This is a genomic window from Novosphingobium sp. AAP83, assembly GCF_001295795.1.
In the GTDB taxonomy this organism is placed as follows: Bacteria; Pseudomonadota; Alphaproteobacteria; order Sphingomonadales; family Sphingomonadaceae; genus Novosphingobium.
On the sequence record NZ_LJHY01000004.1, the window covers coordinates 224568 to 275743 of the forward strand.

The following is a 51176-nucleotide window of genomic DNA, read 5'->3' on the forward strand; positions in this document are numbered from 1 at the left end:
GCGGGCCTTGGTTTTAAGGCTGAAAACACCGCCGCCGCACTGGGCACCTTCGTGCAATCTTGCGGCAGGCTTACCAAACGCGCGGACTCTTCAGGCCTTACTAGGCCAGAAGACTGGTCGTCCGCTTGTGCCGCGGCCCGATCATGGCCTTCCGGCGATGCGACACGATTTTTCTCGACCTACTTTGAAACCGCTGAAGTCGGTGACGGCAATGCGTTCGTTACCGGCTACTTCGAACCTGAAATTGCCGGCGTCCGGCAACGCCAGCCAGGTTTCGATGTCCCGATCTATAAACTTCCCCCCGACCTCGTTCGTGCAAAGAAGGGGGATGCGCAGCCTTTGCCTGATGGCCGCATGCCGCTGGGGCGCTATGATGATGCAGGTGTGTTCACGCAGTATTTTGATCGTGCCCAGATCGATAGCGGGGCACTGACGGGCAAAGGCCTTGAGATTGGCTGGGCGGCCGATCCTGTCGAAGTGTTCTTTCTGCAAATCCAGGGCTCTGGTCGTCTGCGCGCGCCCGATGGTAGTGTGATCCGCATCGGCTTTGCCGGGCAAAACGGTCAGGCGTATGTGGGCATTGGCTCGGTGATGCGTGAGCGCGGGCTGATCGGCAGCGCGCCTGGCCAGTATTCGGGATCAATGCAGGGCATCCAGCAGTATTTGCGCGATTTCCCCGCCGAGGGCCGCGCTTTGATGCGCATGAACCGCAGCTATGTGTTCTTTCGCGAGCTGGTCGGCGCTGGGCCGATCGGAGCGCTGAGCGTACCTATCGTTGGCCGCTCTACTGTCGCGGTTGACCCTGCCTATGTCCCGCTGGGCGCACCGGTGTGGTTGCAGCTTGATCTCAAGGATGCCAGCGGCTTGTGGGTGGCACAAGATACCGGCGGGGCCATTCGGGGTGCCAACCGCTTTGATACGTTCTGGGGCGCGGGAGCCGAGGCGCGCGAGATTGCTGGCGGGATGAGCGCGCGGGGACGGGCCGTGATCCTCCTGCCCAAGGGTACGCTGGCGCGTCTGGGCCAGCGCTGATGCGCGCGCCGCGTGGCCTCTCGCCCGATGAGGCAGCGCTGTGGGAACGCGTCGCGGCGACCGTCGTCCCGCTCAATCCGGTGCGCAAGGCCAAGCCGGTGCTGGCCGAACCGGCGGTTGTCCAAGCGCCAGCCAGACCCAAACCGATCAAAGGCCGCGTACCAGCGCCCCTGCCCGCGCCGCCCCTGCCATCACCGGTTGCGCGGCCGCTGCAAAGCCACGGGCTGGATGCATCTTGGGATCGCAAGCTGGCGCGCGGGGCGATTGTGCCTGATGTGACCATCGATCTGCACGGCATGAACCTTGATGCCGCGCATGGCCGCCTGAATGGCGGGATCGCGCAGGCCTTGGCGATGGGTTCGCGGGTGATCCTGCTGATCGCCGGCAAGCCGCGTCCGCATGATGAACGCGATGCGCGCGGATCGCAGCGCGGGGTGATCCGTGCCAAACTGCTCGACTGGCTGGCCCATAGCCCCCACGCCCGCAACATCGCCGCCGTCCGCCCGGCACAGCCGCGCCATGGCGGATCGGGCGCGGTCTATATCGTGCTCAGGAAAGCGCGCTGATCGCGATCCGCGTGTAAATCCTTTGCAGAACGCGCAAATCTTCCACCGCAACCGCCTCGTCGGTCTTGTGCATCGTGGCGTTGCACAGGCCGAATTCGACGACCGGGCAAACCGCACGCAGGAACCGCGCGTCTGATGTGCCGCCGCTGGTCGATAGCTCGGGATCAAGGCCGGTTTCGGCTTTCACCGCATCGGCAATAATCGTCGAGAACGCACCGGGCAGGGTGATGAAGCTTTCGCCCGAGATCACCGCGCGGACTTCGCCCTTGTGGCGGCGGGCGATCTCTTCGACGATGGCGACGAGCGTTGCACCCGAATGCCGGTCGTTGAAGCGGATCGAAATGCGCGCGCGGGCTTCGGCGGGGATCACATTGGTGGCCTTGTTGCCCACCTCAAGGTCGGTCACCTCAAGGTTGGAAGGCTGGAACCAATCGGTCCCGCCATCGAGCACCAGCGCATCGAGTTCCGCCAGCAGCGCGATCAGGCGCGGGATCGGGTTATCGGCAAGGTGCGGGTAGGCGACATGGCCTTGCGCGCCCATGCAGGTGATCCACATGTTGACCGAACCGCGCCGCCCGATCTTGACCATATCGCCTAGCCGGTGAACCGAAGTCGGCTCGCCAACAAGACACAGGTCCGGCTCTGCCTGCAATTCGCGGATCAGTTCGATCAGGGGCACGGTGCCGAAACGCGCGGGGCCTTCTTCGTCGCCGGTGATGATGAAGCTGAGCGTGCCTGCCTCTGCCGGAATATCGGCAACCGCCGCGACCATCGAGGCGATTGAGCCCTTCATATCGACCGCGCCGCGCCCGTAGAGCAGTTCGCCGCGCCGCTCGGCCTTGAACGGGCCGGACGTCCAGCCTTCACCCGGCGGGACCACATCGAGGTGACCGGCAAAGGCGAAGTGGCGCGAACCTGCAGGGCCTTGGCGGATGGCGAACAGGTTTTCGACCGGACCATCGGGCGCTTCGCCCGCAACGAAGCGATGGATCGCAAAGCCCAGCGGTTCGAGCATGGCGGCAAGGCAATCGAACACCGCGCCGGTGGCAGGCGTCACGCTTTCGCAATCGATCAGACGTTCGGCAAGGACGACGGGATCAAGCATCAGGCGGCAACCTCTTCGAATTGTTCAATTACCCAGTCTTCGGCCATCGCCGCATTGACCCACGCCTGCATCCAGTCATGGCTCCACACCGCGTCAATATAGGCCTGTGCAAAGCCGGGCACGGTGACGCCGTAGGTGATGAACCGCGCAACGACAGGCGCGTAGACGATGTCTGCCGCGCCGAACGCGCCGAACAGGAACGGGCCGCCATCGCCGAAGCGCGCGCGGGCTTCGGCCCAGAGGCCAAGGATGCGGACGATATCGGCACGCACCTGCGGGGCGACCTCGAACCCTGCCACGCGATTGCGGATGTTCATCGGCATGGCACTGCGCAGTGCGAGGTAGCCTGAATGCATTTCGGCGACCATCGAGCGCGCCATGGCGCGGGCGGCTTCGTCCTTGGGCCAGAAGCGGTCCCGCCCCACTTTGTCGGCAAGGTGATCGAGGATGGCGAGGCTGTCCCACACCACCGTTTCGCCATCCCACAGGATCGGCACTTTGCCGCCGGACGGGGCGAGGCTCTCGCTGCTGCGCGCATCGTCCCAACCCTTGCCATAGAGCGAGACGACGACTTCATCGAAGGCAAGGCCCGATTGCTTGGCGGCCAGCCAGCCGCGCAAGGACCAGCTTGAGTAGTTTTTGTTGCCGATGATCAGCTTCATCGTGATTACCCCATGCCGTTTCGACGCCATTTCGACGCCGCCTAGCCGTTCAGGTTCACAGTGTCGAGGCTGAACAGGTTTACACAGTTTACACTGTTCAGAGAGAGAAATGCGAGCCCCCGGGAACGGGCCGGGCGGTCATTGCAAATGGTGCGGTTTTCAGGGCTTTCCATGCGGTTTTGGTGGCGCTGGTCGTGCCTTGTAGGACAGCGCAGATACTTCCGATTTGGCCGGATGTTGGATTTCGGAAGCAGGATTTCACGCGAAAAGAGGCCGGGAGAACGCGATGGTCCCCCCGGCCCCTTTTCGTGTTTCAGATGCGTTTGAGCCTGTGCGCGATCAGAACACCACGACCGAGCGGATCGACTGGCCTGCGTGCATCAGATCGAACGCGGTGTTGATTTCTTCGAGGCCCATGACGTGGGTGATCATCGGATCGATTTCGATCTTGCCGGTCATATACATGTCGACAATCTTGGGCACATCGGTGCGACCCTTGGCCCCGCCGAATGCAGTGCCGCGCCAGTTGCGGCCGGTGACGAGCTGGAACGGACGCGTGGCGATTTCCTTGCCCGCTTCGGCCACGCCGATGATAATGCTGGTGCCCCAGCCGCGATGGCAGGCTTCCAATGCAGTGCGCATCACTTCGGTGTTGCCGGTGGCATCGAAAGTGTAATCCGCGCCGCCGTCGGTCAGCTCGACAACCTTGGCGACGGTTTCCTCGCGGCTCAGCCCCTTGGAGTTGAGGAAGTCTGTCATGCCGAACTTGCGGCCCCATTCCTCGCGATCAGGGTTGATATCGACGCCGATGATCTTGCCAGCACCTGCCAGACGCGCGCCCTGGATCACGTTGAGGCCGATGCCGCCAAGGCCGAAGACGACGACGTTATCGCCGACTTGGACTTTGGCGGTGTTGACCACCGCGCCCACGCCCGTCGTCACGCCGCAGCCGATATAGCAGGCCGACTGGAACGGGGCGTCTTGGCGGATTTTGGCGACCGCGATTTCGGGCAGGACGGTGAAGTTCGAGAACGTGGAGCAGCCCATATAATGGAAGATGGTCTGGCCCTTGTAGGAGAAGCGGCTGGTGCCATCGGGCATCAGGCCCTTGCCCTGCGTGGCGCGGATCGCGGTGCAAAGGTTGGTCTTGCCCGAAAGGCACGATTTGCACTGGCGGCATTCGGGCGTGTAAAGCGGGATAACGTGATCGCCGGGCTTTACCGAAGTGACGCCGGGGCCGACTTCGCGCACCACGCCTGCGCCTTCATGGCCCAGCACGCTGGGGAACAGGCCTTCGCTATCGAACCCGTCAAGCGTATAGGCATCGGTGTGGCAGACGCCCGTGGCCATGATCTCGACCAGCACTTCGCCAGCCTTGGGGCCTTCAAGATCAAGCTCGACAATCTCAAGCGGCTGTTTGGGGGCGAACGCAACGGCGGCGCGGGTCTTCATCTGGTTGTCTCCCTGAAACGTAAGTGTGGCGATAGCATAATTGCAATGGAACTGATAAATTGCCCATTATGATAAACACTGTTGCAAGACGAGAACAATGAGCAGCCGCTGGGATGGATTTGATGAAGTGGTTGCGGTGGCCGATACCGGCACCTTTGTCAGCGCGGCCAAGCGGTTGGGTACATCGACATCGCACGTGAGCCGCGCGGTGGCCCGGCTGGAGCAAAGCCTTGGCGCGCAGTTCTTTCACCGCACCACCCGCGCGGTCAGCCTGACCGATACCGGACGCACGCTGGTAGACCAGTTCCGCCGCCTGATTGCCGAGCGTGACGAGGCCATCGCGATGCTCGATCTGCAAGGCGAGCCGCAAGGGCAATTGCGCATCACCTGCCCCACCGCGCTGGGCGAGCGGTTCATCGCGCCCATTGTGCGCGGCTATGTGCAGCAATACCCGAAGCTTTCGGTCGATCTGGATCTGACCAACCGCGTGGTCGAATTGGTATCGGAAGGGTTCGATCTGGCCATCCGCACCGGTAGCTTGCCCGATAGCCGCCTGATCCGCACGCAAGTGGCCATGCGCGGTATCATAACCTGCGCCGCGCCCGCTTATCTCGCAAAGCGCGGCGTGCCGCAGTCAGCCGATGATCTGGAGCAGCACGAATGCTTGCTGGCCACGTCTGACATGTGGCGCTTTGGCATAGATGGCGAACCGCGCACATTGCGCCCGCGCGGACGCTGGCGCTGCAACAGCGGGGCAGCCGTGCTTGAAGCGACGCTGGCGGGCATAGGCCTGTGCCAATTGCCTGCGTTCTATGTGAACCGGGCCATTGCCGAGGGCCAGCTTGTCGAGGTTCTGCAAGCGCATCGGCCTGATGATGACCCGATCTGGGCGGTCTATCCGCAACGCCGCCATTTGCTGCCCAAAGTGCAGCGGTTGATCGATGTGCTGCGACGGGATTTGCCGTCTGCTTTGTTGCTGCACTGACGACCATCCGCTGCCAAAAAAAATCGCACGCTGTGATGCCAGCTTGCCGTAGCGTAAGCGCACGATTGACGCATTTGTGCGGGTTTGCGAGACTTTCCCTTAACGTAAAGTTGCACTAACACAGCCTCTACAAGAGTCGCGACACTGCGCAAGGAGAGGTCATTGCAAGGTTATATCGCCCGCTTTTCGCGAGCGCTCGCCCGATGAGCAGCGCCGCAACCCTGCCCGCCATGGGCCACATCGGTGCCGGATTGACGCAAGTTGGCCCACGTTTCGTGGCCACAGGCGTCGACGGATGGCTGCAAGGCCGCACGATGTATGGCGGTGCTTCCACTTTTCTCGCCTATTGCGCCATCCGCCAAGCCATGCCTGATCTGCCTTCTTTGCGCGCGGGCCAAATCGGGTTTATTGCGCCGGTGGGTGCTGACGTGGAAATCGAGGTTTTAGTGCTGCGCCAAGGCAAAAATGTCAGCCAGGTCCAGACCGATCTGTATTGCGACGGATCGCTTGCTCATCGCGGAATGTGGGTGTTTGGCGGCGCACGGCCCGCCAATGGCGCTGTCGCTGCCAGCACATTGGCAGACATAGCCCTGTTTGAGGACGCAGCGCCCATCCCCAATTCCGATGGGCTGCACTTCATTCAAAACCTTGAAATGCGATATGGCAAAGCTGAGGGTGATGTGCGTCCCGGCGTGGTGCGCCGCTGGATCCGGCTGAAGAACCGAGATGGCCTTGATCCAATCGGAGAATTGGTTCTGCTTGCCGACGCTCTGCCGCCGGGCTCCTTACGCGAAATGGAACGACGAGGACCGATCAGTTCGATCAGCTGGGCCATCACCTTACTGGGCGATACGCCAACCACGCGCGATGGCTGGTGGCTGCTGGAAACAGCATCGAACCACATGGCCGAAGGGTTTGACAGCGAAACCCTGCGGATGTGGAACGCTGATGGTGTAGAAGTAATGCGCGGGCTGCAAAGCGTCGCGGTGTTTGGATGATGGAACTGACCTGATGACCCTTGCCGACCCTACATCGCTTGGCTTTGATAGCGCGCGCCTTGAACGTATCGGCGCGTTCCTGGATGCGGAATATGTCGCATCGGGCCGCTTGCCCGGCGTGGATGTGCTGGTGGCGCGCGATGGTAAGGCGGTTTATCGCCACACCTCCGGCCTTGCGCGCGCCGATGGCATGGCGATGGCTACCGACGGCATCTTCCGCATTGCATCGATGACCAAGCCGCTGACGGCGGTGGCGTTCATGATGCTGGTGGAAGAAGGCAAAGTGGCGCTGGATGATCCGGTGACGAAAGTGGTGCCCGAATTTGCCAAGCTGGGCGTTTATACCGGTGGCGGCGGAGAGATGGACTTCTTTCCCGCAAAGCCTGCACCCGCGATGCGGATGGTCGATCTGCTCACGCACATGTCGGGGCTGACATATGGCCTGCAGAACCGCACGAATGTGGACGCGGCTTATCGCAAAGGGCGGCTGGACGGGCATGCCAGCCTGCCCGGCAACGATCACTTCTTGGCCGAACTGGCCAAATTGCCGCTGGAGTTCGAGCCGGGACAGGGCTGGAACTATTCGGTGAGCAGCGATGTGCTGGGCGCGATTGTGGCGCGGCTTTCGGGCATGAGCTTGAGGGAGTTCTTTGCCACGCGCATTTTTGGGCCGCTGGGCATGGTCGATACCGGCTTTCATTGCCCTGCTGACAAAGCGCACCGGTTGACCGATGCCTGGGCTTATCGCGAGGGCGAGGCCCCGCTGTTGTTTGATCCGGCGGCAAAATCGAGCACCCTGCGCGAGCCGCGTTTTGAAAGCGGGGGCGGCGGGTTGCTGTCTACCACGGCAGATTACCACCGCTTTTGCCAGATGCTGGTGAACGGTGGCGGTGTGGATGGCGCGCGCATCATCAGCCCCAAGACGCTGCAATTGATGACCGCCAATCACCTGCCCGGCGGCGCAGACCTCACGCAAATCTCGCGGTCGTTGTTCAGCGAAGCGCATAATGCAGGCGCGGGGTTCGGCCTTGGTTTTGGCGTGACCATCGATCCGGCGCGCGCGCTGGTACCGGGGTCTGCCGGTGAGTTTTACTGGGGCGGAATCTTCTCGACCGCGTTCATGGTTGATCCGGTAGAGAAGCTGCACATGGTGTTCATGACGCAGCTTTACCCCTCGTTTGTTTACCCCATCCGGCGTCAGTTGAAGACGCTGATCTATAGCGCGCTGACCACAAGCCGCGCCTGAACTGGAGAGAGCCGATGTCTGATGCGATACCCGGTGCCAAAGAGCATATCGATGCCGCGCGCAAACTGGCCGCGACGATTGAAGATATTCCTGCCGATACCGCGCTGCTGCCTATCGCCCGCGTTGGCGTAATCGGGGCTGGCACGATGGGCGGCGGGATCACGATGAATTTCCTGTCGGCGGGCATTCCCGTGACCATCGTGGAAATGACGCAAGAGGCGCTGGATCGCGGTGTGGCGACGATGGGCAAAAATTACGAGAACACCGTCAAGCGGGGGAAGATGGAGGCGGCTGATGCGCAGGCCGCGATGGCGCGGTTGACGCCGACGCTGGATTTTGGCGCTTTGGCCGAGGCCGACCTGATCATCGAGGCCGTCTATGAGAGCATGGACGTGAAGAAAGACGTGTTCGGCAAGCTCGACAAGGTGGCGAAAGCGGGTGCAATTTTGGCGTCTAACACCAGTTATCTGGATGTGAACGCCATTGCGGCTGCAACGAACCGCCCCGAAGCGGTGCTGGGCATGCACTTCTTTTCGCCCGCCAATGTGATGAAGCTGCTCGAAGTGGTGCGCGGTGCAAAGACGGGCCACGCGCAACTGGCGACGGTCATGGCGCTGTCGGTGAAGATCGGCAAAGTGCCGGTCGTTTCGGGCGTATGCCATGGCTTTATCGGCAACCGCATGCTCAGCCCGCGTCAGGATCAGGCGCTGGCGCTGATCATGGAAGGCGCGAATTACTGGGACGTGGACGAGGCGCTGCTCGAATTCGGCTTCCCGATGGGGCCGTGGCAGATGGCCGATCTGGCGGGCCTCGACATCGGCTGGCACCGCGATCCTGCGCGGATTGAATCAGTGCGCGATGCGCTGTGCGCGGCGGGCCGTTGGGGACAGAAGACCAAGAAGGGCTTCTATGACTATGACGACAACCGCCAGCGCAGCCCTTCGGATGAGGTGAAGGCGATCATCGCGCAATTCGCCGCAAAGGAAGGCCAGAAGACCGGGAGGCCGCAGCGCGAGATCGGCAAGGACGAGATCCGCGAACGCCTGCTCTATCCGATGATCAACGAAGGCGCGATGATCCTTGATGAGGGCATTTCGCAACGGGCGAGCGACATCGATACGGTGTGGCTCAACGGCTATGGCTGGCCAGCATGGACCGGCGGGCCGATGTTCTGGGCCGACCATATCGGCCCCGATACCGTTGCCGCCGGCCTGACAAAGCACGGCCTGCCCGTGGCCCCGCTGCTGGCGCGCAAAGCGGCGGCTGGCGAAAAGTTCAACGCCTGATCCAACCCGTTTCGAGGAGTTATGACAATGCGTGACGCCGTAATCGTATCCGCCGCCCGTACCCCGATTGGCCGTGCCTACAAGGGCGCGTTCAATGCAACGCAGGGGGCATCGCTGGGCGCGCTATCGCTGCAAGCCGCGGTTGCCCGCGCCGGGATCGATCCTGCCGAAGTGGACGACGTGCTGTGGGGCAGCGCGCTGCAACAGGGTGAGCAGGCCGCCAATATCGCACGTCTGGTGGCGCTGAAGGCAGGCCTGCCGGTGACCACATCGGGTATGAGCATGGACCGCCAGTGCTCGTCAGGCCTGATGACGATTGCCACCGCCGCTAAGCAGGTGATTGTCGACCGCATGGACGTGGTGGCCGCAGGCGGTCAAGAATCGATCAGTCTGGTGCAGACCAAAGAGCTGCGCATGGCGTTCGACCCCAGCCTGATTGCCATGCACAAGGCGATCTACATGCCGATGCTGCAAACCGCCGAAGTGGTCGGCAAACGCTATGCCATCAGCCGCGAGGCTTGTGACGAATACGCGTTCCAATCGCAAATGCGCACGGCAGCGGCGCAAGCGGCAGGCAAGTTCGATGATGAGATCGTGGGCGTCGATGCCAAGATGGGCGTGCAGAACAAGGAGACCGGCGAGGTCACCTTCCAGGATGTCCACCTGACCAAGGACGAAGGCAACCGCCCTTCGACCACGCTGGAAAGCCTGACCGCGTTGAAGCCCGTAATCGAAGGCGGGCTTGTGACGGCGGGCAACGCCAGCCAGCTTTCCGATGGTTCCGCAGCTGTGGTGGTGATGGAAGCCGCACTTGCCGCCAAGCGCGGGCTGGCACCGCTGGGCCGCTATGTAGGCATGGCCGTGGCCGGGACCGAGCCGGACGAAATGGGCATCGGCCCGGTCTTTGCGATCCCCAAGCTGCTTTCACGCTTTGGCCTGAACATGGCCGACATCGGGCTGTGGGAACTGAACGAGGCCTTCGCGGTGCAAGTGCTGTACTGCCGCGACAAGCTGGGCATTCCGAACGAGCTGCTGAACGTGAATGGCGGCGCCATTTCCATCGGGCATCCTTATGGCATGACCGGCGCGCGCGGCGTGATGCACGCGCTGATCGAAGGCAAGCGCCGGGGTGCAAAGTATGTGGTCGTGACGATGTGCGTTGGCGGCGGCATGGGTGCGGCGGGGCTGTTCGAGGTTCTTTGAGTTTGGTGGCTGCGGGATAGGTCGGGAAAGCCCACCCCCGACCACTCCCGCTTGCGGGAGGGGGGAAGAAGCGGTCCGCAAAACCACTCCCGCTTGCGGGAGGGGAGCGAGACTTAGGTCACGCAGTGGCCTTAGTCGCAGCGGTGTGGGCAAGCCGCACTTGCCCAAAACCGCCACCGCGCCTACCCTTTCCCGATGGATGACAGCGAAAGAAGCTGGCCGCAGGCCGGGCGCGAAAGACTGATTTACCCATCGCCCGTAGGCTGGGTGGGCACCGACTTTGTCGACAACGAGGCCGAGTTGTTGCAGAGCTTGAACCCGAAAACCGTGATGATGATGGGCGACAATCCCGCCCTGCCGCGCATGCCCGAGCGGCCCCGCCTGCTCGATTTCTTCCGCTGCCGCTTTGGCGATATCACCGTGCGGCACCTTTTGGTCAGCGCCAAGCGCGCGCTGGATGATGGCCTGCCCGAAAAGGTGGTGCTCGCCTGTTTGCTGCACGACATTTCCAACGGCTGCCTTGTGCGCTCCGACCACGGATATTGGAGCGCGCAACTGATCGCGCCTTATGTCGATCCCGAAGTGGCCTTTGCGGTGAAGTACCATCAGGCGCTGCGATATGTGCCCGATGAAAGCGTCGGCTATGCCTATCCGGAAAGCTACCACAAGTTCTTCGGGCCTGATTACGAAGTGCCCGAATACCTGCTGCGCGATGCCGAATATGCCAAGACCCACGAATGGTACATGACCGCGCGGCAGGTCACGCTTTACGACACCTACTTCTTCGACGACTTTCCGGTGGTGGACCCGGAAGAACTGGCAAGCGTGATCGCAAGGAATTTCAAGGAGCCGGAGGAAGGGCTGGGCTTTGACGGATCACCGACCGCACACATGTGGCGCACGATGATCTGGCCGAATAACTTTTTGTGAGGGGTGTGCTTGAGAAACGGCGGATATTCGCGATTTCCGTTTAAAGGCTGCCTGTCGGGAAACGACCCCATATCGGTCGTTCAGCCTAGTGAAATACAACCCTGATAAGTGGCGCAAAATGCCGAAACTCACCTTCACTCTGCTCGCATATTTTTTGGCAGTTTCTGCCCCTGACAGCGCTCAGCATAAAAGTTTTCAATTTGACTACGCAAGAGATGTTAAAAAAGTTGCCTCACTTTTAGAGAGTATTCTCGAAGGAAATGCCGCCCTTGATGCGATTAAATTTGAAGCCCAGACCGGAAGTGTCTCTTTAAATTCGTCCGAGTTTATTAGATTTTCTCTCGAGTGCCCCATTTCGCGGATCGATATTCTGTCGTTCTCCGACACTCGACAGCCAATTTTCGTATGGTGGGACTGTACTGATTATCGCCTACACAATAGCCCACAATTAGGCGATCTGCGAAGCGCGAGCTTTTGGTTCAAAGATACGGAAATTTCGCTCGTCAAATTCGGAACCGCTCAGGTCGTGTCTGTAGGTTCAAAGTAAAGCAAGCAGCGAAGAAACTGCTGAAAGTCGCCCTTCCGAAATCCACCCACTTCCTGTCATTCAACACAGACGAGCCTTTCCCTAAAAGCTGCCGTCCTCGTCATCGTCGCCCCGGGCTGATGGCAGGCCGCCGCGATCGGTCACCAAGACCTGCCACTCCCCCCTCGCGATACCGATCCAGCCACTTGTAGCCGATGCTCGGGCTGATCCCGAAACGTCGACACAACTCCCGACGGTTCGCACCCTCTGTCAGCGCAAGCCGACAAAACTCCTCACGCTCCATCACACGCGAACACTCCCTGAACGGCATGGCTCTCCTCCATGCCAAAAGTGTCCACCATGTCACCGAACAAACGTCTACGATGTCTCCGGTCTATACAGCTTGACCCGGGGTGACGGTGGAGAGGGGCGGTGATAGTGGGGGAGCGGGTGTGTGCCGTCAGTGGGCGTGGAGTGCGGCGTTGGGGGGCGCAGGGTTAGGAGACCCCTGCTTCGACCTTTCCGGCATGGCCGGCAAAGCCTTGGAGGCCTAGCCACCATTGCAGGGCGATAACGCCGCCCTTGGCGGGTTGAAGCAGGGCTACCAGCAGCGCCACGGCCATGACCGCGACGATCAGCATCATTGCCCAGCCCGGCAGCGCGGTGTGGAGGCCGAGTTCGATGATGACCGGGGCCATGATATGGCCCGTGAGCAGGATCGAAATGTAGGGCGGGAAATCGTCTGCGGCGTGGAGTGTCCAGTTTTGGCCGCAGCGGCGGCAGCGTGTCGCAGGTTTCAAAAACTTCGCGAACAAGTGGGTTTCGCCGCAGCGAGGGCATTTGCCTTTGATGCCGCGCCTCAGCGCCGCGCCCAGCCCTTGCGGGAGCATAGCGCGGTGTAGCGGGAGGGCGGCGTTGGGAATTTTGCGGTGCCTTATGTTTTGGCGAACGGGTTTTTGGGGCTGCGCAGGGTCAGGCGGATCGGCACGGCATCGAAGCCGAGTTCGCGGCGCATGCCGTTGATCAGATAGCGCCGGTAGCTTTCGGGCAATTGATCGAGGCGGGTGCCGAACAAGACGAAGCCGGGGGGGCGCGTTTTGGCCTGCGTGATATAGCGCAGCTTGATGCGGCGGCCACCGGGCGCGGGCGGCGGATTGGCGGCGAGCGCATCATCGAACCAGCGGTTAAGCGCGGCGGTGGGCACGCGCTTTGACCATGCGGCGCGAATTTCGAACGCGGCGGAGAGCATCTCATCAAGGCCCTTGCCGGTGCGGCCCGAGATCGCCAGCAGCGGCACCCCGCGCACTTGCGCCAAGCCATCTTCCAATGCGGCGCGGATGCCCTGGAACAGGCCCGAGGGATCTTCGGCGATGTCCCACTTGTTGATGCAGATCATCAGCGCGCGGCCTTCTTCGAGCACCATCGAGGCGATCTTGAGATCCTGATGTTCCAGCCCGCGCGTGGAATCGAGCATCAGCACGACGACTTCGGCAAAATCGATGGCGTGGCGCGCATCGGCGACCGACATCTTTTCAAGCTTATCGACCACGTTCGATTTTTTGCGCATGCCCGCCGTATCGATCAGGCGGACGGGGCGATAGCCTTCGCGTTTGGGATCAAACCACTGCCAGTCAATCGCAATCGAATCGCGCGTGATGCCCGCTTCCGGCCCGGTCAGCAGACGGTCTTCGCCGAGCATCTTGTTGATCAGCGTGGATTTGCCCGCGTTCGGGCGGCCCACGATGGCGAGTTTGAGGACCGATTCAGGATCGAATTCCTCTTCGTCATCAAGCGAGAGGATGTCGTCATCGTCCGCTTCGGATTGCTTGGCCTCGATCAGCGGGCGCAGCGCTTCGAACAGATCGGCAAGGCCCTGCCCGTGTTCTGCCGAGAACGCGATGGGTTCACCAAAGCCCAAAGAAAACGCCTCAAAAATGCCCGGATCGCCCTGACGGCCTTCGGCCTTGTTGGCCATAAGCACGATGGGCACGCGGTTCTGGCGCAGATAGCGGGCGATTTCCTCATCCAGCGGGGTGATTCCGGCGCGCGCATCGATCACGAACAGCGCAACGTCTGCGCCGATCAGTGAGGCTTCGGTTTGCTTGCGCATCCGGCCCGGCAGGGTTTCGGGATCGGTATCTTCCCAGCCTGCGGTATCGACAATGGTGAAATCGAGGCCGAGCAGCGTGGCATCGCCAAAGCGGCGGTCCCGCGTGACGCCGGGCTGATCATCGACCAGCGCGAGTTTTTTGCCGACGAGTCGGTTGAAAATGGTGGACTTGCCCACGTTGGGGCGTCCGATAATGATAACTTGTGGGCGCATAGACCTCCCGTGGCTGTTCCGGCGCGTGAACGCAAGAGCGCCTTTTAAGTCCGGAAGTTTGATTAGTCCCAAATTAACCATTGGTCTAAGTGTCACTATAACCCTAGCGGCACATAATTGCCGGGATGAGTAGAAAGTTTGTCCCTGTTGCCGTCTTATGTGGCTTCTCCCTTTTCGGGAGCGGGACCTATGCTGCTGAAATCAATAAGGCCGCGCGGTTTGATGCGCCTTCGGACAGGAGCGGCGAGGAATTGCCGTACCTGCAATGCGTGCCTTATGCCCGCGCTGTTAGCGGCATCCGCATTTTTGGCGATGCATTAACGTGGTGGGGGCAGGCCGAGGGCCGCTATGCCCGTGGGAACCGCCCGAAAGTGGGCGCGGTGATGAGCTTCCGCCCGCATGGTCGCATGGAATTGGGCCATGTTGCCGCCGTTAGCCGCATTATCGATTCGCGCAATGTGCTGCTGCGCCACGCCAATTGGTCTGAAATTGACGGGCGGCGCGGGCAGATCGAGGACAATGTGCGCGCGGTGGACGTATCGCCGGATAACGACTGGAGCCAGGTGCGCGTGTGGTATGCGCCGATTGGCAATCTGGGCACGACGGCGTGGCCGGTCAACGGGTTCATCTATCCTGACAAGCCCGGACGGGCTGAACGGCTGTCAGTGCTTTCATCCAGTGGCAGCGTGCAGAAGGCGAAAGCGAGCGAAACGCCGGTATCGCGAATCGGGGCGGACTTCTTGCGCGGCATCCGGCCAGAGGCCTCTGCACCGGCCACAAAGATCCACGGCACATTAACCTTTGGTAGTGGTAAAAAGTTACCGCAGCCACCTGCGCGGATTAAACCTGCGCTGGCTGATGACCCGATTGGCACGATCATCGCCAGTCGCACGAAATAACGCCGATTACAACGTTTTGATGATGGCCGAGAAATCAAGACCTGCGTTACCGGCATCAGCAAAGGCGGAGTAAAGCTCTTCCGCGCGCGCGCCCATTGGCACTTGGGCACCGGCATCGGCAGCGGCAGCCATCGCCAGCTTCAAATCCTTGAGCATGAGAGCGGTGGCAAAGCCGCCTTGATAATCGTTGTCAGCCGGGCTTTGCGGTCCGACGCCGGGGACGGGGCAATAGGCGGTCATCGACCAGCACTGGCCCGAGGCTTTGGACGAGATATCATAGAAGGTTTGCAGATCGAGGCCGAGCTTTTCAGCCATGGCGAAGGTTTCGCAGGTGGCAACCATCGACGCACCGAGCAGCATGTTGTTGCAGATCTTGGCAGCTTGGCCCGCGCCGCTGGCGCCTGCATGGATCACGGCCTTGCCCATGGCCGAAAGGATCGGTTCGGCGCGGGCGAAGGCTTCGTCGCTGCCGCCGACCATGAAGGTGAGCGTGCCGCCATTGGCCGCAGCGATTCCGCCCGATACCGGCGCATCGACCATGGCATAACCGGCGGCGGCGGCAGAGGCAGCCACTTCGCGCGCGGTGGCGACATCAATGGTGGAGCAATCGAGCAGCAGGGCGGTGACAGGGGCCTGGCCGATCACATCAGCGGCATAGACCGACTTTACGATCGCGCCATTGGGCAGCATCGACACGACGGCATCGGCACCCTGCACCGCCTCCTTGACCGAGGTATAAGTGGTGCAGCCGCTTTCAGCCGCGCGGGTGAGCGCGGCTTCGGCAAGATCGAAAGCGTGGACATCGTGGCCCGCCTTCACAAGGTTTGCGGCCATGCCGCCGCCCATATTGCCAAGGCCGATGAATGCGATTTTCATTGTGAATCTCCCCTCCCGCTTGCGGTAGAGGCCATGGGAGGGCCTGTTCCCGATCGGTGGTTTGTTGCCGAGGGCCAACATGCCCTCCCCTAACCCCTCCCGTAAACGGGAGGGGGACTCTCAAGATTAGCGACCGGTCCAGACGCCGGGGCGCTTTTCGACGAAGGCTTTCATACCTTCGGCCTTGTCTTCGGTGGCGGTGAGGATCTGGAAGGCGCGGCGTTCGAACAGCAGGCCCTGATCGAGCGTGGTTTCAAACGCGGCGTTGACCATTTCCTTGTTCACCATCGCAGCCATCGGCGGCATCGCGGCGACTGCGGCAGCAGTCTTCAACGCTTCGGCGAGCAGATCGGCCAATGGCACGATCCGGCTGACGAGGCCTGCGCGTTCGGCTTCGACCGCATCCATCATCCGGCCCGTCAGGCACATGTCCATCGACTTGGCCTTGCCCACCGCGCGCGTCAGGCGCTGCGATCCGCCCATGCCGGGAGCGACGCCCAGCTTGATTTCGGGCTGGCCGAACTTGGCGGTATCAGAGGCGATGATGAAATCGGCCATCATCGCCAGTTCGCAACCGCCACCAAGGGCAAAGCCATTGACCGCCGCAATCCACGGCTTGCGCGTGGACTTCACAACATGGGTGGTCCACTTGGCAAAGAAATCTTCGTTGAAGAAATCGGACGCGGGCTTGTCGGCCATTTCCTTGATGTCGGCACCTGCGGCAAAGGCCTTTTCGCCCGACCCTGTCAACACGGCGCAGCGCTGTGCCGGATCAGCCTCAAACGCGGAAAAGGCATCGATCAGGTCGGTCAGGATTTGCGAGTTGAGCGCGTTCAATGCCTGCGGACGGTTTAGCGTGATCAGGGTGACGGCATCGTGGTGTTCGACGAGGATCGTTTCGTAGATCATAGCGGTTTCCATTCGTCAGCAGCGCCCAGCGGCGCGAATATCGCATCGAGCAAATCGTCAGTCACGCCTTCGGGCGTGGCGGGCGACCATACCGGCGCGTTGTCCTTATCGACAATGACCGCGCGCACGCCTTCGGCGAAATCGGGCATAAGCAGCACGCGGGAACCGATGCGATATTCCATCACCATATTGGCCGCAAAATCAGGCAAAGTCAGGCTGGTGGCCAGTTGGCGGAGCGCGACTTTGCAAGTCTGCGGGCTTTTGGTGGCGAGCGCCTTTAACGTCGTCCGGGCAAAATCGGTGTCTTCAGCGGCCAGTGCGGCAAGGATGTCCTCATAGCGGTCCGATGCGAACAGGCGTTCGATCTCTGCTGCATGCGCGGCAATCTTCGGTTCGGGCGGAATGGCAGACAATTCACGCAAGATCGTGGCGATGGCAGCAGGATCTCCCGCGATCCGCGCTTTGGCCTCGCCCAAATTTTCCGCCGGAAGATAGTGCGAGGCAAGGCCTGCCCACAAACATTCTGCACCATCCAGCCGCGCACCGGTGAGTGCAAGATACTGCCCCATGCGCCCCTTCATCCGCGACAGGAACCAGCCGCCGCCAACATCGGGAAACAGGCCGATGCCGGTTTCCGGCATGGCATAGCGCGTTGCTTGCGTGACCACGCGGTAGGTTGCCGGATCGGACAGGCCGACACCGCCGCCCATCGTGATGCCATCCATGTACGCCACGACCGGCTTGCCATAGGTCATCAGCAAGTGATTGAGCTGGTATTCATCGTGGAAAAACTTGCGCCCCGATGCGCCGCCATCGTTCAGCGCAGAATTGCGCAGGAACGCAATATCGCCGCCTGCGCAAAAGCCGCGCCCTTCGGCATGATCGATCAGAACCGCGCCGACGCCATCATCCCCGCGCCATTCCAGCAGCGCTGTGACCATCGCCTGCACCATGCCATAAGTCAGGGCGTGGATCGCTTTGGGGCGGTTGAGCGAGAGGATGCCGACGCCGCCTTCGCGCTTTGCAAGGACTTCACCGGTCATTTCAGCAAGTCCCGGCCAATGATCATACGCATGATCTCGTTGGTGCCTTCGAGGATGCGGTGGACGCGCAGATCGCGCCAGAACCGCTCAATCGGGTAATCGCGCAGATAACCATAGCCGCCGAACATTTGCAGCGCGCGATCGACGATGGACGAGCCACTGTCGGTTGCCAGCTTCTTGGCCATGGCGGAAAAGCGCGTCTTGTCAGGTGCATTGGCGCTGACTTTGGCTGCCGCAAGATAGAGCAGAGCACGCGCAGCTTCGAGATCGGTTGCCATGTCGGCCAGTTGGAACTGGGTGTTTTGGAATTCGGCAATCGCCTTGCCAAACTGGCTGCGGTCTTTGACGTAAGTTATCGCTTCATCAAGGCAACGCTGTGCGCCACCCAAGGAACAGGCACCGATGTTCAAACGCCCGCCATCAAGCCCTGCCATCGCGAACTTGAAGCCATCGCCTTCTTCGCCCACGCGGTTGGCGACAGGCACGCGCACGTTATCGAAGATCACTTGCGCGGTAGGCGAGGCATTCCAGCCCAGCTTGCGCTCTGGCGCGCCAAAGCTGACGCCGGGCATGTCCTTTTCGATCACGAGGCAGGAAATGCCCTTTGGCCCGTTATCGCCCGTGCGCACCATGGTGACGTAAACATCATTGACGCCGCCGCCCGAGATGAACTGCTTGGTGCCGTTGACGACATAGTGATCGCCTTCCAGCTTTGCCGTGGTTTTCAGCGCGGCAGCATCGGAACCAGAACCTGGCTCGGTCAGGCAATAGCCCGCCATCTGGTCCATCGTGACCAGCCCGGGGAGATAGCGTGATTTAAGATCGTCGCTGCCGAACGTGTCGATCATCCACGCCGACATATTGTGGATCGAGATAAAGGCGCTGGTAGCCGGGCAACCATAGGCCATCGCTTCCATGATCAGCGCGGCTTCAAGGCGGCCAAGGCCGATACCGCCCGATTCCTCGCTCACGTAGATCGCGGCAAAGCCCAGGTCGGCTGCGGCCTTTATTGTTTCACGCGGGAACGCGTGATCCTCGTCCCATTGCGCGGCAAACGGGGTAATGGCATCAGCGGTAAAGCGGCGCGCCATTTCCTGAATGGCGATCTGGTCTTCGGTCAGCGCGAATTGATCAGTCATGCTTTCATCCCGTGGCACGGTTTAACCACGCCTTTAAAGTTGCTTGTGGCAGGTAAGCCCCGCCATCTTCCCTGTCCAGTATCGGCCTTGGTACAGGCCGAAAATGCCGGATGCATCGTCAAACAAGCTCCGGAGCGGTAGGCAGGTCGCCTGCCACCCCGCTCCGGAGCATTGCCTTGCGTAACGGACAGAAGACCGCCCTCATATCGGGCCGTCAGGCAAGCCTTGCGATGACGTCGCCGAACAGGTCCTCGTCGCTTGGCAGGACTTTGGGCTGCGCCAGCGGCTTTGACACCCAGGTTTCGTTGATCAGGTCACGCCAGGTGATGTTGTTGTTGGTGCCATTACCGCCCCAGCTTCCGCAGCCGAGCGAGAAGGTCTGGCGCATGCCGTTCCACAAGTTGCCGCTGTTCGATGCGGACTGCGGCTGGTTGACCATCACGCGGCTGGTGCGAGTGCCATTGGCCAGCTTCATGATGTTTTCATCGGATTGCGAATAGATGCCGCAGCTGTGGCCCTGCCCCTGATAGGCTTGAATAGAGTTGGTCAGCGCGATGGCCTCATCAATGTCCTTGGCGCGATAGAGCGCCATCGTCACGGTCATCTTCTCGCCCGAGAACGGGAAGTCTGGGCCAGCGCCGGTTTCGGGCACGATGAAGAAGATCTTGCCTTCGGGCAGGCCAAAACCCGCCATGCCTGCGATCTTTTCGGCAGGCTGCGCCACGGCATTGGCGTTGATATGGCCATCGACCCAGATCACGTTCTGCAAAAGCGTCTTTTCTTCGGGCGAAACAATGTAGCCGCCCTGGTGCTGGAGCTTTTCGAGCATCTCGTCAAAGATGGCGTCCAGCAGGATTACGCTGTTGTCTGACGAGCAAGATGCAGCAAGATCGAGCGTCTTGGAAATGCGGATCTTTTCGGCGGCATCATCCAGATCGGCTGTATCATCCACGGTGATCACCGCGTTGCCCACGCCCACACCCAATGCCGGAGTGCCCGACGAATAGGCCGCCTTGACCATCGGCGTGCCGCCAGTGGCCAGCACGCGGTCACACTGGCGCATCAGTTCGTTGGTCTTTTCAACAGAAGGGATATCGATGCTGAGCACGAGATCGGCGGGGCCGCCCATCTTGACGATGGCTTCGCGCATCAGATCGCAGATCATCTTGTTGGTCAGCTTGGCGCGCGGGTGCGGCGCAACGATGATCGAGTTGCGGCCCTTTACAGCCGAAATCGCCTTGATCACCGGGGTCGCTTCGGGGTTGGTCGAAGGCGACAGCGCACCGATCACACCAACCGGCTTGGCGATCTTCACGATATTGCGGACCGCGTCTTCTTCAAGCACGCCCACCGACTTGTCGTGGATGATGTCATGGAGCGTGGCGCGGGTCTTGCGGAAGATCTTGAGGTACTTGCCGTCATAGTTGCCAAGCTGCGTTTCATCGACGGTGTGCTGCGCAATCTTTTCGGCCACATCTTCGCGGGCCACCGACCACACCATCGCGCGGATCAGCGCATCGACCTGCTCTTGCGTATAGTTTGCGATCTGCGCCTGCGCAGCGCGCGAGCGGGCGACCAGCGCCGCGATTTCGGCAGCTTCGGGAGACAGTTCGATTGCTTGGGCGACGGCCATTGTTAATCCTCGGCTTTCAGGAAAGGATAGCCTCGCCAAGCCATGGCAAGTTTGGCGATCCATATCCTCTCGTTAAAATTTATCGCTCTTTCCTGCACTCCCTCACGTTTGCAGGCAAGGCCACTTCATGCAATGCTGAACTGCAAAAACGCAGGCGCGATACCGCTGTGGGATTTTGGATGGGACCAATGGCAATCAACTGGAACGATCTTCAGGACTTTCTGCTGATTGCGCGAGCAGGCCAGCTCTCGCGCGCGGCGGCGCAATCGGGCGTCGATGCCACAACGATGGGCCGCCGTTTGCGCAGGCTTGAGGCGCGGCTAGGCACGACGCTGTTCGAACAGACACGGCAGGGCCAAGTCCTGACCGAGGCGGGCGAGCGTATGCTCGAAGAAGTGGAGGCGATGGAACATGCCGCACGCCGCATCTCGGAAAACACCGAATCCGGGCTTGGCGCAGGGGGATTGCTGCGTGTCAGCCTGTCCGAAGGGTTTGGCACGTGGCTGGTGGCCGCCCATTTACGCAGCTTTACCGAGCAGCACCCGCGCCTGATGTTCGATCTGGTGGCGTCGAGCGGATTTCTCAGTCCTTCGAAACGCGAAGCCGATCTGGCGGTCACGCTATCGCGCCCGCGGGCAGGACCGGTGATCGCAGGCAAGCTGTCGGACTATGCGCTGCGGCTCTATGCCTCGGGCGATTATCTGGCGCGCCACGGCATGCCAAGCAAACCCGCAGACCTTGCCGCCGGCTATCCGCTGGTAGGATATATTCCCGATCTGCTCTATGCGCCCGAGCTGCGTTATCTGGCCGAGATCGAGCCGAATTTGTCAGCCACGGTGCGCTCATCCTCGATCAATGCGCAGCACCGTATGATTGCTGCGGGCGCGGGGATCGGCGTGCTGCCATGTTTTATCGGCGATGCAGATTCATCACTGGCGCCGGTATTTCCGGACCGCCGCATCACGCGCTCGTTCTGGCTGGTGACTCACAAGGACACGCACAACCTGTTGCGCGTGCGCGCGTTTCAGGAATGGCTAACCGCGCTGGTAGCACAGGAACGCGGACGGCTGTTGCCAAGGTTAGGACCGCCCGCGTGACCCATTCAAATCTTGGCGGTTCAAATTTTCGCGACAGGCGCGCCTTCACCCAGATCTTCAAACCACGCCTCGACTGTGCCGTTCAGCTTGAGGGTAAGCGGATTACCCTTACGGTCCATCGCCTTACCGGCCTGAACGCGCACCCAACCTTCGGAAATGCAGTATTCCTCAACATTGGTGCGGACCACATCCTTGAAGCGGATGCCAATGCCGCGACGCAGTTTCTCTTCATCAAAGAACGGGCTGCGCGGATTGATTGCAAGCCGGTCCGGCGGCACATCAGACCCGGAGGTTGCGGGCGCTGCGGTGACGGGAGCGGTTTCGGGAGCGGTTACAGCTTGGGGCGTTTCATCAGTCATGGTCTGCGCAAATATCTTGATTGCCCCACTTGTCAATCAAGGCCCGCCGTCGTAATGCCCCGCCCCTGTCCGGCAGACCGTTAAAGGCTGCCCCGACGGGCGCGTAGCTCAGTGGTAGAGCACACCCTTCACACGGGTGGGGTCGCAGGTTCAATCCCCGCCGCGCCCACCATAAACCCCTTTGAAATTTGGGGAGTTTATGGATGGCCATTTTTCTCACTTGCAGGTTTTGACCCCGTTTCACCCCCGAAATGGGCCGGAATCGACCTCCTCTCGTACAAAACCCGTACAGCATCAGAGCTCCTTTCTCAGCTTGAGCCGCGTCTTGCGCTCGGCTTTCAACAGTCCCCGTCGCAGGGCCTGATTGATCTTGATCTCAGCATCCTCGGCATGCGTGTAAGTGTTGCGCATCAGATTGAGGTCTGACCAACCGCCGAACGCGCCGGCGGCCTGCCACGAGGCGGCGGATTCGGCCCTCCGGCCAGCCCGAATGCCGCGCGATTTCTCGGATGGTCATCATTTGCATATCAGCAAATCCTCCGTATTCTGCGTGCTCACCCGCCGATGGCTACTCATTATACAGATACGGCAATAATATGCATTTCGTGATAACCTGCTGCAGATGTTCGAGCAGGCGATCCGCCTCGCGAAGGATTTCAACCTCAGGTATGAGGTAAACCCGACCAGCGAGAACGAGATCAGCCTCGCGAAACTGTTCTTCCAATATCTGATGGAAAACGGCACAATTTCGGACGATATGGCGGACGTGCTGACCAGAAGGATGGCAGCCAATGAATGACAATGATGCGTTTGGCACTGCAGAACGAAGCCTGCATTCCTTCTTCGCCGATCGATACCCTGATCGCGCCGCCGCATAACGGACCATAGTTCGCCAATCCATCCTGCAAAGAGCGCGACGCGAACATTTAAGACTTGTTTTGCAAAGCTATATGTCTTTGATGAAATGGCTAAAGCCCATCACACTGGCTCTGGTTTTTTCGCATCGGCAGCGTATTTCCTACGAGTGTCGTCGCTAGGCTCATCAGCGGCCCTGCCAGAGCCGCATGAAGCCATGATTTTCTTCCTGTTCTGCATCCTTCTCACTCTTGAGAAAATGATCGGACGGCCGGTCTTGCGTGGAAATGCATGGAACTGGCGGGAAGGCTGGCGACTGGAGCTAAGTCCAGCGTTTACGCGGATGTACCGCGCGAGCCATACCTCAATACAATATCGCCGAAGAGCAGGAACTCGCTGAGCGTTTGCAGCGAAGTGGCTTGTGACGAGGCTGGACTATCAGCGCAAAATTTGAGCCAGCTCATAGTATACGAATGGGTCGGCCACATGCGGCCCATAAAATTGACGTTTTCGACCTAGCAGGCCATATATGGCCAATGCTTCTAACTCTTAATGACCAGATGGCGGACCTCGGAAAGCGGATCAAGGCGCGCCGCCTGTCGCTCGACCTTACCCAGCAAGCGGCAGCTGCCAAGGCAGGAGTAGCTCACCGAACGTGGCGGCGGATGGAAGCCGAAGGTCGAGCTTCCATTGAGGATCTTGTTCGCGCGGCCATTGCTTTGCGATGCGATGAGGGCATTGCCGCCCTGTTCCCAGAGATGGAGGCATCGAGCATGGATGAACTGCTCGCGCAGCAGCGCAAGGCAACAAAGCCGCTCCGGCAGCGCGCTGCGGGGACAAGGCAATGAAGCTTGCGCCGGGAACGCCCTTGGCAATTGGGCTGCTCACCGATCAGAATGCACCGGCGCTTTCGGTCGGCAGGCTCGCGATGGCTGCTGGACTGGCACAACTCGAATGGTCGGCAGACGTCATTGCACAGGGCCTCTCAATCTCTCCCTTGCGCTACCCTGCCGAGCCCGGCCTGCACCCTGCGCGCAGTCGGACATTCGATGGACTTCACGGTTTCCTGTCGGACTGCCTGCCCGATGCCTGGGGGATGCTATTATTGAAACGTCGGGTCCAGCAGTTGGGCCACCGTTTCGAAGCTCTCGATGCGGTCGACCGACTCGCCTTGGTTGGTACGAAAGGCCGCGGTGCTCTGGTCTTTCAGCCTGAAACACTCACGGGCGAGCCAGCTGACAGCATCGACCTTGACCTTCTGGCCGATGAAGCCCGCCATGTCTTGCTGGGCAAGGAGTCCGAATTGGATGATCTGCTAGCGCGCCTCGGCGGCGGTTCTGGTGGCGCGCGCCCGAAAGTGCACGTGGCGATCGGCGCAGGCGGTAGTCTGTCCGCCGGAGACGAACTGGCTGTCACGAGGATCGGAAGCGCCAGTGAGGAATGGATCGTCAAATTTGCAGCAACCAATGATCCTGCTGATATCGGGCCGCTGGAAGAGGCCTATGCACGTATGGCCCGCGCTGCGCAGATCGACATGGCGGAAACGCGGTTGATCCCGTCGGCGACTGGGCCCGGCCATTTCGCAACCAGGCGTTTCGATCGACCGGCGCCGGGAAAGCGGCTGCACATGGTCAGCCTCGGAGGAGCCCTGGAAGCGTCCCCCCATATGCCGAGCGTTGATTACGACGGCTTCCTCAAGGCGACTTTGGCGATCACGCACAGCATGGCGGACGTCGAGCATGCCTTCCGCCGCATGATCTTCAACGTGCTCGCGCGAAACCGTGACGATCATGTCCGCCAGCATGCCTACCTGATGGATGACCGAGGAAACTGGCGGCTTGCGCCTGCTTTCGATCTTACGTTCTCGAATGGCCCTGGCGGCGAGCATTACATGGCTGTTCTGGGCGAAGGCCGCGCCATCACTCGCGAGCATGTCGAGAAGCTTGGGAAGAACCACGGGGTCCCAGCCAAGCGTGTTGGCGCCGCCATTGACGATGTTCGCGCGGCCCTCGCGGATTGGCCGTCGTACGCGCGTGACGCGGGGGTCGGTGTGTCCATGGACACGGTGTCAGAATGTCTGGCTTCAGTGGCCCGCATTTTTGGCTGAACGAGATTTCGATCACTAACTGTGGCTGAATTCAACATTCTCGCTGATACGTCACGAAACTGCTCAGCAACGCCCGGGTGGTTCGCTGGCTATCGAACCATCGGCAGGAATATCTGTGTGAGTTTCAGCGCATCGCGGAGATCGAGACGATCGGGTCAATGACTGCGCCTTCACCGCAGGAATGAGATGATGGAGACCTGCCGTCGGCATCCGTGCCGATCAATCGCACATTTCACTCTCATCACGATCGTCGAAGTTGCGCTCTGGAATTCGGCTGCGGTCTTGATAGCGATGGCGTCGAACGAGAGCGATGGCATCAAACTCCCGCTACATTAGGTCGGCGTCAGCGAGTAGCTGCTTTCGGCTGCCCAAGTTTGCGGGGGCGGCATCGTTTGCGCCCTGCAGAAGGTCGTGTCGGCGCAAGTCCTCGGGGACCGAAGCAATCCCGTCGTCGTAAGCTTGGCGGGCCAACGCCTCTGCAGTCGTTGCCGTCCCGAGGGCGTCTCGAGCCTGCTAGAGGGCATCCCTTGCTGATAGCTTGCGCTTGCGTGCGTCATCGAGTTCCTGGGCGGGAAGGCCTACATCGACGGGCGCGCCCAAAGGATTGATTTGAGAAAGAACGTGCTGCAGGTCGCCTTCGATTTCGCTAACGCCGCGCTTCGGTTGCGACAGTCCGTCCAGGGCTGCACGCTTTGCTTCGGGAATAGCACGGGCCGAACTGGCGGGGGCCTAGGCCATTTCGGTCGAAATTCACCCCCAGCGAGCCAACCGCCGAGTTTCGGCTTTTGGCAATCAATTTGCTATTGGACACTCCGCGCGAGAACGGCAAAATTGGAAGTGGAAGGGGTAATTGCCACGGTCCAAAGAAAACTTTCAGGCACTGCGGGATCAGCCCACTTGTGACCTTTGTTGCTGCCTCTAGCGATCAATCTGGCGGGCTCTTCTGGCTGACCGGCCATCCTCTACGTGATAGCATGAGTAATTCTGCGGCAGCCTTGCGTCCGGAAATTCTCCTAGAAAGAATAACGCCGACCTCGATCATGGGCAAGGCTTCTGCCAATGGCAGTTCGACAAGATTACCTAGCTCAACCTCGACCCGCGCTATTTGGGCAAAGAGGCAGGCCATGGCTTTGCCTTGTAGCAAAGTGCGCTGCGCCAATGCTGCATTGGCTGTCTGCAAGGCGACAAGATTGCCTGAAACCCCAAGCTGCGCCAACACGGCTTCGACCACGTCCCGCAGCCTATCCTTCCGCGGCAAGGAGATGAGCGGGCAAGCGGAGAGATCTTCGGCCGAGACGATATTCCGGGTCGCGAGTGGATGGCTGCGACCGACATAAAACGCGATTCTCTCTCGGCCGACAATTTCGCAGGACGCCGGCAACGTTCCCTCCAAGCCGATGTGAAAACCGATGTCGGCATCCCCGCGAGCCACAGCATCTGCGGCAGGGTAGGAATCATTGGGTTCGATCTCGATTTGATATTCGGGGAAGCGCTCGCCAAATTCCGCAAGCACACCTGCGAGGCGGAAGGTGACATAGCCCGGCCCCGTAGCGATCAAACGCGGGCGAAGCCGTCCTGCCTCAGTTGACCCCAACTCCTGCATGAGATCATGCGCTTGTTCAAGCATCGGCACAGCGTAGCGATAAAGGAGGTGGCCGTTTTCGGTCAGTTCGGACGTCACGCCTTGGCGGCGATAAAACAGCGCGTGCCCTATTTGTCGTTCCATCGAGTGGATGTGGCCGGAGACAGACACTTGGTTGATGCCCAGACGATCGGCACAGGCACGAAAGCTCCCAAGTTCGACCACGTCGACGAAGACCTGCAATTGCCGAAAGGTGAGACCGAGCATACTGAACCAATAGCCTAGAGCCTAGGGGTGTCATAGCCTACAGCCTGCTACCGGGCAAGCAGTCCAGCCTGTACTCCTGTCACCAACACCGCCGGCATTTGACCGCGCGCCGATCAGGAGGACTGCCGTGCTGAAACTCTATCATTCTGAGCCCGGTGCCAATTCGCTCAAATGCCTGATCCCGCTGTTCGAGAAAGGTCTCGCTTTCGAAAGCGCCTATATTGACCTGCACAAGTTCGAGCAGCACGATCCCCGGTTCATCGCGATCAATCCCGAGGGCCAGGTACCAGTTCTCGATCATGACGGGACGATCATCACGCAGACGAGCGTGATCAACGAATATCTCGAAGACGCCTTTCCCGATGCACCAGCATTGCGTCCGAGTACGCCTGTCGGAAATGCGCGGATGCGGTACTGGAACAAGTTCATCGACGAGCATGTCATGAACTTCGTCTCGATGTGGGGTTGGCACCGTTTTGTTGGTGTGCTGGCGCGGGGGATGGAGAGCGGCGACTTTGATCGGCTGGTCGAGCGGATCCCGCTCCATGAACAGCGAGAGAAGTGGAAGACGGCACGCTCCGGTTTTAGCGAGGAGGACCTAGCCAATGCCAAGCGCAAGATTGCTGTGGCGCTGGACAAGGTCGAGGCACAGCTGGCCGAGACACAGTGGCTGGCGGGTGAGATGTACACACTGGCCGACATCAACTTCTACGCCCATTGCGGGATGTATGTCGCGCGGATGTTCCCGGACCTGACCGACGAGGACAGGCATCCGCGATTGGAAGCCTGGCGCAACCGCATCTCCGAGCGCGCCGCCGTCAAGGAAGCGCTCGCCATGCCCGATCACACGAATCCGGGGCTGCGCACCTTTTCCGGCGAAGTTCATTGAGGGAAAGCCCAATGGCCGATATCGAGACCGATGCTCCAGCAATTGCTGCACAGATCAACTATCTCGCCCCCGGATCCTTCATCAATCGCCGATTCGTGTCAGCCGGCGAGGAAGTGAATACTGGCGAATATCTGCCCTATAACGTCGTCATTCGCGACGCCCGGCCTGACGCTGCTGCGTTCACGCTCGAAAGCCACGGCTTCCAGCTCATCCCGCATGTCAGCGAAGTGAAGAACTTCCTCGATCCGGCGGACGTCGACGCGCATTATCCTGACGAAGTTGCAACGGCGATCAAGCATGTGACGGGCGCCGACTTGGTCGCTCCCATGGGCTGGATGGTGCGCACTTCGGGCGATTTGAGTCAGCATCAGCATAAGACAGAGGATTACACGCATAGCGGGAGTGTGCAGCCGCCTGCCGGTGAAGCGCATGTCGATTCCATGCCCGATCGTGCCGACCGGATGGCGGCGGCGATTTACCGCCAGCGGTTCCCCGATGCACCACCCTATAAGCGCTATTTCTACAGCAGCTTCTGGCGCACCTTTTCCCCGCCCCCACAGGACTGCCCGCTAGCGATGTGTGATGGCAAGACGGTGGGCCATGACGAGGGAGTGGCCAACACGATGTTTGTGGTCGACAAGATTCCCAGCCGTGAGGAACAGCTCAGGCCGATGGACGATGACAAGGCGATCGCAGCTGCGATCTTCCATCATAATCCCCAGCATCGCTGGTGGTATTTCTCCAGCATGACGCGTGACGAGGCGCTGCTGTTCACCTTCCACGACAGTCGCCGTGAGGGTGCGTGGCGGGTGCCGCACACCGCATTTTATGACACTAGCACGCCCGGTGTGCAGCCGCGCGAAAGCATCGAATTCCGTTCTATTGCCTATTTCTTGTGAGGGCCGACATGTCCGACCGCCAGACCGTTACCAGTACTCTGGGCTTCAGCGAATTGCTGGACCAGCGCATGGAATTCTTCGCAAACGACAACAGCCGCGACCGGATGAACGTGACCCAGCGCACGGTGGAGATCGAGAATGTCCGCGCCCGCGCGACCCCGACTTCGCTGGAGAAGGAGGGCTTCGCGCTGGTCCCGCACAAGAGTGCCGTGACCGACTTTCGCGATCAAGACCAGGTCGAGCGCATCCATCCGGCCGAGATTCTGGCACTGTTGCAGCAAGTCTCGGGAGCAGATCATGTCGAGGTCACGGGCCCTCCCATCCTGCGCTTTAGCGAAAGGTCGAACGATTCCGGTGCGCTCGATAATTCGCGGCCCGCACGTTATGTGCATGTCGATATCAGCGACGAGACCGGCGCGCGCTTCAACGCGCAGAGCCGGGCACCAGAAGGACGAAGGATCACGCGCATCGCGCGGTACAATGTCTGGCGCGTGCTCACTCCGCCGCCGCAGGACGTGCCGCTCGCGGTTTGTGAGTCAGCTTCGGTAGCGCGCGAGGATTTGCTACCGGCCTGGGCGATGTTCGACCGCGACGGCGAGATCGTGTTCTCGTTCGAGGCCTGGGTTCTCCGCTACAATCCCGGCCAGCGCTGGGCCTATTTTGCCGACATGACACCCGACGAGGCTTTGGTCTTCAAGACCCATGATACCGATCCGAGCCAGCCCAGCCATGTGCCGCACGGCGCATTTGACGACCCAAGCTGCCCCGGCGGCGTGCCGCCACGCGGCAGCGTCGAGATGCGCGGCGTGGCCTATTGGTACGAATGAGGAATACGATGCTCGACATCTATCACTGGGAACCGAATGCCAACTCCGGCAAGCCGCTGCTCGCAGCACTTGAAAAGGGCGTGGAGTTTCAGAGCCACTATATCGACATGTTGGCCTTCGATCAGCACAAGCCGGACTATCTGGTGATCAACCCCGCCGGCACGATCCCGGCGATGGTCCATAACGCAACGCTGATTTTCGAATCCACCTATATGATCGACTATATCGACATGGCGTTCGAAGGGCCTGCCTTGCGTCCGGCCGATCCCTATGAGCTGTGGCGCATGCGCTGGTGGTGCCGCTTCTTCGACCAGTATGTGGGGCCCGCAACCAGCCAGCTCGGCTGGAGCAGCTTCGTCGGCCCCATGGTGCGGGAGCGCGACGAGGAGGAGCTGAAGGCAGCGATCGAGCGCATTCCGCTCAAGGAGCGCCGGATGGCTTGGAGCAAGGCGATCTACGGCACTTTCACCGAGGAAGAACTGGCCGAGAGCCGCGCCCGGTTGATGTCCGGCATCGCCCAGATCGACGAAGCACTCACCGATCATGACGCGATCGCGGGCGACCAGTTCTCGATCGCCGATCTGGCGGGTTTCATGATGCTATTCGGCCTGCCGGTCATGTTCCCCGAAGCGGCGAACGACGAGCGCACACCCAATTTCATGAGCTGGTTGCGGCGGACGGCACGGCGGCCAAGCGTGCAGGAGGGGCTCTCGATTGGCAAGAATCCACGCTTTGCCCAGCGCTTCCAGGAATTGTTGAACGGGGAAGGCATATCTGATGCTTGAACTCTATCATTGGGCACCGAACGGCCCTTGGCTCAAGCCGCTGATCGTTATCGCGGAGAAACAGATCGATTGTACGCTTCGCCCGATCGATGTACTTGCCTTCGAGCAATATGGCGACAAGGTGCCGCCGCGCTCGCTCGAAACCCGTCTCAATCAGGAAGGCGAAGGGCCTCTGCTCGTGCAGGATGGCAAGCAGCTCACCGAGAGCTTCTTTCTGTGCGAGTTTCTGGATAGCGCATTTGACGGCCCTGCTCTGCGGCCGACAAATCCGGTCGCGTTCAATCGCATGCTCGCCTGGGCTCGCTTCTCAAATGAGATTTTCATGCCCAGCGCGAACACGCTCGGCTGTCGCCAATTCCTGGCGCCTCAACTTGCAGGCAAGACAATGCCCGTAGATGTGCTGGGCAAGATCGAACTGTCGTTCGTACGCGAAGCCTGGCAACGCGCTTATGCCAATGACTTTCCCCCGGCGATGATTGACGACTCACGGCGCAAGATCACCCTCGCGCTGGATCGGATCGAGAAGGCGCTCATTGATGGCCCTTATCTGCTCGGCAAGGACTATTCACTAGCGGATGTCGATGCGTTTTCCATCAGTCGCTCGCTGCCTGTACTGGCTCCGGACCTGGTTAAAGGCCGCCCGCTCTGGGCGGATTGGATGGCGCGGATCGAAGCGCGGCCAGCGGTTCAGGCAAGTCTGCAGATCGATGGCTGGTACCAGCCTGAAAACGTGTTCGCGCCTGGGCCCGAACATTCACGTTGGGGTTAGTCAATCCTAAACTTGAAGGGGTCAAAGCGAGACGAAACGGCAGCCTGAATGAGCGACCGCATTTAGAGCTTCCTGCGGAAAACGTGAATCGTAGGATTCCCAAGGTTCGTGATTTGCCGATCACTCTAATTGGAGGTGGATCGCGCCGATGAGCTGCCAAGGCGAAGGACGTCACCGGCGCCGATGAGATCACCGTCTTGGCAGACCGCGTTTATTACAATGGAGGGCAGTTGCTGGAAAGCGATGCCACTGGCATCCGGACCTGCGTGCTCAAGACCGACACCTCGGGCAAAGCCCAGCGCGGCCTCTTCACGAATGCCGACTGTGGCTATGGTGCGGATAAAGATCATTATACCTGCCCGGCGGGCGCGCAGCTCACGAGAACCTAGATGTTTGGTCCCGGAGATTGATGGTGCATTATCCATGCAGGAATGGAAGGATGCGCTATGGGCCAAGTTCTGCACGGGAGCGCCAGCACGCCAGCGGCAAGGCGCAGGTCCGCGCGATCCTTGAAGCGATCGGCGTTGTAGCAATCGATCTCGGCACGCTCGACGTTGGTGGCCCGCTGGCCTCGCTGCCCTTCGGCCCGCTCGCCATGCATAACTTCGTGCGCATCTGATGTGCCGGCCCGCCGTTCCAATCGGAGCGGCGGGCCGGCAACCGGTTCAAAGAGATCAATTTGTCGACACGGATCCGCAATGCGGCGAAGGAAGCCGCCATTCTGCTACCCACCCAGTTGAAGTCATCAGTGGGGTCAAGGCTCGATGCCGAAAGCCGCCTGGCGGCTTCCGGCGGAAGCAGACGTTCATTCCTCTGATCGGGAACGACTGGGTCTGGTCGCTAAGCGTCGAAACTCTATGGCAATCGTGGGTAAACCGAGTTATTGTTGTATTACACATCCCGTCCGGAGCAATGCGCGCTGGCAAGCTATTTTATCGACATCGGTACCACGCGTTATCGCTTTGACGGGTTGGCGCATCTTCTCGCGGTCGCCAGTCCTTTGCGCTCTGGCGATCAACTCGCCGGGCTCGCTGCCGAGAGTGCCGAACAGCGCATGGCTGCGCGTCTCGTGCTGGCCGACTTGCCGTTGAAGGCATTTCTTTCCGAAACTGTTGTGTCTTACGAGTCTGATGAGGTTACGCGGCTGATTGTGGACAGCCACGATCCTGTCGCATTTGCTGCGATTTCCACGCTGACCGTTGGCGAGTTTCGGGAATGGTTGCTGTCGAACACGGTCGGCGGCAGCGACATCGGAGCCGTCGCTGCGGGGATCACGCCGGAGATGGCGGCGGCCGTGTCGAAGCTTATGCGCAATCAGGATCTGATCGCGGTCGCGCGCAAGATCAGCGTCGTCACCCGGTTCCGCAACACGATCGGTCTGCCCGGCCGCCTCGCCGTTCGTCTCCAACCCAATCACCCTACCGACGATCCTGCCGGCATCGCCGCCTCGGTGCTCGACGGGCTGTTGATGGGCGCGGGCGACGCCGTGATTGGCATCAATCCGGCATCGGACAACATCGAGACTATGGCGACGCTGCTCAACCTGCTGGAAGAGGTCCGCTGTGCCTATGACATTCCCACCCAGTCGTGCGTGCTTGCGCATGTCACGACGACGCTCGCCTTGGTAAATCGCGGCGCCCCGGTCGATTTGTGCTTCCAGTCTATCGCAGGAACGCAGGCGGCCAATCGCAGCTTCGGCATCGATCTCGCGCTGCTCGCCGAGACGCGTGAGGCGACGTTGTCGCTGGATCGGGGCAGCATCGGCAGCAATGTCATGTATTTCGAAACCGGTCAGGGATCGTGCCTGTCGGCCGACGCGCATCACGGTGTCGATCAGCAAACGCTCGAGGCGCGCGCCTATGCAGTCGCCCGTGCGTTTTCCCCGCTTCTCGTCAACTCGGTCGTCGGTTTCATTGGCCCTGAATATCTCTATGACGGCAAGCAGATCGCGCGTGCGGCGCTCGAGGATCATTTCTGTGGCAAGCTGCTCGGCGTGCCGATGGGGGTCGACATCTGCTATACCAACCATGCAGAAGCCGATGGCGACGACACCGATACGATCCTCACATTGCTCGGCGTCGCCGGCGTCACGTTCATCATGGGCGTGCCCGGGGCGGACGATATCATGCTCAACTATCAGTCGACCAGTTTTCACGATGCCCTCTATCTGCGCGAAGTGCTCGGGCTGCGGCCCGCTCCAGAGTTCGAAGCATGGCTGGAGAAGATCGGCCTTAGTGAGAACGGCCGGATCGCGGATTGGACCCCGCCCGCGTTCGAGGCAAACCGGATCTCGGCGCTAGGGCAATTGAATGGCTGATCCGCCAGCCCTGCATCACCGTCTGGGCGCGCTCACGCAGGCGCGCGTTCTGCTAGGCCGCGCAGGGCAGGCGATGCCCACGCGCGCGTTGCTCGATTTCCAGCTTGATCATGCCCGCGCGCGCGACGCGGTTCATGCGGCGCTTGATCCTGCGGCACTCTCAGCGGCGATCAAGCAGCCCTGCATGGTCGTGCGCAGCCGCGCGCTTGATCGCACCGAATATCTGAAGCGCCCCGATCTCGGCCGCCTGCTTCATGAAGATGATGGGGCGCTTTTAACGCAGACCGGCGCCACGCTCGCGATCGTTGTTGCCGATGGCTTGTCTGCATCGGCCGTTCATGCGCATGCCGCGCCACTGATCGCCGCGATTGTCGAGCGTCTGCCCGACTGGCGCATCGCGCCACCCGTCGTGGCGCTGCAGGCGCGGGTCGCACTGGGCGACGATATCGGCGAAGCGCTCGGTGCCGAACTGTCACTGGTCCTGATCGGCGAGCGGCCGGGGCTGAGCGCACACGACAGCCTCGGCGCTTATCTCACTTGGGCACCGCGACGCGGTCGACGCGACAGCGAGCGCAACTGCGTCTCGAACATCCGCCCACCACACGGCCTGAGCTATGCGGCTGCCGCCGACACCATCGTCGCACTGATGCGCGCCGCGCGCCATCTGCAGCTGACCGGCGTTGCGCTGAAAGACGGCACCCTCAGTCTGCCGTCGCCAGACGCGAGATAACGCGCCCCCGCGCCCGTACCGAGGCCAGAACGCACACCATCAGGACGCCGAGGAAGACAACGAAGATCTCGGGATTGAACCATGCCATCGCCACCAGCGAGCAGCCGGCGATAGCCAGCGCCAGCGCGGGCGCAAACGGATAGAGGGGTGCGCGATACGGCCGATTAAGCTGGGGCTCGCGCTGGCGCAGACGAAACAGGCTCGCCATGCTCATGATATACATCAGCAGCGCACCGAACGCCGCCATGATCACGATGCTCGCGGTCAGCGATTGGCCCGCGATGGCGATCCAGTTGTCGCTGTATATCGTGGCGATGCCGATCACGCCGCCTGCGATCGTCGCCAGCGCGGGCGTATGGAAGCGCGGGTGCAACTGCGCGAGGATCGTCGGCAGGTAACGCGCCCGCGACAGCGCGAAGATCTGCCGCGAATAGGCCATGATGATCCCATGAAACGAGGCGACCAGCCCGAACAGCCCCAGCCACACCAGCATGTGCAACCAGCCGCTCGATTCGCCGACGACCACTTTCATCGCTTGCGGCAGCGGATCGTTGACCGTCGCCAGCGCGCGCCAGTCGCCGACGCCACCGGTCAGGATCATCACGCCGAAGGCGAGCACGGTCAGCGTCAGAATGCCCGAGATGTAGGCGATCGGGATCGTCCGGCGCGGCTCGCGCGCCTCCTCGGCCGCCATCGCCACCCCCTCAATCGCTAGGAAGAACCAGATGGCGAACGGCACCGCTGCAACCATCCCGCTAAGCGCGCCGATGTGGAACGTCGACGTGCCCGCCCAGCCGCCAGCGGCAAAGCGCGCCCAGCTGAACCCCGGCGCCACCACCCCCATGAACACGAGTAGTTCCGCCACCGCCAGCAGCGCAACCGCCAGCTCGAAGGTCGCCGCGATCTGGACGCCTACGATGTTGAGTGTAACGAACAGCAGATAGGCGCCCGCGGCGGCAGTCTTGGGCGACAGTTCCGGAAACTGGACGTTGAGATAGGCGCCGATGGCCAGCGCGATCGCCGGCGGCGCGAACAGGAACTCAATCAGGGTCGCGAACCCGGCAACGGCACCCCCCACCGGCCCGAATGCGCGGTAGCTATAGGCGAACGGTCCGCCCGCCTGCGGAATCGCGGTGGTCAATTCGGTCAGGCTGAAAACGAACGCGAGATACATCGTCGCGATCACGCCGGTCGTGATCAAAAAGCCCAGCGTGCCTGCATGAGCCCAACCGAAGCTCCAGCCGAAATACTCGCCCGAGATCACCAGCCCGACGGCAATTCCCCAAAGATGGAAGGCATTGAGCGATTTAGCGAGATGGGTACCGGACTGTTCGTTGTGCATAAGCGCCCCCGCTTCGGTCGCGCCATGCGTCCCGTAACCGAGGCTAACATCCTTCCCACGATTCGCGACATAAGCGTGACGAAAAATCCCTGTGAGAAATGAGGCAGAGCAGCTGGATCTTAACAATACTTTCAACCCCGCACCCGAGTGCTGTTGACTCGACCATGGTTCGAACGGGCGCAGCGGAGTGGCTCGCTCAATGTCCCCTGACGACGGCAATCGTCGTCCGCGTAGCGTTTGACCGACGGCAGCCCGCGGGACTGCCAACAGAACACTCGACGACGGAGTTTAAGGCGCACTGCCGACCGGCCATTTCACACATCCCGATTGGCGACTTTCGTCTGCAGCAGACGCTCGCCGATGCGCATAGGAACGACTGGGGCTGGTCGACACGTGCTGCCGGTTCCCTGAAGGGGTTGAAATGGGACAATGCTGCCATTCCGGTCAATCGCGCCCAATGGCCGATGCCGTCAGAAACAGACGTTCGCCGTAAGGGGATTCAGATAGTCGCAGATGCTTATAGTGAGGCGTGGAACGTCGATCACTTCGACGAACTGTTTACGCGTCAGCCGCGGACCGTCGGAATACAGCGATGTTTTCGAGGAATGTCGATCATCATGCCGGTGGCGCGGCAAATTGCGATGGGCGCTGGAAGCCGTGCGCATAGGTCAGGATCACTGCCGGTTGGTGTCGGGTTTGGCACTGCCCATCAAATCTTATGCCGGAACCTGCAGTCCATCTGCTACGCAAGGCGGGAGACAGACAATCCAACTCGGGGGCGATCTGGTGAAAAATGATGACGAGCGCAGTTGTGTAGCACTTGTATTGCAGGGTGGCGGGGCACTCGGTGCTTATCAAGGCGGCGTCTATCAGACATTGGCCAAAGCCGGCCACCTGCCCGACTGGATTGCTGGAATATCGATAGGCGCAATCAACGCTGCGATCATTGCAGGAAATGCGCCTGCCCGGCGGGTAGATCGGCTTCGCGCTTTCTGGGATCTCGTTTCGTCCAGCGTCACCATGCCATCGCCAATCCACGAAGGGTACCTGCGAAGCTGGTTCAATGAGTTTTCCGCCGGAGTTGCAGCCAGTACGGGGGTTCCAGGTTTTTTTAAGCCGCGGTTTCCGGGTGCCATGTTGGCCTTGCCCGGCACGCTTGATGCCGTGAGCCATTACGATGTGTCGCCGTTGCGGCAGACCTTGCTCGATCTGGTGGACTTTGAACGCCTCAATTCCGGCGAAACGCGGCTCAGCGTTGGCGCGGTCAATGTGGCGACGGGGAACTTTGTGTATTTCGACACTTGCGACACCACGATTGGTCCTGAGCATATCATGGCAAGCGGTGCACTGCCGCCGGCGTTTCCTCCGGTGATTATTGATGGCGAGCCGTACTGGGATGGAGGTCTGGTATCGAACACTCCGCTCCAATACGTGCTCGATAGCCACCGGCATGGTGCGATCACGATATTCCAGGTCGACCTGTTCAGTGCGCGCGGCGCAATGCCGAAAACCATGAGCGAAGTTGCGCAGCGTGAAATAGATATCCGTTTTTCGAGCCGGACCCGGCTTAATACCGATATGCAGAAAGAGTTGCAGATTCTAAGAACTGCCGCGAGCCGTCTGGCCGCCAAGCTCCCCGAGGATTTGAGGAACGATCCTGACGCGCGCCTGCTTGCCGCACATGGATGCCCGGGCGCAGTTACGATCATGCAGCTTATAAACAGGAGCGAAGCCTATGAAAGCCAATCGAAAGGGTATGATTTTTCACGCTATACCACGAACGGCCACTGGAACGCAGGTGCGAAAGACGCGGAATATTCGCTAGCTCATCGGGACTGGGTAAAGCGCAAACCCCATTCCGAAGGCATCGTGACGTTCGACCTCGCAGAAGGCGCGTCGTAGTTATCCGGAACATCGCGCAACCGTAGCCGAATAAGGCAGCGCGGATTTTCGAGTAGTTACGTGATGAGCATGGTTTCGCTGGCGGCATCAGGATTGTGCGCGCGTATGCACCCCCGCGCGGCTCAAGCCGTTAATCAACGACCTCCATACCTTGATCGCTGACTTGGGCAGCCCGATGTTTGCTGAAACAGTAAGACACTCGACAAACGCATTCAGACCGGGGAGACGTCGGATAGCCTTCAAGCCGGATGGGGGCGGCTAAGGGCTTAAGGAGCAGTAATTGGGGCCGGTCGACACACTTCTTTCCCCCGTCATCCTGTTTTTCGTACTAGGGGTTCTAGCAGCCGCCGTGCGCTCGGATCTGGCGATCCCCGAAGCAATAGCGAAGGCCATGTCGCTCTTTCTGATGGCGGCCATCGGTCTTAAGGGCGGGGTGCAAGTTTCGGAAGCCGGGTTGAGCAAGGGAATGATGGCTGCAGGTCTGGCCGGGCTTGTCTTGAGCTTTGTGCTGCCATTCCTTGCCTTTGCTGCGCTTCGTCACTTGGGTCGCCTGGATGGGCTCAACGCAAGCGCAGTTGCAGCGTGCTACGGATCGGTTAGCGTCGTAACCTTTGCGACTGCGAGCGAGGCTCTGGTGCGCGGCGGTATTGGACCTGCCGGTTACATGGTGGCTGTACTGGCTATTATGGAGACCCCCGCCATCGTTTCAGGAATGCTGCTGGCGCAGCGGAGCGCACAAGGACACCGGAGACCTGGCGGGCAACTGTGGCGCGAGGTTTTGTTCAATGGTTCTGTTGTGCTGCTCCTCGGCTCCTTCACCATCGGAGCCATCATCGGCAAGGCGAAGTATGAGCCTATCGCCCCAATGTTTACAGGACTATGGTCAGGTGTCCTTTGCCTTTTCCTGCTGGATATGGGCCTGATCGCTGTTCGCCGGCTGCGCGACAGCCGCGCCATATCGCTTCGGTTGGGCATGCTCGCGATTGTCCTGCCGCTCGTCAATGGCTGCATTGGCGCGCTGGTTGCGCGTGCTGTAGGTCTTGATGTGGGAAGTGCCGCTGCCTTTTCGATCCTTGCAGCCAGTGCATCCTACATCGCTGTTCCGGCAGCAATGCGACTTGCCCTTCCGAAGGCAGATCCCGGTCTTTATCTCTCGATGAGCCTCGCAATTACCTTTCCGTTCAATATAGTGTTCGGGATTCCGTTGTTCACTGCGTTGTCAACAGCGCTTGCGAGGTAACCATGTCCAAACTTGTGCACCGCAAACGCCTTGAAATCATCGCCGATCTCGAAATGGCCGATTGGCTTGCGGATGAGGCAGAAGCTGTTGGCATCACCCATTTCACAATCGTCCCAACGCTGGGAGGGAAAGGTGTTCATGGTCGCTGGCGCAACGATGGCATTGGCGGTCAGGGAAAGTGCCTGTTCCTGAGCGTAACCAGCGAGGCGCGTGCCAGCGCGCTAATCGACCGCATCGGTCCACTGTTATCGGATTACAAAATTGTTATGGACATGGCCGACGTCGAGGTACTCCGGGGTGACCGTTTCCAATAATGTTGAGTAGTACCGAGAATTGAACCGGAGAGTGCAGAAATTATCACTGAGAATTGACCAATGCTTTCCTCGCCCCTGGCATTCAGTCGGGAGGCATCGGAGTGATCGACATGGACCTACTCAGTGTGATCCGCCGCTGGCATTTCCGGCAAGGCATTTCCATCCGCGAGATCAAGCGACGAACGGGATTGTCGCGCAATACGATCCGCAAGTATCTACGGGCTGATACCGTTGAGCCGATATTCAAGGTTCCTGACCGGGCGAGCAAGCTGGATCCGTTTGCGGAAAAGCTTGCAGGGTGGTTGCGTACGGAATCGAGCAAGTCGCGCAAACAGAAGCGGACAGCCAAGCAGCTTTATGCGGATCTCGTCGTGCTGGGGTATGAAGGGTCTTATACCCGCGTCGCAGCCTTTGCGCGGAATTGGAAACGCAAGCGCCAGGACGAGCAGCAGACCAGCGGGCGTGGGACGTTGTGCCGTTGGCTTTCCAGCCCGGTGAGGCATTCCAGTTTGACTGGAGCGAAGACTATGCGGTCTTGGGCGGCAAGTCGGTCAAGCTGCAGGTAGCTCATACCAAGCTGTCGCACAGCCGGGCGTTTATTGTGCGGGCCTATCTACTTCAGACCCACGAGATGTTGTTCGAAGCCCTGACGCAGGCCTTCCGGGTGTTAGGCGGCGTGCCGCAGCGTGGCATCTTCGACAATATGAAGACAGCAGTCGATCGCATTGGCCGGGGCAAAGCCCGGCAGGTCAACACCCGGTTTGCGGCGTTAGCCAGCCACTATCTGTTCGAGACCGACTTCTGCAATCCAGCCTCAGGCTAGGAGAAGGGACAAGTCGAGAAGAACGTTCAGGATGCACGCCGACGCTTATGGCAGCCCCTTAGTTCCTCCGGGCAGTGCTTTGCGGATCTCAATGCGCTCAATGCGTGGCTTGACGAACAATGCATCGCGCAATGGTCAGAAATCCAGCACGGTGCCTTACCCGGCACGATCGCGGATGTGCATGATGCCGAAGTGTCCAGCCTGATGCCGATGGGGCGGCCCTTCGACGGCTTCGTTGAACTGACAAGGCGTGTATCGCCGACATGTCTAATTACCTTTGAGCACACCCGCTACAGCGTGCCAGCGTCCTTTGCGAACCGGCCGGTCAGCCTGCGTGTTTACCCTGAACGGCTTGTCCTTGTCGCCGAGGGTCAGCTCCTGCGCGAGCATGTTCGCTACATTGACAGGTCCAATCGAATCCCTCGTACAATCTACGATTGGCGCCATTATCTGGCTGTCGTTCAGCGCAAACCGGGCGCTTTACGTAATGGCGCACCCTTCCTGGAGATGCCCAAGGCCTTCCGGAAGCTACAAGCGCAGCTAAGCGTGAGCGTAGGTTTGGTAAACCTAGCATACAACTTCAAACGTCTGACCTGGCAAGAAGGGAGCCTCACAGACCAGCATAAGGTTGACCAAGTTCAACGACCCATGCAAAACCCATACAGCGTGATCTTTAAAATCATATACTTTCTATTTTTATCAATAATTTATGCCAATTACCCCCATCCCTTCACACGGGTGGGGTCGCAGGTTCAATCCCTGCCGCGCCCACCATAAATCCCTTTGAAATATAGGGAATTTATGGATGGACATTTTTCTCACTTGCAGGTTTTGACCCCGTTTCACCCCCGAAAAGGGCCGGAATCGACCTCCGCTCGTACAAAACCCGTACAGCATCAGAGCTCCTTTCTCAGCTTGAGCCGCGTCTTGCGCTCGGCCTTCAACAGTCCCCGTCGCAGGGCCTGATTGATCTTGATCTCCGCATCTTCGGCATGCGTGTAGGTGTTCCGCATCAGATTGAGGTCCGACCAACCGCCGAACGCGCCGGCGGCCTTCTCGTCGACTCTTTCGCGAACATTCATTTCCTGACCGAAGCCATGACGGCCCGCCGGATGGAACGGGATCTGCTCGATGCCGGCATCTTCACAGGCCTTGTTCCAAAGCTTTCGCGGTCCGCCACGGTCTGCATAGCCGAAGAGCCGCAGGTTCTCCGGTTTGCGCGGCCAGTTGCGAGGATAGACCTCGGGCAAGGCCGCCAGCTCGGCTAGGATTTCGTCGGGCACCCGCAGCCATCGATCCCCATGCCCCCTGGCGCCGGGGATGCAGATCATGCCCTTCGCCTTGTTGATGTGCTTGTGGGGATGCATTGAGACTGCCTGACTGATCCGGGCGCCAGTGACGAACATGAGCAGCGCCAGCGCACCCAAGCGAGGAGGCGCATGTTCCCGGAACTTGAGCAGCCATTCCCAGCTGCCCGGCGGATACTTCTTCCGCCCCGTGCTCTTGCGCCTGTTGTCCTGCGCGACCTTTTCTTTCTGGGTATAGCCCCTGACTCGAAAGGCGATTCCGCTTTCGCTGTCATTGATGTTGTTGAGCACCGCCCTGACTGGCGTCACCACCTGACGGGTCCAAGTGTCTGTGGAGCAAGTAGGATAGAGCTTCGGGCCTAGCTCACGTACCAGCTTGGGGCTGATGTCCTGGATGGGGATCGCGCCGATCTCCAAGGTTATCGGGACGAGGTAAGCGGCTTCCTTGGGCTTGGCATCATACTTCAGAACAGCATCGGCGAACGTGATGGTCTTTTCTTCCGGATCCTCACCTAAAAGGTGGATGCGGATGGCGCTTTGCTCTTCCTTCCGACACCAGTCCCAAGCGCCTTGTTCCTCAGATGCGCCAGTGCTGCATCGGTAGTATTCGGTGATCGGCGCGCCGTTGTATTCGACCCGGCCGCGCGCCCACCAGACCGCGCCGCGGGGATAAGGTTCGAGGGGCATTTCTTCTGGCTTTCGATAATGAGGTCGAGCTGCTCAGGGGTGATGAGCATGACCCGGCCCACTTTGTGGCAAGCACCCCACCGGTGCGCTAACTCCCGCAAGGTTCGTGGCGAGAGCACGATGCCATTCTCCGCAAGCAATGCGGACCAAGCCTCGGGCGTCTTCGCTCGGTCGAGGATGGGTGTGAGGCTGGTCACAGCGGTGCTCCATTTGTTTCAGGGACGCACAGATCGCCTGACCTATCTTCTGGCTCAATCATGTTGGCATTGAGGAAGTCGTCGATCGCGCTCTTGGGGATCAGGTACCGATTACCTCGTTTCAGGTGCCTTATGCGCCGTTCAGCCAGCAGCTTTCGGATCGACTTAACCGACCAGCCAGACTCGTGAGCCATCTCGCGAGGAGTCAGGAGGTCACCTATCGCACTTCTCATTGCAGAAAACTCCCACAAACAAGCCGGATCAGGTATGAAGTGGCATTCGAATCGCCTTATCAGGAACGATTGACCACTTTAGGGAACTTTTGTCAATATGACACGACTGATTGGTATCGGAGCACGGTTGGCAGCTACCCGCGCATCGAAGCAGGCGACCCAAGTCAAAGCCGCAGCAATGCTCGAGATTTCCGACAAGACCTATAAGAACTATGAAGCTGAAAAGCGGGAGATTCCCCTCTCCACGGCCGTCGGATTTTGTGAGGCCTTTGAAGTTGAGCTGGAGTGGCTCGTTTTCGGAACGCGGCCAACCGCCAACGACAAGACTGCTGCCATCGTTTCCAAAACGATCGAAGCTCTGGTTTCGGAGGCGCAGGAGCGCAAGCTAGCCTTGAGTCCAAATCGTGCAGCAAAGATTGGTGGCTACATCTTCCGAAATTGCAGCCAAAACGGGACAAGCCCTGAAAGTGAGGTTGGTCCAATTTTCGACATGTTCGACGACGAGTGAGGGGAGGATTTTCGATGCTTCAGCGACCAACGCTCGAAACCAAGCTTGCTGACCTAGCGAACAGATTTCGCTTCGCAGGCATTAGCCTTGCAGTCATCGCCGGTGTGGCTTTCCTCTTCAGTCCTCGCGGGCAAGGCTGGCCCTTGGACGCCCTCTCAGTGGCGCTCTACCTGCTTTTCGCCATTGGCTGCACTTCGCTTGTCTGTGGCCAACTAGTGATCCGCAAGCTTGTCGGCTTCGGCTCGATGGAAACACCCCCGGTCACCCTACCACAGTCCAAGGGCTAAGCCATCTTGCGCTAAGTAACCGGGTGGGCTCGTTGGGGTCAGCAACAACCTGAAACCAGTCATCTCGCCGCACGCAGGGCACCATTTTAGGCGTTGCTGCACCCCACGAAGTGTCATTCACTCGCCGATCCGCAGCGCGAAAGAACTTGGCTGGACCGTAAAGGGTCGGCAGCCACCCCGACACCTTATCTGGAGGCCGAGCCCGACCTCGTCAGCTTCAACCGGTGACAGCGCCAGCAGCCTCACGCGCTGCATTCGCTGGATGCTTGAACGGGTCAGAATACGAGACTGGTCGGGAGTGATGTTTAGGAGTTGTGCCTTCGAGCGCAGCAAGCGCTGCGCCCATGTCGTTTCTGCCACGAGGCACTGCGCACGCGTCTGATGGACCTGCAGTATCCGAAAAATTGGCATGTCCCCGGCATGGATGAGGGCCGCCATCCTTGCATAGAGCCGGCCAAGATCAGGGGGGATTACCGCCGCGTGGCGTAGATGCGCCATGATACGATGTGCTATGTCGGCCGACTGTCCGGTGTAGATTGGTAGGCCGGGAAACACAGCTTCCGGATCGGGCACCGTCGGGTCGAGGATGACGTAGTTGACGTACGATCCCTTCGGAACGAGCGCCACGGCATCAACGACAATCGCTTTGAACTGAGCCCTGAGGCTGTCGGAGAACAATGGGCTTTTTCTGGACATGCGATGATCCTTTCCGAGTTGCTGAACCCGATCTCATCATCGCCCCCTCCACTCTCCAATTTACCGGCACAGTTGACCGATTGCACCCCAAGCGCCCCAAGTTGAATTTCAATGATATCAGCGTAGAAGTATCCGCTACGCGCCAGTCCACTGCCTGCACTTTACAGCATTGCGAAGGCGCTCACTTGCTGACGACATGGAGCTCTGATGTCCGGAGATTGGAGTGACGAACAAAATGATGTGATCGTCGCGGATTACTTCGTGATGCTCGGGTATGATCGTGCTGGCCGGAGCTATAACAAGGCTGCGCATAACAGGGCTGTACAGGCCAAGACAGGAAGACCGCGCGGCTCAATCGAATACAAGCACCAGAACATTAGCGCCGTCTTGAAGGCTTTGGGCGAAGATTGGATACCCGGCTACAAACCAGCATTCAATTTCCAGACCTCGCTGATCGATGCCGTTGTACGCGCGCTTGACCGAGAGGCTGTGTACCTCGCCAAAGAACCATACGCGCCGTCATCTTTCAAAGAACAACCAACTCTTTGGATTGGACCGCCGCCGACATTGAGCAACACGCCGCCTCCTGACGAACTGGAACAAATGTCGGCAATCGCTAGAAAATTCGATGTTGCCGGACGGGATGCAAGGAATCGAGCACTCGGCATGGCTGGTGAAGAGCGGGTGCTTGAGCATGAACGAGCGACACTGCGGGCCGCGGGCCGAACGGATCTGGCCGAACGAATCCGGTGGGTGTCCCACGTAGATGGCGATGGCGCAGGCTATGATATTCTTAGTTTCGAGCCAAACGGCCGCGATAGGCTTGTCGAGGTTAAGACGACCAATGGCTGGGACCGCACACCTTTCCATATATCGCGTAATGAGCTGGCTGTAGCCGAAGAACGGCGCAATCATTGGACGTTGGTCCGGCTCTGGAATTTCACCCGCGAACCTCGCGCATTTGAGCTGCGCCCACCACTTGAAGCGCATGTTTCGCTTATGGCAACCAGCTATCAAGCGAGCTTCCTGTAGAATAGGCCAAATATGGCCTATAATTTGACGTTCTCGAGCATTTAGGCCATATATGGCCTATGTCATTCACCCTCCAGGATCAGCTGACGCACCTCGGTAAGCGGATCAAGGCCCGCCGCCTGGCCCTCGCTCTTACCCAGCAAGCGGCAGCTGCCAAAGCAGGCGTGGCCCACAGAACATGGCGGCGGATGGAGACCGAAGGCAGGGCATCCATCGAAGACCTTGTTCGCGCTGCCATTGCACTGCTCTGCGATGAGGGCATTGTCGCGCTGTTTCCGCAAGTTCCGGCGACCAGCATGGATGAATTGCTCGCGCAGCAGCGTCAGGCAGCCAAGCCGCAGCGCAGACGTGCCAGCGGGGCAAAGCCATGAAGCTGGCACCGGGAACACCTTTGACGGTTGGCCTGCTGGCCGATGAGACTGCCCCACCGGGTTCGGTCGGCAGGCTGGCGATGGCCGGGGGCCTTGCTCAGCTTGAATGGTCGGCAGACGTCATCGCGGAGGGGCTACCAATCTCTCCGCTGCACTATCCTGCAGAGCCGGGCCTGCACCCTGCCCGGAGCCGAACATTCGAGGGGGTCTCCACGGTTTCCTTTCAGACTGCCTGCCCGACGCCTGGGGCATGCTGTTGTTGAAGCGGCGGCTTCAAAGAATGGGTCACCGGTTCGAAGACCTAAATGCGGTCGACCGGCTCGCTCTGGTTGGCACAAAGGGTCGAGGTGCCCTCGTCTTTCAGCCCGAAACACTTGGTGGTGGGGCTTCAGGTGCCATCGATCTTGATGCTCTGGCCGATGAATCCCGCCACGTTCTGCTCGGCGAGGAGACAGAGCTGGAAGCGATGCTGGCACGCCTCGGCGGCGGCTCGGGCGGCGCACGGCCGAAAGTTCACGTGGAGGTCGGCGCGGACGGCAAACTATCCGCCGGAGACGAGCTGGCTGTAGCGGGAAACAAGAGCGCTGGTGAGGAATGGATCGTCAAGTTTGCAGCGACCAATGACCCCACAGATATCGGGCCGATAGAGGAGGCCTATGCCCGGATGGCCCGCGCGGCAGGGATTGAAATGGCTGAGACGCGATTGATCCCCTCAGCGACCGGGCCGGGTCATTTCGCGACCAGGCGTTTCGACCGACCCGCGCCGGGCAAGCGGCTGCACATGGTCAGCCTCGGTGGAGCGCTCGAAGCATCACCGCACATGCCGAGCGTCGACTACGACGGCTTCCTGAAAGCAACATTGGCCATCACCTATAGCATGGCTGACGTAGAACAGGCTTTCCGCCGCATGGTGTTCAATGTGCTCGCGCGAAACCGCGACGATCACGTCCGCCAACATGCCTACTTCATGGACGATCGCGGAAACTGGCGGCTTGCACCTGCTTTCGACCTCACATTTTCGAATGGCCCCGGCGGCGAACACTATATGGCCGTGCAAGGCGAAGGCCGCACCATCACACGCGACCTTGTCGGGAAGCTGGCGAAAAGCCATGGCATTGCACCTAAACGTGCTGCAGCCGCGATTGACGATGTCCGCGCGGCCCTCGCCGATTGGCCGTCACATGCTTGTGAAACCGGAGTAGGGGCGTCCATCGTTACTGTGTCGGAAGGCTTGGATGCAGTGGCTCGGCAGTTTGGTTGACAGATAAGATTTCTATCAGCAGCTCGGGTTTGGATTCATCGTTCTCGATGATCCCGCTACGCGCCTGCGGAACATAGCCCTTCGGGTTGTCTTGCGGGCGTACTTGCCAATCGCTGCAGCGCGTCAGGATGTTCCGCCTTCTCAAGCAAATCTAGGCCAGAATTCGTGGAGCGTCTCAACGATCTGGGCGACCTCTGTGCCGCCGAACAGATCGCTCACCCCGTTTGGCGCACTGTCCGTGAATGGCGGAGCGTAGAGCAATTCCGGCTCCATCCGACCGGACGTGGTCAGGTGATCGACGATCATCTCGATAAATCGGATTTGCTGGACCGACATTGTCTTGCCTTCCAATGCCGCGTTGAATGCGGCCATAGCCGCACCGCGATCAAGTCCGATCAGCGACCGGATAAAGTCCGGAAGATTGGGTAGAGCACGAATGCGATCGAAATCCGCACTGGTAGCAATGTCCGCTTCTGCGAACAGACGTTGAAGCTCATCCAGATCGGTCGGCGTGAGCGGCTTGCCCTGACGCAGACGAGCGAGCGTCACGTGATCGGCATGGGCGTCTATATAGGCACGGGCCTTGCGCCGGAACTGTGCGAGGGACGAAGCACCGCCAAGATCGATCAACTCGATCTCGCGGGTCTCGCCCATTTCGTCGGCAAGGTCCGTACTGACGATCACCTGCTGGCCAGGTTCGATCAAGTTCATAAGGCCGCGCAAGCGTCGGCGCGCGATCTCGACCATTTGCGGTGTGGCATCGGTCCACCATTCGACGGTCTGAACTTCGAGGATCAGTTCCATCTGCCGCGCGACATCTGGAACTGCTTCCTTGGCCTCCAACGCATGGACCTGATTAACGAAGGCCTTCCGCAGCGGCTCGAACACCGCGTTGCGCAACATGGCGAGCTGGATACGCAGGCACAGCAGGTCGAACCGCTTGGCGTCGATATCGCTATCGATCTGGCTGGTCGGCAGCCCTGCGAGATGTTCGACCAGTTCGTGCCGATCTTCCTCGGTCAGGCTGTCCCATGCAGCCTTGTCCTGAAACTTCTCGACGTGGCGACGTTTGGCGCGAACGATGAAGTTGTCTACCGGCATCCCCGCAACTTCGCGGATTAGGTGCGCGCGCACCCCCTCATAGAGTCCTTCCTCCTCACCCTGATAATCAGAGCCCGGCGATCTGACCCGGCTGTCGCTTGAAGCCTCCGCCTGCATCAGGCCAAGAAGATCTACGCGTGCGGCAAAAAGGCGCTCGCTCAACGGTCTGGTGCTGCCAGCATCCGTCCCCTCGATCTGCGCATTGAAAAACTCGAGATTGCCGAGGTAGTCGAAGACGTAGAAAAACTCTTTGTCGCGCACCTGCCCGTCGGCATCGACGAAAATCCCCTCGCGCAGTCGGGTGCCGCGCCCGATCATCTGCCAGAATTTTGATTTCGAGCGGACGATCTTGAAGAACACCAGATTGACGATGTCGGGGATGTCGATGCCGGTATCGAGCATGTCGACCGAGACGGCGATCTGCGGATCCTTGTCCGGCATCTCGAACTCATCGATCAGCGCGTGGGCGTACGTCACCTTGTTGTCGATCAGGCGGCAGAAATGCCCTTTCAGCGCCGGGTAGTTGGCATCGAACCGTTGGACGATGAATTCCGCGTGCTTGTGGTTCTTGGCAAAGATGATCGTCTTGCCCAGCCGATCGCCTCCAGCGACTTTCAGCCCGTCGCGCATCAGCTGCTCGAGCATCTTGTCGATCGTGTTCTTGTTGAAGAGCCAGTCGTTCACGGCTGAGGCGTCAACACCGTCAGGCGGGCCATCCTCACCCCAATCGGTCTCGTCCCAGGCTTCCTTTTCCTCGTCGGTCAGGTCTTCATATCGAATACCTTCGCGCGGGAACTTGAGCGGCACGTCGATGGCCTTGGGCGGAACGAGGAACCCGTCAGTGACGGCCTGCTTCAGATCATAGGCATCTGTCGGCACGCCCTCCCGCTTGACCGGATCATATTCCAGCTCGAACAGGGTATAGGTGTTCTTGTCGATTTCCGACTTCGGCGTGGCGGTGAGACCGACGAGCGGGGAGTCAAACCAGTCGAAGATCGCTTTGTACTTCCGGTAGACCGAGCGGTGCGCCTCATCGATGATGACCAGATCGAAGTAGCCCGGGCCGAAACGCTGCTTGCCTTCTGCCCTCGCGGTCTCGATCAGGTTCATCATCGTGGGATAGGTGGAAACGAACACCCGGCCATCGGCGTCGGGTTCCAGCACCAGATTGACCGTGGCGCAATCGGGCAGGTACTTGCGGAAGTTGTTCGCCGCTTGCTTCACCAGCGGCACGCGGTCCGCCAGAAACAGGATGCGTTTCGCCCAGTTGGCGTTCATCAACACGTCTGACAACGCGATGGCGACACGGGTCTTGCCCGAACCTGTAGCCATTTCGAGCAAGGCCTTGCGCTGGTTCTCACCGCCATGTTCGCCATCTTCGAACCGGTGGCAGACGGCGCGGATGGCGCGTTCCTGATAGATGCGACCACCGCTGCCCGCGATAGTGGGATTGGTAGCGACCGTGGCCAGCACCTTGCGGGTACGCCGGCGCTGGATCATCAGCGCCAGTTCGTCCTTGGTGCGAAAGCCTGAGACAGCGCGCGGCGAGTGCCGGAGATCGTCCCAAATCCAATGCTCATAGCCGTTGGTGTAAAAGATCACCGGCCGCTGGCCGAACATCGCCTCCAAGGCGTCGGCATAATACTTCGCCTGCTGCCGGCCCTCGCGCGCATCCTTGCGCGTGCGCTTGGCCTCGATCAGGCCCAGTGGTTTGCCATCATCCCCCCACAGCACATAGTCGACCCAGCCCTTGTTCTCCGGGTTGGGCATGGGGGAAACGGGGAACTCCACATCGCGCTGATCGGCCAAGGCCCAGCCCGCCTCCCGCAGCAGCACATCGATGAACTGGTCGCGGGTGGTCGCCTCATCATAATCGTGGCCTGCATCGCGGCCTTCGTTAGCCTGGCGGAGCGCTGCATATTCTGCGCGCACAGTCGCCAACTCTGCTTCCAGTGCTGCGCGGCTTTCGGCATCGGCCATGCGCGCCTTGCGTTCAGCGCGCAGCGCCACTTGGGCAGCTTCAGCTGCTTCCGTAAGCCGGGTTACTTCTTGCGCGCTGGTGAGGGCTTCCGTGCCCTCGCGCGGCAGGCGATCGGCGGAGAATGTCTGCGCGGCATCGGGCGGGGTCTGGCTATAGGCGCAGGCAAACCACAGGCTGACGTGGAACAATTCGCGCACCGCCGTCACACCCTGGCTCTCGGCAAACGGGCCGGGATGCGCAGCGCGATTGCCGATCTTGCGGATCAGATCGATCTTGGTGCGGATCATCACGCCCGCCAGCGCAAAGAAGCTGGGTTCGGCGATCAGCGCGGCAAGATGATCCTGATAGGGCGCGCGGAGCGAGGAATCGTGTTCATAGAGCCAGCGGACCAACGCCTCGACGCCTAGCCGGGCATGAACCGCCGCCCCGCGCGGATCGGGTAACGCCTGCCGCTCTGCCATCGCCGCATGAGTGTGGAAGAATGGAAACGGCGCAAGGAATCCGAACTGGCTGGCAGGCGTACCCGCACCGGACGGCGCAGCCGAACCGCCGCCGATCGACAAGGTCTTGCGTCCTTCGGTCATGTTGCCTCCGCCAGTTTCGGGAAATGCACGGCAAAGGCCTGCTTGATTTCCGCCCAGCGCCCCGGATCGCCAGCCCATTTGCAGTTCACACGGTTGAGCAGGCGATAGCCCGCTTGCCGCAGGGCGACTTCTAGATCGCGTTCGTAGGCACCCACTTCATCGCGCAGGGGGATGTGCGCTGCCATCAGCGTGGCCCGGTCTGCACCATCTGCGTGCTCAATCTCCGCATGAAGCGGCCCGTGGGCGACGAGGTGAAATGCGCGGCACTCTTCCGCTTCGATCCCCTGATCTTTGAGCCGGGCGCGCAGCGCGTTCTGGTTTTTCGAAGTTCCCAGATGCTGACCCATGCGGGTATACGGGGCGCTGGCGTGCGGACTGCTGTTATCCCCCGTGCGGCCGACATAGAGCCATTCGTTCCCGTGCGCATCCTCCACCCGCCAGACATAAAGCCAGAACCCGCGCCGCAGCATGGGGCCGGGCAGGGTCAGACAATGTGTGGCGGGCATTATAGTCATGCGTCAGAGTTCTCCACGAAAGGCGCGATGCTGGAGGGATTGGAACAGTTTGTCGAGTTCTGCGCAGTGTGCCGCTTGTGTTGCCTTTGAACGATTGGCTGCGTCAACCAATGCAACAAATTTCTTTTGATATTCTATACTTGGTAACTTGATTGGAATTTCCTTCATCTGTGCGGCAGTGAGTTGAGGCACAGCCGAACCGGAATTTGAGCCTTTCAGAGCAGCCTGAACCGATGGGAAGGAAATGTATTCTTTCAGAAAGCGAGGAACTACCCGCACTCCACATCGGATTATCATCATCTGAGCGTTTATGAAGCCCGTCTCAAAGTCGCAGTCAAAAAGGGCACACTGGCCCAGAGTGCCCCTTAGAGTAATGACCAAATCACCACGCTTCAGTTTGCCCCGCGACAGGCTTGAAAATTTCCGTTCAGTGATAAACTGCGACTTAGGCTCAGGACTCATTGATTGAGCCAGAAGATGACGGTTGCGGCGATGCAGA

General features: G+C 60.1%; 49 protein-coding genes, 1 tRNA gene and 3 pseudogenes (1 of these 53 only partly in view). 32 read left to right on the top strand and 21 right to left on the bottom strand.

Annotated features, from left to right (window positions below; genetic code table 11):
* Together IP81_RS04115 and IP81_RS04120 are read left to right on the top strand one after the other, a co-directional pair.
* Positions 1–1032: the 3' portion of a murein transglycosylase A gene (locus IP81_RS04115; RefSeq protein ID WP_157573068.1), read on the top strand. Its footprint begins 168 nt before the window's first position; 1032 of the gene's 1200 nt are visible here — the last part of the coding sequence; its start codon lies beyond the left edge, outside the window; the stop codon is at positions 1030–1032.
* On the top strand, positions 1032–1598 hold the full coding sequence (locus IP81_RS04120) for a Smr/MutS family protein (protein ID WP_054106693.1): 567 nt from the start codon (positions 1032–1034) through the stop codon (positions 1596–1598). Before IP81_RS04115 ends, IP81_RS04120 begins: the two co-directional genes overlap by 1 nt.
* Here the strand turns inward: IP81_RS04120 and dapE are convergent.
* The 3 genes from dapE to IP81_RS04135 all read right to left on the bottom strand — a co-directional run bounded on the left by dapE (position 1582) and on the right by IP81_RS04135 (position 4817).
* On the bottom strand, positions 1582–2703 hold the full coding sequence (gene dapE, locus IP81_RS04125; protein WP_054106694.1) for a succinyl-diaminopimelate desuccinylase: 1122 nt from the start codon (positions 2701–2703) through the stop codon (positions 1582–1584). The genes IP81_RS04120 and dapE overlap by 17 nt on opposite strands.
* Positions 2703–3365: a glutathione S-transferase family protein gene (locus IP81_RS04130; protein ID WP_054106695.1), complete on the bottom strand. Its 663-nt coding sequence runs from the start codon at positions 3363–3365 to the stop codon at positions 2703–2705. Before IP81_RS04130 ends, dapE begins: the two co-directional genes overlap by 1 nt.
* A gap of 339 nt (positions 3366–3704) precedes the next feature.
* Positions 3705–4817 (bottom strand): S-(hydroxymethyl)glutathione dehydrogenase/class III alcohol dehydrogenase, encoded by a 1113-nt coding sequence (locus IP81_RS04135; protein ID WP_054106696.1) that lies wholly within the window; start codon positions 4815–4817, stop codon positions 3705–3707.
* A 97-nt stretch (positions 4818–4914) separates the two neighbouring features.
* Here IP81_RS04135 and IP81_RS04140 point away from each other — a divergent pair, with 97 nt between their 5' ends.
* The 7 genes and pseudogenes from IP81_RS04140 (at position 4915) to IP81_RS20040 (ending at position 12012) form a co-directional block, all read left to right on the top strand.
* Positions 4915–5802, top strand: a complete 888-nt coding sequence (locus IP81_RS04140) for a LysR family transcriptional regulator (RefSeq protein ID WP_054106697.1) — start codon at positions 4915–4917, stop codon at positions 5800–5802.
* Positions 5803–6005: 203 nt separating this feature from the next.
* Entirely contained in the window at positions 6006–6800 is a 795-nt protein-coding gene (locus IP81_RS04145) for a thioesterase family protein (RefSeq protein WP_054106698.1), read from the top strand.
* A 13-nt stretch (positions 6801–6813) separates the two neighbouring features.
* Positions 6814–8046 carry a serine hydrolase gene (locus IP81_RS04150; RefSeq protein ID WP_054106766.1) on the top strand — a complete coding sequence of 411 codons (1233 nt, stop codon included), beginning with the start codon at positions 6814–6816 and terminating at the stop codon, positions 8044–8046.
* Positions 8047–8081: 35 nt separating this feature from the next.
* Positions 8082–9332: pseudogene (locus IP81_RS04155) on the top strand (3-hydroxyacyl-CoA dehydrogenase NAD-binding domain-containing protein); the annotation flags it as partial.
* 27 nt (positions 9333–9359) lie between these two features.
* Positions 9360–10535, top strand: a complete 1176-nt coding sequence (locus tag IP81_RS04160) for an acetyl-CoA C-acyltransferase (RefSeq protein ID WP_054106700.1) — start codon at positions 9360–9362, stop codon at positions 10533–10535.
* Between the two features lie 195 nt (positions 10536–10730).
* Positions 10731–11465: a hypothetical protein gene (locus IP81_RS04165; RefSeq protein WP_054106701.1), complete on the top strand. Its 735-nt coding sequence runs from the start codon at positions 10731–10733 to the stop codon at positions 11463–11465.
* A 118-nt stretch (positions 11466–11583) separates the two neighbouring features.
* Positions 11584–12012, top strand: a complete 429-nt coding sequence (locus tag IP81_RS20040) for a hypothetical protein (protein WP_157573069.1) — start codon at positions 11584–11586, stop codon at positions 12010–12012.
* A gap of 106 nt (positions 12013–12118) precedes the next feature.
* Here the strand turns inward: IP81_RS20040 and IP81_RS19525 are convergent.
* The 3 genes and pseudogenes from IP81_RS19525 to der form a co-directional block, all read right to left on the bottom strand.
* A pseudogene (locus IP81_RS19525) lies at positions 12119–12322 on the bottom strand (helix-turn-helix domain-containing protein); the annotation flags it as partial.
* Positions 12323–12488: 166 nt separating this feature from the next.
* The gene (locus tag IP81_RS04170; protein WP_369800701.1) at positions 12489–12806 is read right to left on the bottom strand and encodes a DUF983 domain-containing protein; all 318 of its coding nucleotides are present in this window, start codon (positions 12804–12806) and stop codon (positions 12489–12491) included.
* Positions 12807–12925: 119 nt separating this feature from the next.
* Positions 12926–14314, bottom strand: coding sequence for a ribosome biogenesis GTPase Der (gene der, locus IP81_RS04175; RefSeq protein WP_054106703.1), 1389 nt, complete (start codon positions 14312–14314; stop codon positions 12926–12928).
* Between the two features lie 251 nt (positions 14315–14565).
* Here der and IP81_RS04180 point away from each other — a divergent pair, with 251 nt between their 5' ends.
* Positions 14566–15213: a CHAP domain-containing protein gene (locus IP81_RS04180; RefSeq protein ID WP_369800702.1), complete on the top strand. Its 648-nt coding sequence runs from the start codon at positions 14566–14568 to the stop codon at positions 15211–15213.
* A 6-nt stretch (positions 15214–15219) separates the two neighbouring features.
* Here the strand turns inward: IP81_RS04180 and mmsB are convergent, their stop codons facing one another.
* The 5 genes from mmsB to IP81_RS04205 all read right to left on the bottom strand — a co-directional run bounded on the left by mmsB (position 15220) and on the right by IP81_RS04205 (position 20813).
* Positions 15220–16089 (bottom strand): 3-hydroxyisobutyrate dehydrogenase, encoded by an 870-nt coding sequence (gene mmsB, locus IP81_RS04185; RefSeq protein WP_054106705.1) that lies wholly within the window; start codon positions 16087–16089, stop codon positions 15220–15222.
* Positions 16090–16215: 126 nt separating this feature from the next.
* Positions 16216–16998 carry an enoyl-CoA hydratase-related protein gene (locus tag IP81_RS04190; RefSeq protein ID WP_054106767.1) on the bottom strand — a complete coding sequence of 261 codons (783 nt, stop codon included), beginning with the start codon at positions 16996–16998 and terminating at the stop codon, positions 16216–16218.
* Positions 16995–18041, bottom strand: coding sequence for an enoyl-CoA hydratase/isomerase family protein (locus IP81_RS04195; protein ID WP_054106706.1), 1047 nt, complete (start codon positions 18039–18041; stop codon positions 16995–16997). Before IP81_RS04195 ends, IP81_RS04190 begins: the two co-directional genes overlap by 4 nt.
* Positions 18038–19180 carry an acyl-CoA dehydrogenase family protein gene (locus IP81_RS04200; RefSeq protein WP_054106707.1) on the bottom strand — a complete coding sequence of 381 codons (1143 nt, stop codon included), beginning with the start codon at positions 19178–19180 and terminating at the stop codon, positions 18038–18040. The genes IP81_RS04195 and IP81_RS04200 overlap by 4 nt, the downstream gene beginning before the upstream one ends.
* 214 nt (positions 19181–19394) lie before the next feature.
* Positions 19395–20813 (bottom strand): aldehyde dehydrogenase family protein, encoded by a 1419-nt coding sequence (locus IP81_RS04205; RefSeq protein WP_054106708.1) that lies wholly within the window; start codon positions 20811–20813, stop codon positions 19395–19397.
* Between the two features lie 188 nt (positions 20814–21001).
* Between IP81_RS04205 and IP81_RS04210 the strand changes: the two genes are divergently transcribed.
* Positions 21002–21910 carry a LysR family transcriptional regulator gene (locus IP81_RS04210; protein ID WP_054106768.1) on the top strand — a complete coding sequence of 303 codons (909 nt, stop codon included), beginning with the start codon at positions 21002–21004 and terminating at the stop codon, positions 21908–21910.
* 20 nt (positions 21911–21930) lie between these two features.
* On the opposite strand, the gene IP81_RS04215 is transcribed toward IP81_RS04210, so the two are convergent.
* The gene (locus IP81_RS04215) at positions 21931–22269 is read right to left on the bottom strand and encodes a DUF3297 family protein (protein ID WP_082355956.1); all 339 of its coding nucleotides are present in this window, start codon (positions 22267–22269) and stop codon (positions 21931–21933) included.
* Positions 22270–22366: 97 nt separating this feature from the next.
* Between IP81_RS04215 and IP81_RS04220 the strand changes: the two genes are divergently transcribed.
* From IP81_RS04220 to IP81_RS04230, 4 genes are all read left to right on the top strand, one after another.
* A tRNA-Val gene (locus IP81_RS04220) sits at positions 22367–22441 on the top strand.
* Positions 22442–22891: 450 nt separating this feature from the next.
* On the top strand, positions 22892–23068 hold the full coding sequence (locus IP81_RS20045) for a hypothetical protein (RefSeq protein ID WP_157573070.1): 177 nt from the start codon (positions 22892–22894) through the stop codon (positions 23066–23068).
* Positions 23069–23660: 592 nt separating this feature from the next.
* Positions 23661–23972 carry a helix-turn-helix domain-containing protein gene (locus IP81_RS04225; protein ID WP_054106770.1) on the top strand — a complete coding sequence of 104 codons (312 nt, stop codon included), beginning with the start codon at positions 23661–23663 and terminating at the stop codon, positions 23970–23972.
* On the top strand, positions 23969–25231 hold the full coding sequence (locus IP81_RS04230; RefSeq protein ID WP_054106709.1) for a type II toxin-antitoxin system HipA family toxin: 1263 nt from the start codon (positions 23969–23971) through the stop codon (positions 25229–25231). Before IP81_RS04225 ends, IP81_RS04230 begins: the two co-directional genes overlap by 4 nt.
* A gap of 925 nt (positions 25232–26156) precedes the next feature.
* Here the strand turns inward: IP81_RS04230 and IP81_RS04235 are convergent.
* Positions 26157–27080 carry a LysR family transcriptional regulator gene (locus IP81_RS04235; protein ID WP_054106710.1) on the bottom strand — a complete coding sequence of 308 codons (924 nt, stop codon included), beginning with the start codon at positions 27078–27080 and terminating at the stop codon, positions 26157–26159.
* A 127-nt stretch (positions 27081–27207) separates the two neighbouring features.
* Here IP81_RS04235 and IP81_RS04240 point away from each other — a divergent pair, with 127 nt between their 5' ends.
* Genes IP81_RS04240 through IP81_RS04260 form a run of 5 tightly spaced genes read left to right on the top strand, consistent with a single transcriptional unit; the run spans position 27208 to position 31249 of the window.
* Positions 27208–27969 carry a glutathione S-transferase family protein gene (locus IP81_RS04240; RefSeq protein ID WP_054106711.1) on the top strand — a complete coding sequence of 254 codons (762 nt, stop codon included), beginning with the start codon at positions 27208–27210 and terminating at the stop codon, positions 27967–27969.
* Positions 27970–27980: 11 nt separating this feature from the next.
* A complete protein-coding gene (locus IP81_RS04245; protein WP_054106712.1) occupies positions 27981–28868 on the top strand; it encodes a CmcJ/NvfI family oxidoreductase in 888 nt (295 codons plus the stop codon).
* An 8-nt stretch (positions 28869–28876) separates the two neighbouring features.
* Positions 28877–29695: a CmcJ/NvfI family oxidoreductase gene (locus tag IP81_RS04250; protein WP_054106713.1), complete on the top strand. Its 819-nt coding sequence runs from the start codon at positions 28877–28879 to the stop codon at positions 29693–29695.
* Positions 29696–29703: 8 nt separating this feature from the next.
* Positions 29704–30480 (top strand): glutathione S-transferase family protein, encoded by a 777-nt coding sequence (locus IP81_RS04255; RefSeq protein WP_231626225.1) that lies wholly within the window; start codon positions 29704–29706, stop codon positions 30478–30480.
* The gene (locus tag IP81_RS04260) at positions 30473–31249 is read left to right on the top strand and encodes a glutathione S-transferase family protein (protein WP_054106715.1); all 777 of its coding nucleotides are present in this window, start codon (positions 30473–30475) and stop codon (positions 31247–31249) included. Before IP81_RS04255 ends, IP81_RS04260 begins: the two co-directional genes overlap by 8 nt.
* A gap of 125 nt (positions 31250–31374) precedes the next feature.
* On the opposite strand, the gene IP81_RS20050 is transcribed toward IP81_RS04260, so the two are convergent.
* On the bottom strand, positions 31375–31599 hold the full coding sequence (locus IP81_RS20050; RefSeq protein ID WP_157573071.1) for a hypothetical protein: 225 nt from the start codon (positions 31597–31599) through the stop codon (positions 31375–31377).
* Between the two features lie 89 nt (positions 31600–31688).
* On the opposite strand from IP81_RS20050, the gene IP81_RS04265 reads away from it, so the two are divergent.
* From IP81_RS04265 to eutC, 3 genes are all read left to right on the top strand, one after another.
* Positions 31689–31868, top strand: coding sequence for a hypothetical protein (locus IP81_RS04265; RefSeq protein ID WP_054106716.1), 180 nt, complete (start codon positions 31689–31691; stop codon positions 31866–31868).
* Between the two features lie 267 nt (positions 31869–32135).
* Positions 32136–33566 carry an ethanolamine ammonia-lyase subunit EutB gene (locus IP81_RS04270; RefSeq protein ID WP_255352414.1) on the top strand — a complete coding sequence of 477 codons (1431 nt, stop codon included), beginning with the start codon at positions 32136–32138 and terminating at the stop codon, positions 33564–33566.
* Positions 33559–34296 (top strand): ethanolamine ammonia-lyase subunit EutC, encoded by a 738-nt coding sequence (eutC, locus tag IP81_RS04275; RefSeq protein WP_054106717.1) that lies wholly within the window; start codon positions 33559–33561, stop codon positions 34294–34296. The genes IP81_RS04270 and eutC overlap by 8 nt, the downstream gene beginning before the upstream one ends.
* Here the strand turns inward: eutC and eat are convergent.
* Positions 34268–35638 carry an ethanolamine permease gene (gene eat, locus IP81_RS04280; protein ID WP_054106718.1) on the bottom strand — a complete coding sequence of 457 codons (1371 nt, stop codon included), beginning with the start codon at positions 35636–35638 and terminating at the stop codon, positions 34268–34270. The genes eutC and eat overlap by 29 nt on opposite strands.
* A 786-nt stretch (positions 35639–36424) precedes the next feature.
* On the opposite strand from eat, the gene IP81_RS04285 reads away from it, so the two are divergent.
* From IP81_RS04285 to istA, 4 genes and pseudogenes are all read left to right on the top strand, one after another.
* Positions 36425–37540, top strand: coding sequence for a patatin-like phospholipase family protein (locus IP81_RS04285; RefSeq protein WP_231626227.1), 1116 nt, complete (start codon positions 36425–36427; stop codon positions 37538–37540).
* A gap of 280 nt (positions 37541–37820) precedes the next feature.
* Positions 37821–38780, top strand: a complete 960-nt coding sequence (locus IP81_RS04290) for a sodium-dependent bicarbonate transport family permease (RefSeq protein ID WP_054106719.1) — start codon at positions 37821–37823, stop codon at positions 38778–38780.
* A gap of 2 nt (positions 38781–38782) precedes the next feature.
* Positions 38783–39094 (top strand): hypothetical protein, encoded by a 312-nt coding sequence (locus IP81_RS04295; protein ID WP_054106720.1) that lies wholly within the window; start codon positions 38783–38785, stop codon positions 39092–39094.
* A 110-nt stretch (positions 39095–39204) separates the two neighbouring features.
* Positions 39205–40460: pseudogene (istA, locus tag IP81_RS04300) on the top strand (IS21 family transposase); the annotation flags it as partial.
* A 353-nt stretch (positions 40461–40813) separates the two neighbouring features.
* On the opposite strand, the gene IP81_RS04305 reads toward istA, so the two are convergent.
* Both IP81_RS04305 and IP81_RS21620 read right to left on the bottom strand, forming a co-directional pair.
* Positions 40814–41911 carry a tyrosine-type recombinase/integrase gene (locus IP81_RS04305; RefSeq protein ID WP_054106721.1) on the bottom strand — a complete coding sequence of 366 codons (1098 nt, stop codon included), beginning with the start codon at positions 41909–41911 and terminating at the stop codon, positions 40814–40816.
* Between the two features lie 193 nt (positions 41912–42104).
* Entirely contained in the window at positions 42105–42341 is a 237-nt protein-coding gene (locus tag IP81_RS21620; RefSeq protein WP_054106722.1) for a helix-turn-helix domain-containing protein, read from the bottom strand.
* A 97-nt stretch (positions 42342–42438) separates the two neighbouring features.
* On the opposite strand from IP81_RS21620, the gene IP81_RS04315 reads away from it, so the two are divergent.
* Both IP81_RS04315 and IP81_RS04320 read left to right on the top strand, forming a co-directional pair.
* A complete protein-coding gene (locus tag IP81_RS04315) occupies positions 42439–42849 on the top strand; it encodes a helix-turn-helix domain-containing protein (RefSeq protein ID WP_054106723.1) in 411 nt (136 codons plus the stop codon).
* Between the two features lie 14 nt (positions 42850–42863).
* On the top strand, positions 42864–43136 hold the full coding sequence (locus tag IP81_RS04320) for a hypothetical protein (protein ID WP_054106724.1): 273 nt from the start codon (positions 42864–42866) through the stop codon (positions 43134–43136).
* 117 nt (positions 43137–43253) lie between these two features.
* On the opposite strand, the gene IP81_RS04325 is transcribed toward IP81_RS04320, so the two are convergent.
* The gene (locus tag IP81_RS04325; protein ID WP_054106725.1) at positions 43254–43832 is read right to left on the bottom strand and encodes a hypothetical protein; all 579 of its coding nucleotides are present in this window, start codon (positions 43830–43832) and stop codon (positions 43254–43256) included.
* A gap of 207 nt (positions 43833–44039) precedes the next feature.
* On the opposite strand from IP81_RS04325, the gene IP81_RS04330 reads away from it, so the two are divergent.
* The 3 genes from IP81_RS04330 to IP81_RS04340 all read left to right on the top strand — a co-directional run bounded on the left by IP81_RS04330 (position 44040) and on the right by IP81_RS04340 (position 46496).
* Positions 44040–44864, top strand: coding sequence for a DUF3883 domain-containing protein (locus tag IP81_RS04330; protein ID WP_197274512.1), 825 nt, complete (start codon positions 44040–44042; stop codon positions 44862–44864).
* 59 nt (positions 44865–44923) lie between these two features.
* Positions 44924–45235 (top strand): helix-turn-helix domain-containing protein, encoded by a 312-nt coding sequence (locus tag IP81_RS04335; RefSeq protein WP_054106727.1) that lies wholly within the window; start codon positions 44924–44926, stop codon positions 45233–45235.
* A 106-nt stretch (positions 45236–45341) separates the two neighbouring features.
* A complete protein-coding gene (locus IP81_RS04340) occupies positions 45342–46496 on the top strand; it encodes a type II toxin-antitoxin system HipA family toxin (RefSeq protein ID WP_157573072.1) in 1155 nt (384 codons plus the stop codon).
* A 141-nt stretch (positions 46497–46637) separates the two neighbouring features.
* On the opposite strand, the gene IP81_RS04345 is transcribed toward IP81_RS04340, so the two are convergent.
* From IP81_RS04345 to IP81_RS04355, 3 genes are all read right to left on the bottom strand, one after another.
* Positions 46638–50162 (bottom strand): DEAD/DEAH box helicase family protein, encoded by a 3525-nt coding sequence (locus IP81_RS04345; RefSeq protein ID WP_082355959.1) that lies wholly within the window; start codon positions 50160–50162, stop codon positions 46638–46640.
* Positions 50159–50677: a hypothetical protein gene (locus tag IP81_RS04350; RefSeq protein ID WP_197274513.1), complete on the bottom strand. Its 519-nt coding sequence runs from the start codon at positions 50675–50677 to the stop codon at positions 50159–50161. Before IP81_RS04350 ends, IP81_RS04345 begins: the two co-directional genes overlap by 4 nt.
* A 3-nt stretch (positions 50678–50680) precedes the next feature.
* Positions 50681–51176, bottom strand: a 496-nt coding sequence (locus IP81_RS04355) for a restriction endonuclease subunit S (RefSeq protein ID WP_231626228.1), incomplete at its 5' end; no start/stop codon positions are given.

Bases quoted from the DNA above. Each gene is read 5' to 3' on its own strand.
- IP81_RS04120 (WP_054106693.1), top strand. From the start codon at position 1,032: ATGCGCGCGCCGCGTGGCCTCTCGCCCGATGAGGCAGCGCTGTGGGAA.
- dapE (WP_054106694.1), bottom strand. From the start codon at position 2,703: ATGCTTGATCCCGTCGTCCTTGCCGAACGTCTGATCGATTGCGAAAGC.
- IP81_RS04130 (WP_054106695.1), bottom strand. From the start codon at position 3,365: ATGAAGCTGATCATCGGCAACAAAAACTACTCAAGCTGGTCCTTGCGC.
- IP81_RS04135 (WP_054106696.1), bottom strand. From the start codon at position 4,817: ATGAAGACCCGCGCCGCCGTTGCGTTCGCCCCCAAACAGCCGCTTGAG.
- IP81_RS04140 (WP_054106697.1), top strand. From the start codon at position 4,915: ATGAGCAGCCGCTGGGATGGATTTGATGAAGTGGTTGCGGTGGCCGAT.
- IP81_RS04145 (WP_054106698.1), top strand. From the start codon at position 6,006: ATGAGCAGCGCCGCAACCCTGCCCGCCATGGGCCACATCGGTGCCGGA.
- IP81_RS04150 (WP_054106766.1), top strand. From the start codon at position 6,814: ATGACCCTTGCCGACCCTACATCGCTTGGCTTTGATAGCGCGCGCCTT.
- IP81_RS04160 (WP_054106700.1), top strand. From the start codon at position 9,360: ATGCGTGACGCCGTAATCGTATCCGCCGCCCGTACCCCGATTGGCCGT.
- IP81_RS04165 (WP_054106701.1), top strand. From the start codon at position 10,731: ATGGATGACAGCGAAAGAAGCTGGCCGCAGGCCGGGCGCGAAAGACTG.
- IP81_RS20040 (WP_157573069.1), top strand. From the start codon at position 11,584: ATGCCGAAACTCACCTTCACTCTGCTCGCATATTTTTTGGCAGTTTCT.
- der (WP_054106703.1), bottom strand. From the start codon at position 14,314: ATGCGCCCACAAGTTATCATTATCGGACGCCCCAACGTGGGCAAGTCC.
- mmsB (WP_054106705.1), bottom strand. From the start codon at position 16,089: ATGAAAATCGCATTCATCGGCCTTGGCAATATGGGCGGCGGCATGGCC.
- IP81_RS04190 (WP_054106767.1), bottom strand. From the start codon at position 16,998: ATGATCTACGAAACGATCCTCGTCGAACACCACGATGCCGTCACCCTG.
- IP81_RS04195 (WP_054106706.1), bottom strand. From the start codon at position 18,041: ATGACCGGTGAAGTCCTTGCAAAGCGCGAAGGCGGCGTCGGCATCCTC.
- IP81_RS04200 (WP_054106707.1), bottom strand. From the start codon at position 19,180: ATGACTGATCAATTCGCGCTGACCGAAGACCAGATCGCCATTCAGGAA.
- IP81_RS04205 (WP_054106708.1), bottom strand. From the start codon at position 20,813: ATGGCCGTCGCCCAAGCAATCGAACTGTCTCCCGAAGCTGCCGAAATC.
- IP81_RS04210 (WP_054106768.1), top strand. From the start codon at position 21,002: ATGGCAATCAACTGGAACGATCTTCAGGACTTTCTGCTGATTGCGCGA.
- IP81_RS04215 (WP_082355956.1), bottom strand. From the start codon at position 22,269: ATGACTGATGAAACGCCCCAAGCTGTAACCGCTCCCGAAACCGCTCCC.
- IP81_RS20045 (WP_157573070.1), top strand. From the start codon at position 22,892: ATGTTCGAGCAGGCGATCCGCCTCGCGAAGGATTTCAACCTCAGGTAT.
- IP81_RS04225 (WP_054106770.1), top strand. From the start codon at position 23,661: ATGCTTCTAACTCTTAATGACCAGATGGCGGACCTCGGAAAGCGGATC.
- IP81_RS04230 (WP_054106709.1), top strand. From the start codon at position 23,969: ATGAAGCTTGCGCCGGGAACGCCCTTGGCAATTGGGCTGCTCACCGAT.
- IP81_RS04235 (WP_054106710.1), bottom strand. From the start codon at position 27,080: ATGCTCGGTCTCACCTTTCGGCAATTGCAGGTCTTCGTCGACGTGGTC.
- IP81_RS04245 (WP_054106712.1), top strand. From the start codon at position 27,981: ATGGCCGATATCGAGACCGATGCTCCAGCAATTGCTGCACAGATCAAC.
- IP81_RS04250 (WP_054106713.1), top strand. From the start codon at position 28,877: ATGTCCGACCGCCAGACCGTTACCAGTACTCTGGGCTTCAGCGAATTG.
- IP81_RS04255 (WP_231626225.1), top strand. From the start codon at position 29,704: ATGCTCGACATCTATCACTGGGAACCGAATGCCAACTCCGGCAAGCCG.
- IP81_RS04260 (WP_054106715.1), top strand. From the start codon at position 30,473: ATGCTTGAACTCTATCATTGGGCACCGAACGGCCCTTGGCTCAAGCCG.
- IP81_RS20050 (WP_157573071.1), bottom strand. From the start codon at position 31,599: ATGATCTTTATCCGCACCATAGCCACAGTCGGCATTCGTGAAGAGGCC.
- IP81_RS04265 (WP_054106716.1), top strand. From the start codon at position 31,689: ATGCGCTATGGGCCAAGTTCTGCACGGGAGCGCCAGCACGCCAGCGGC.
- eutC (WP_054106717.1), top strand. From the start codon at position 33,559: ATGGCTGATCCGCCAGCCCTGCATCACCGTCTGGGCGCGCTCACGCAG.
- eat (WP_054106718.1), bottom strand. From the start codon at position 35,638: ATGCACAACGAACAGTCCGGTACCCATCTCGCTAAATCGCTCAATGCC.
- IP81_RS04295 (WP_054106720.1), top strand. From the start codon at position 38,783: ATGTCCAAACTTGTGCACCGCAAACGCCTTGAAATCATCGCCGATCTC.
- IP81_RS04305 (WP_054106721.1), bottom strand. From the start codon at position 41,911: ATGCCCCTCGAACCTTATCCCCGCGGCGCGGTCTGGTGGGCGCGCGGC.
- IP81_RS21620 (WP_054106722.1), bottom strand. From the start codon at position 42,341: ATGAGAAGTGCGATAGGTGACCTCCTGACTCCTCGCGAGATGGCTCAC.
- IP81_RS04315 (WP_054106723.1), top strand. From the start codon at position 42,439: ATGACACGACTGATTGGTATCGGAGCACGGTTGGCAGCTACCCGCGCA.
- IP81_RS04320 (WP_054106724.1), top strand. From the start codon at position 42,864: ATGCTTCAGCGACCAACGCTCGAAACCAAGCTTGCTGACCTAGCGAAC.
- IP81_RS04325 (WP_054106725.1), bottom strand. From the start codon at position 43,832: ATGTCCAGAAAAAGCCCATTGTTCTCCGACAGCCTCAGGGCTCAGTTC.
- IP81_RS04330 (WP_197274512.1), top strand. From the start codon at position 44,040: ATGTCCGGAGATTGGAGTGACGAACAAAATGATGTGATCGTCGCGGAT.
- IP81_RS04335 (WP_054106727.1), top strand. From the start codon at position 44,924: ATGTCATTCACCCTCCAGGATCAGCTGACGCACCTCGGTAAGCGGATC.
- IP81_RS04340 (WP_157573072.1), top strand. From the start codon at position 45,342: ATGGTCGGCAGACGTCATCGCGGAGGGGCTACCAATCTCTCCGCTGCA.
- IP81_RS04345 (WP_082355959.1), bottom strand. From the start codon at position 50,162: ATGACCGAAGGACGCAAGACCTTGTCGATCGGCGGCGGTTCGGCTGCG.
- IP81_RS04350 (WP_197274513.1), bottom strand. From the start codon at position 50,677: ATGACTATAATGCCCGCCACACATTGTCTGACCCTGCCCGGCCCCATG.